This is a genomic window from Bacillus songklensis, from assembly GCF_042649685.1.
In the GTDB taxonomy this organism is placed as follows: Bacteria; Bacillota; Bacilli; order Bacillales; family Bacillaceae_H; genus Bacillus_BA; species Bacillus_BA songklensis.
Genome location: NZ_JBHRZT010000072.1, coordinates 625244 through 680413, shown reverse-complemented (window position 1 = coordinate 680413; position 55170 = coordinate 625244). Strand labels below are relative to the sequence as shown.

General features: G+C 41.0%; 66 protein-coding genes and 1 pseudogene (2 of these 67 only partly in view). 45 read left to right on the top strand and 22 right to left on the bottom strand.

Annotation, left to right across the window (positions count from 1 at the left end; all coding sequences use genetic code 11):
• From ACFOU2_RS22415 to ACFOU2_RS22395, 5 genes are all read left to right on the top strand, one after another.
• Positions 1-81, top strand: partial view of an excalibur calcium-binding domain-containing protein gene (locus ACFOU2_RS22415; protein ID WP_377918498.1) — the 3' portion only. The gene continues 1353 nt to the left of window position 1, outside the view; the window shows 81 of its 1434 coding nt (coding positions 1354-1434); the start codon falls outside the window, past its left edge; it ends in the stop codon at positions 79-81.
• Between the two features lie 490 nt (positions 82-571).
• The gene (locus tag ACFOU2_RS22410; protein WP_377918497.1) at positions 572-733 is read left to right on the top strand and encodes a hypothetical protein; all 162 of its coding nucleotides are present in this window, start codon (positions 572-574) and stop codon (positions 731-733) included.
• A gap of 133 nt (positions 734-866) precedes the next feature.
• Complete coding sequence (locus ACFOU2_RS22405) at positions 867-1910, top strand: radical SAM protein (protein WP_377918496.1); 1044 nt, start codon at positions 867-869, stop codon at positions 1908-1910.
• Positions 1907-2896, top strand: a complete 990-nt coding sequence (locus ACFOU2_RS22400; RefSeq protein WP_377918495.1) for a radical SAM protein — start codon at positions 1907-1909, stop codon at positions 2894-2896. The genes ACFOU2_RS22405 and ACFOU2_RS22400 overlap by 4 nt, the downstream gene beginning before the upstream one ends.
• The gene (locus ACFOU2_RS22395) at positions 2889-3605 is read left to right on the top strand and encodes an iron-containing redox enzyme family protein (RefSeq protein WP_377918494.1); all 717 of its coding nucleotides are present in this window, start codon (positions 2889-2891) and stop codon (positions 3603-3605) included. The genes ACFOU2_RS22400 and ACFOU2_RS22395 overlap by 8 nt, the downstream gene beginning before the upstream one ends.
• Before the next feature lie 175 nt (positions 3606-3780).
• Here the strand turns inward: ACFOU2_RS22395 and ACFOU2_RS22390 are convergent, their stop codons facing one another.
• Positions 3781-5109, bottom strand: a complete 1329-nt coding sequence (locus ACFOU2_RS22390) for a hemopexin repeat-containing protein (RefSeq protein ID WP_377918493.1) — start codon at positions 5107-5109, stop codon at positions 3781-3783.
• 1284 nt (positions 5110-6393) lie between these two features.
• Between ACFOU2_RS22390 and ACFOU2_RS22385 the strand changes: the two genes are divergently transcribed.
• Positions 6394-6981, top strand: a complete 588-nt coding sequence (locus tag ACFOU2_RS22385; RefSeq protein WP_377918492.1) for a YiiX/YebB-like N1pC/P60 family cysteine hydrolase — start codon at positions 6394-6396, stop codon at positions 6979-6981.
• Positions 6982-7062: 81 nt separating this feature from the next.
• Here the strand turns inward: ACFOU2_RS22385 and ACFOU2_RS22380 are convergent, their stop codons facing one another.
• From ACFOU2_RS22380 to ACFOU2_RS22370, 3 genes are all read right to left on the bottom strand, one after another.
• Positions 7063-7329: a hypothetical protein gene (locus ACFOU2_RS22380; protein ID WP_377918491.1), complete on the bottom strand. Its 267-nt coding sequence runs from the start codon at positions 7327-7329 to the stop codon at positions 7063-7065.
• A 264-nt stretch (positions 7330-7593) separates the two neighbouring features.
• The gene (locus tag ACFOU2_RS22375) at positions 7594-8781 is read right to left on the bottom strand and encodes a YhgE/Pip domain-containing protein (RefSeq protein ID WP_377918490.1); all 1188 of its coding nucleotides are present in this window, start codon (positions 8779-8781) and stop codon (positions 7594-7596) included.
• Positions 8782-8884: 103 nt separating this feature from the next.
• Positions 8885-9466 carry a TetR/AcrR family transcriptional regulator gene (locus ACFOU2_RS22370; RefSeq protein ID WP_377918489.1) on the bottom strand — a complete coding sequence of 194 codons (582 nt, stop codon included), beginning with the start codon at positions 9464-9466 and terminating at the stop codon, positions 8885-8887.
• A 102-nt stretch (positions 9467-9568) separates the two neighbouring features.
• On the opposite strand from ACFOU2_RS22370, the gene ACFOU2_RS22365 reads away from it, so the two are divergent.
• From ACFOU2_RS22365 to ACFOU2_RS22285, 17 genes are all read left to right on the top strand, one after another.
• Positions 9569-9730 carry a hypothetical protein gene (locus ACFOU2_RS22365; RefSeq protein ID WP_377918488.1) on the top strand — a complete coding sequence of 54 codons (162 nt, stop codon included), beginning with the start codon at positions 9569-9571 and terminating at the stop codon, positions 9728-9730.
• 312 nt (positions 9731-10042) lie between these two features.
• Complete coding sequence (gene eutL, locus ACFOU2_RS22360; protein ID WP_377918487.1) at positions 10043-10699, top strand: ethanolamine utilization microcompartment protein EutL; 657 nt, start codon at positions 10043-10045, stop codon at positions 10697-10699.
• 20 nt (positions 10700-10719) lie between these two features.
• Positions 10720-11253, top strand: coding sequence for a BMC domain-containing protein (locus ACFOU2_RS22355; RefSeq protein ID WP_377918486.1), 534 nt, complete (start codon positions 10720-10722; stop codon positions 11251-11253).
• Positions 11243-12715, top strand: coding sequence for an acetaldehyde dehydrogenase (acetylating) (locus tag ACFOU2_RS22350; protein ID WP_377918485.1), 1473 nt, complete (start codon positions 11243-11245; stop codon positions 12713-12715). Before ACFOU2_RS22355 ends, ACFOU2_RS22350 begins: the two co-directional genes overlap by 11 nt.
• 25 nt (positions 12716-12740) lie before the next feature.
• Complete coding sequence (locus ACFOU2_RS22345; protein ID WP_377918484.1) at positions 12741-13028, top strand: BMC domain-containing protein; 288 nt, start codon at positions 12741-12743, stop codon at positions 13026-13028.
• A 7-nt stretch (positions 13029-13035) separates the two neighbouring features.
• Entirely contained in the window at positions 13036-13824 is a 789-nt protein-coding gene (locus ACFOU2_RS22340) for a phosphate propanoyltransferase (RefSeq protein ID WP_377918483.1), read from the top strand.
• Complete coding sequence (locus ACFOU2_RS22335; protein ID WP_377918482.1) at positions 13825-14601, top strand: hypothetical protein; 777 nt, start codon at positions 13825-13827, stop codon at positions 14599-14601. It begins immediately after the preceding gene.
• An 18-nt stretch (positions 14602-14619) separates the two neighbouring features.
• A complete protein-coding gene (locus ACFOU2_RS22330; RefSeq protein ID WP_377918481.1) occupies positions 14620-14889 on the top strand; it encodes a EutN/CcmL family microcompartment protein in 270 nt (89 codons plus the stop codon).
• 13 nt (positions 14890-14902) lie between these two features.
• Positions 14903-15244 (top strand): ethanolamine utilization microcompartment protein EutS, encoded by a 342-nt coding sequence (gene eutS, locus ACFOU2_RS22325; RefSeq protein WP_377918480.1) that lies wholly within the window; start codon positions 14903-14905, stop codon positions 15242-15244.
• Positions 15241-15681 carry a EutP/PduV family microcompartment system protein gene (locus ACFOU2_RS22320; RefSeq protein ID WP_377918479.1) on the top strand — a complete coding sequence of 147 codons (441 nt, stop codon included), beginning with the start codon at positions 15241-15243 and terminating at the stop codon, positions 15679-15681. The genes eutS and ACFOU2_RS22320 overlap by 4 nt, the downstream gene beginning before the upstream one ends.
• Positions 15682-15748: 67 nt before the next feature.
• Positions 15749-17179, top strand: coding sequence for a sensor histidine kinase (locus tag ACFOU2_RS22315; protein WP_377918478.1), 1431 nt, complete (start codon positions 15749-15751; stop codon positions 17177-17179).
• Positions 17176-17763 (top strand): ANTAR domain-containing response regulator, encoded by a 588-nt coding sequence (locus ACFOU2_RS22310; protein ID WP_377918477.1) that lies wholly within the window; start codon positions 17176-17178, stop codon positions 17761-17763. Before ACFOU2_RS22315 ends, ACFOU2_RS22310 begins: the two co-directional genes overlap by 4 nt.
• A gap of 195 nt (positions 17764-17958) precedes the next feature.
• A complete protein-coding gene (locus ACFOU2_RS22305; RefSeq protein WP_377918476.1) occupies positions 17959-19410 on the top strand; it encodes an ethanolamine ammonia-lyase reactivating factor EutA in 1452 nt (483 codons plus the stop codon).
• A gap of 19 nt (positions 19411-19429) precedes the next feature.
• Entirely contained in the window at positions 19430-20794 is a 1365-nt protein-coding gene (locus tag ACFOU2_RS22300; protein ID WP_377918475.1) for an ethanolamine ammonia-lyase subunit EutB, read from the top strand.
• Positions 20795-20814: 20 nt separating this feature from the next.
• Complete coding sequence (eutC, locus tag ACFOU2_RS22295) at positions 20815-21705, top strand: ethanolamine ammonia-lyase subunit EutC (RefSeq protein WP_377918474.1); 891 nt, start codon at positions 20815-20817, stop codon at positions 21703-21705.
• A gap of 147 nt (positions 21706-21852) precedes the next feature.
• Positions 21853-23235: an ethanolamine permease gene (gene eat / locus ACFOU2_RS22290; RefSeq protein ID WP_377918473.1), complete on the top strand. Its 1383-nt coding sequence runs from the start codon at positions 21853-21855 to the stop codon at positions 23233-23235.
• A 156-nt stretch (positions 23236-23391) separates the two neighbouring features.
• Complete coding sequence (locus ACFOU2_RS22285; protein WP_377918472.1) at positions 23392-24144, top strand: SDR family NAD(P)-dependent oxidoreductase; 753 nt, start codon at positions 23392-23394, stop codon at positions 24142-24144.
• A gap of 37 nt (positions 24145-24181) precedes the next feature.
• On the opposite strand, the gene ACFOU2_RS22280 is transcribed toward ACFOU2_RS22285, so the two are convergent.
• Entirely contained in the window at positions 24182-24757 is a 576-nt protein-coding gene (locus ACFOU2_RS22280; RefSeq protein WP_377918471.1) for a YdcF family protein, read from the bottom strand.
• A gap of 242 nt (positions 24758-24999) precedes the next feature.
• On the opposite strand from ACFOU2_RS22280, the gene ACFOU2_RS22275 reads away from it, so the two are divergent.
• Both ACFOU2_RS22275 and panF read left to right on the top strand, forming a co-directional pair.
• The gene (locus ACFOU2_RS22275; protein WP_377918470.1) at positions 25000-25296 is read left to right on the top strand and encodes a YhdT family protein; all 297 of its coding nucleotides are present in this window, start codon (positions 25000-25002) and stop codon (positions 25294-25296) included.
• A complete protein-coding gene (gene panF, locus ACFOU2_RS22270) occupies positions 25293-26741 on the top strand; it encodes a sodium/pantothenate symporter (protein ID WP_377918469.1) in 1449 nt (482 codons plus the stop codon). Before ACFOU2_RS22275 ends, panF begins: the two co-directional genes overlap by 4 nt.
• A 170-nt stretch (positions 26742-26911) precedes the next feature.
• Here panF and ACFOU2_RS22265 read toward each other — a convergent pair whose 3' ends face one another.
• The 5 genes from ACFOU2_RS22265 to ACFOU2_RS22245 all read right to left on the bottom strand — a co-directional run bounded on the left by ACFOU2_RS22265 (position 26912) and on the right by ACFOU2_RS22245 (position 29392).
• Positions 26912-27763, bottom strand: a complete 852-nt coding sequence (locus tag ACFOU2_RS22265) for a hypothetical protein (protein WP_377918468.1) — start codon at positions 27761-27763, stop codon at positions 26912-26914.
• An 81-nt stretch (positions 27764-27844) separates the two neighbouring features.
• Positions 27845-28246 (bottom strand): Hsp20/alpha crystallin family protein, encoded by a 402-nt coding sequence (locus tag ACFOU2_RS22260; RefSeq protein ID WP_377918467.1) that lies wholly within the window; start codon positions 28244-28246, stop codon positions 27845-27847.
• Between the two features lie 96 nt (positions 28247-28342).
• Positions 28343-28825 (bottom strand): Hsp20/alpha crystallin family protein, encoded by a 483-nt coding sequence (locus ACFOU2_RS22255; RefSeq protein WP_377918466.1) that lies wholly within the window; start codon positions 28823-28825, stop codon positions 28343-28345.
• Positions 28826-28880: 55 nt separating this feature from the next.
• Positions 28881-29123, bottom strand: coding sequence for a spore germination protein (locus ACFOU2_RS22250; protein ID WP_377918465.1), 243 nt, complete (start codon positions 29121-29123; stop codon positions 28881-28883).
• 23 nt (positions 29124-29146) lie between these two features.
• Positions 29147-29392, bottom strand: a complete 246-nt coding sequence (locus tag ACFOU2_RS22245; RefSeq protein WP_377918464.1) for a spore germination protein — start codon at positions 29390-29392, stop codon at positions 29147-29149.
• Positions 29393-29682: 290 nt separating this feature from the next.
• On the opposite strand from ACFOU2_RS22245, the gene ACFOU2_RS22240 reads away from it, so the two are divergent.
• Positions 29683-29868, top strand: coding sequence for a hypothetical protein (locus ACFOU2_RS22240; RefSeq protein WP_377918463.1), 186 nt, complete (start codon positions 29683-29685; stop codon positions 29866-29868).
• A gap of 22 nt (positions 29869-29890) precedes the next feature.
• Here the strand turns inward: ACFOU2_RS22240 and ACFOU2_RS22235 are convergent, their stop codons facing one another.
• Positions 29891-30013, bottom strand: a complete 123-nt coding sequence (locus tag ACFOU2_RS22235) for a hypothetical protein (protein WP_377918462.1) — start codon at positions 30011-30013, stop codon at positions 29891-29893.
• Positions 30014-30089: 76 nt separating this feature from the next.
• Positions 30090-30503: a hypothetical protein gene (locus tag ACFOU2_RS22230; RefSeq protein ID WP_377918461.1), complete on the bottom strand. Its 414-nt coding sequence runs from the start codon at positions 30501-30503 to the stop codon at positions 30090-30092.
• Positions 30504-30619: 116 nt separating this feature from the next.
• On the opposite strand from ACFOU2_RS22230, the gene ACFOU2_RS22225 reads away from it, so the two are divergent.
• The 3 genes from ACFOU2_RS22225 (at position 30620) to ACFOU2_RS22215 (ending at position 33021) form a co-directional block, all read left to right on the top strand.
• Positions 30620-31765, top strand: a complete 1146-nt coding sequence (locus ACFOU2_RS22225; RefSeq protein ID WP_377918460.1) for an acyl-CoA dehydrogenase family protein — start codon at positions 30620-30622, stop codon at positions 31763-31765.
• Positions 31766-32123: 358 nt separating this feature from the next.
• On the top strand, positions 32124-32729 hold the full coding sequence (locus ACFOU2_RS22220) for a GNAT family N-acetyltransferase (protein ID WP_377918459.1): 606 nt from the start codon (positions 32124-32126) through the stop codon (positions 32727-32729).
• Position 32730: 1 nt separating this feature from the next.
• A complete protein-coding gene (locus ACFOU2_RS22215; protein ID WP_377918458.1) occupies positions 32731-33021 on the top strand; it encodes a hypothetical protein in 291 nt (96 codons plus the stop codon).
• A 107-nt stretch (positions 33022-33128) separates the two neighbouring features.
• On the opposite strand, the gene ACFOU2_RS22210 is transcribed toward ACFOU2_RS22215, so the two are convergent.
• Positions 33129-33749, bottom strand: coding sequence for an NUDIX hydrolase (locus tag ACFOU2_RS22210; protein WP_377918457.1), 621 nt, complete (start codon positions 33747-33749; stop codon positions 33129-33131).
• Positions 33750-33973: 224 nt separating this feature from the next.
• Between ACFOU2_RS22210 and ACFOU2_RS22205 the strand changes: the two genes are divergently transcribed.
• Both ACFOU2_RS22205 and ACFOU2_RS22200 read left to right on the top strand, forming a co-directional pair.
• Entirely contained in the window at positions 33974-34150 is a 177-nt protein-coding gene (locus tag ACFOU2_RS22205) for a hypothetical protein (protein ID WP_377918456.1), read from the top strand.
• 135 nt (positions 34151-34285) lie between these two features.
• On the top strand, positions 34286-34690 hold the full coding sequence (locus ACFOU2_RS22200; RefSeq protein ID WP_377918455.1) for a hypothetical protein: 405 nt from the start codon (positions 34286-34288) through the stop codon (positions 34688-34690).
• A 25-nt stretch (positions 34691-34715) separates the two neighbouring features.
• On the opposite strand, the gene ku is transcribed toward ACFOU2_RS22200, so the two are convergent.
• Positions 34716-35546, bottom strand: a complete 831-nt coding sequence (gene ku / locus ACFOU2_RS22195; RefSeq protein WP_377918454.1) for a non-homologous end joining protein Ku — start codon at positions 35544-35546, stop codon at positions 34716-34718.
• A 422-nt stretch (positions 35547-35968) separates the two neighbouring features.
• The gene (locus ACFOU2_RS22190; protein ID WP_377918453.1) at positions 35969-36412 is read right to left on the bottom strand and encodes an Hsp20/alpha crystallin family protein; all 444 of its coding nucleotides are present in this window, start codon (positions 36410-36412) and stop codon (positions 35969-35971) included.
• A 191-nt stretch (positions 36413-36603) separates the two neighbouring features.
• Here ACFOU2_RS22190 and ACFOU2_RS22185 point away from each other — a divergent pair, with 191 nt between their 5' ends.
• On the top strand, positions 36604-36765 hold the full coding sequence (locus tag ACFOU2_RS22185; RefSeq protein WP_377918452.1) for a hypothetical protein: 162 nt from the start codon (positions 36604-36606) through the stop codon (positions 36763-36765).
• Positions 36766-37129: 364 nt separating this feature from the next.
• Here ACFOU2_RS22185 and ACFOU2_RS22180 read toward each other — a convergent pair whose 3' ends face one another.
• Positions 37130-37276, bottom strand: coding sequence for a small acid-soluble spore protein P (locus ACFOU2_RS22180; protein WP_377918451.1), 147 nt, complete (start codon positions 37274-37276; stop codon positions 37130-37132).
• Between the two features lie 155 nt (positions 37277-37431).
• On the opposite strand from ACFOU2_RS22180, the gene ACFOU2_RS22175 reads away from it, so the two are divergent.
• Complete coding sequence (locus ACFOU2_RS22175) at positions 37432-37695, top strand: hypothetical protein (RefSeq protein ID WP_377918450.1); 264 nt, start codon at positions 37432-37434, stop codon at positions 37693-37695.
• Between the two features lie 58 nt (positions 37696-37753).
• Here ACFOU2_RS22175 and sspO read toward each other — a convergent pair whose 3' ends face one another.
• Complete coding sequence (gene sspO, locus ACFOU2_RS22170; protein ID WP_377918449.1) at positions 37754-37903, bottom strand: small acid-soluble spore protein O; 150 nt, start codon at positions 37901-37903, stop codon at positions 37754-37756.
• A 219-nt stretch (positions 37904-38122) separates the two neighbouring features.
• Here sspO and acnA point away from each other — a divergent pair, with 219 nt between their 5' ends.
• The 5 genes from acnA (at position 38123) to ACFOU2_RS22145 (ending at position 42263) form a co-directional block, all read left to right on the top strand.
• Positions 38123-40846 (top strand): aconitate hydratase AcnA, encoded by a 2724-nt coding sequence (gene acnA / locus ACFOU2_RS22165; protein ID WP_377918448.1) that lies wholly within the window; start codon positions 38123-38125, stop codon positions 40844-40846.
• 39 nt (positions 40847-40885) lie between these two features.
• Positions 40886-41068: a hypothetical protein gene (locus ACFOU2_RS22160; RefSeq protein ID WP_377918447.1), complete on the top strand. Its 183-nt coding sequence runs from the start codon at positions 40886-40888 to the stop codon at positions 41066-41068.
• 74 nt (positions 41069-41142) lie between these two features.
• Positions 41143-41364, top strand: coding sequence for a hypothetical protein (locus ACFOU2_RS22155; RefSeq protein ID WP_377918446.1), 222 nt, complete (start codon positions 41143-41145; stop codon positions 41362-41364).
• A gap of 15 nt (positions 41365-41379) precedes the next feature.
• Positions 41380-41964: a TlpA family protein disulfide reductase gene (locus tag ACFOU2_RS22150; RefSeq protein ID WP_377918445.1), complete on the top strand. Its 585-nt coding sequence runs from the start codon at positions 41380-41382 to the stop codon at positions 41962-41964.
• Positions 41965-42131: 167 nt separating this feature from the next.
• On the top strand, positions 42132-42263 hold the full coding sequence (locus ACFOU2_RS22145) for an FbpB family small basic protein (protein WP_377918444.1): 132 nt from the start codon (positions 42132-42134) through the stop codon (positions 42261-42263).
• Positions 42264-42408: 145 nt separating this feature from the next.
• Here ACFOU2_RS22145 and ACFOU2_RS22140 read toward each other — a convergent pair whose 3' ends face one another.
• A complete protein-coding gene (locus tag ACFOU2_RS22140; RefSeq protein WP_377918443.1) occupies positions 42409-43032 on the bottom strand; it encodes an adaptor protein MecA in 624 nt (207 codons plus the stop codon).
• 110 nt (positions 43033-43142) lie between these two features.
• Positions 43143-43616 carry a DUF3231 family protein gene (locus ACFOU2_RS22135; protein ID WP_377918442.1) on the bottom strand — a complete coding sequence of 158 codons (474 nt, stop codon included), beginning with the start codon at positions 43614-43616 and terminating at the stop codon, positions 43143-43145.
• A gap of 343 nt (positions 43617-43959) precedes the next feature.
• Between ACFOU2_RS22135 and ACFOU2_RS22130 the strand changes: the two genes are divergently transcribed.
• The 3 genes from ACFOU2_RS22130 to ACFOU2_RS22120 all read left to right on the top strand — a co-directional run bounded on the left by ACFOU2_RS22130 (position 43960) and on the right by ACFOU2_RS22120 (position 46273).
• On the top strand, positions 43960-44472 hold the full coding sequence (locus ACFOU2_RS22130) for a phosphatidylglycerophosphatase A family protein (protein WP_377918441.1): 513 nt from the start codon (positions 43960-43962) through the stop codon (positions 44470-44472).
• A gap of 307 nt (positions 44473-44779) precedes the next feature.
• Positions 44780-44938 carry a hypothetical protein gene (locus ACFOU2_RS22125; RefSeq protein ID WP_377918440.1) on the top strand — a complete coding sequence of 53 codons (159 nt, stop codon included), beginning with the start codon at positions 44780-44782 and terminating at the stop codon, positions 44936-44938.
• A gap of 87 nt (positions 44939-45025) precedes the next feature.
• Entirely contained in the window at positions 45026-46273 is a 1248-nt protein-coding gene (locus tag ACFOU2_RS22120; RefSeq protein WP_377918439.1) for an NAD(P)-dependent malic enzyme, read from the top strand.
• Positions 46274-47163: 890 nt separating this feature from the next.
• Here ACFOU2_RS22120 and ACFOU2_RS22115 read toward each other — a convergent pair.
• A pseudogene (locus tag ACFOU2_RS22115) lies at positions 47164-47668 on the bottom strand (aldo/keto reductase).
• A 54-nt stretch (positions 47669-47722) separates the two neighbouring features.
• Positions 47723-48916, bottom strand: coding sequence for an MFS transporter (locus ACFOU2_RS22110; protein ID WP_377918438.1), 1194 nt, complete (start codon positions 48914-48916; stop codon positions 47723-47725).
• 203 nt (positions 48917-49119) lie between these two features.
• Between ACFOU2_RS22110 and ACFOU2_RS22105 the strand changes: the two genes are divergently transcribed.
• Positions 49120-49491: a winged helix-turn-helix transcriptional regulator gene (locus tag ACFOU2_RS22105; protein ID WP_377918437.1), complete on the top strand. Its 372-nt coding sequence runs from the start codon at positions 49120-49122 to the stop codon at positions 49489-49491.
• A 204-nt stretch (positions 49492-49695) separates the two neighbouring features.
• Here ACFOU2_RS22105 and ACFOU2_RS22100 read toward each other — a convergent pair whose 3' ends face one another.
• Positions 49696-51519, bottom strand: a complete 1824-nt coding sequence (locus ACFOU2_RS22100) for a helix-turn-helix domain-containing protein (RefSeq protein WP_377918436.1) — start codon at positions 51517-51519, stop codon at positions 49696-49698.
• 445 nt (positions 51520-51964) lie between these two features.
• On the opposite strand from ACFOU2_RS22100, the gene ACFOU2_RS22095 reads away from it, so the two are divergent.
• The 3 genes in view from ACFOU2_RS22095 to ACFOU2_RS22085 are tightly spaced (at most 41 nt apart) and all read left to right on the top strand, a layout consistent with a single transcriptional unit that may run on beyond the window.
• On the top strand, positions 51965-53104 hold the full coding sequence (locus ACFOU2_RS22095) for an acyl-CoA dehydrogenase (RefSeq protein ID WP_377918435.1): 1140 nt from the start codon (positions 51965-51967) through the stop codon (positions 53102-53104).
• A gap of 41 nt (positions 53105-53145) precedes the next feature.
• A complete protein-coding gene (locus ACFOU2_RS22090) occupies positions 53146-54810 on the top strand; it encodes an AMP-binding protein (RefSeq protein WP_377918434.1) in 1665 nt (554 codons plus the stop codon).
• Between the two features lie 16 nt (positions 54811-54826).
• A protein-coding gene (locus tag ACFOU2_RS22085) for an acetyl-CoA carboxylase biotin carboxylase subunit (protein ID WP_377918433.1) crosses the window boundary here: on the top strand, positions 54827-55170 show its start. 1027 nt of this gene lie beyond the right edge of the window; 344 of the gene's 1371 nt are visible here — the first part of the coding sequence; it begins with the start codon at positions 54827-54829; its stop codon lies beyond the right edge, outside the window.

Genomic DNA, 55170 nt, shown 5'->3' with positions numbered 1-55170 from the left:
GCTGCACCAATTCATAGAGGCGAACCGGGATACGCTAAACACTTAGACCGAGATGGAGATGGGATTGCTTGTAATCAATAAAAGAACAAGGAATCCTAACAGATTCAGTGTTATTGAATCGTGATTTGTTTTAAGGTATCCTTAAAGTCAAGTATACTAATCTGCCAGTTTTATTTTAGTGTTTCAAAAGTGAATTAATACAAAAGCCCACACGTAAAACTGTGGGCTTTTATGTGTGGTTTATTAGCCAAAGTGCGCCTTTCTATGATAATTCGGACAAAACGCCTTTCGAGGATAAGGATGAACAAATTAGAATTTTTAGGATCTTTTCGAATAACTTGCTGGAATACTCCCCAAGCTTGGATTATTGTAATCCTCATGCATTACTCTCCTGAAAATCGTATATCCATTGCTACGAGATCTTCCAAGTCAGAACTATTCACCATCATATCCACGGGTATATAAATGTTAAAGTTTGGAAATAATCTTAGTGTGCTTCGGTGACTTCATTTCTCTTTCCTAATGTGGATTTAAAGTATTTTAAACCATAGATGAAAGGAGGTGATAAAATATGGATTCTCAAAAAATGAAAATAGCAACAGAGGTATTAGCTAATTTGTCTAAAGAAGAAGTTGACGTACTCCGTAGAATTGCTAGTCGAGTTAATAATGGAGAAACAGAAGAGCTTATGAGAGCCGGAGACGCCCCAACTCACGGATACGTTATATTTTAGCCCTATCCATATATGAGGTCACCGGGCACACAACATACATAGGGTTACAAGCAGTCCAAATCATTAAGATACATTGAATTATATCTGTATAGGCAAGGAGATGAATACTGTGCATTTAAAGGATGTTCTTTCTATGCGAGCACGACCAGCAGCAGGTATCTTTATGGCACTAACTCGTCGCTGTCCGCTTGCATGTGAACACTGTTCAACAAACTCTTTGGTAAGTAGTGAAGAATTCCCGGAAGAACTTTTTTATGGTTTTGTAAAAACGTTTACCCCCGAGAACAAGCCAGATGTCATCTTGCTCACCGGTGGCGAGCCGTTGCTACGTCCTAAATTGGTTATTGACATTACTGAATGGGCACACTCTATTGGTACTACTGTATGCTTAATCTCAGGTATGTTTTTTGCAAATCAAAAGGAGATACCGCCCTTAATCACTCAAGCACTTTCTGGTGTTGATCTCTTTACAGCTAGCTTGGATTATTATCATGAGAAGCAAGTACCTCGCAAGGCGGTTTTTCGTGTTCTCCACCAACTATTGGACCAAGGGAAAGATGTAAGTCTCCAAATCGTTGGCTTGAATGAACATGATTCTTACTTAGCCGATGTGACCAAAGATGTTATAGAAAATTTCGGTAACCGAGTACCAATGTTCGTATCTCAGGTGGGGGATGTTGGACGGGCTAAAAACTGGCTAAACAAGCAACACTTGAATGCCAATATAGATATCAATCCTGAACCATGTGCTATGTCCTCCTGGCCAGTTATTAGTTTTGATGGAACTATAGTTGCCTGTTGTAATCAGGATGTTATAAATGGACCGGTCCCTTCACATCTTCGGCTTGGTCATGCAGCTGTTGATGACTGGAAAACGGTTAGAGAAAGACTTGTAAACTCTGAATTCTTACGTGCAATTCGTCTCTTTGGCCCAGAATACCTAGCCGAACAATATGGATCGGAGCGTGGAAAGTGTGATGGTTACTGTTCTACTTGTTATAAGTTATCTGAAGATCCGGTAATATCAAACAGGATTGAGCCGTTGATGAAGCGTTCTACTATGGATTTTGTAGAAGAGAAGGTATTACTTTTCCAGCAGCAACGTCACTATGGTATTCCGAATTATGCACACCTTGTTAGTGTGGGTTATAAATCTAGAAGGGAGGAGATACAGTGAAATACACTGAAGTTGAATCCATAAGGAATACCCCGGGCCGTTCACTACTCCTCTTTATCACAGATCGCTGTCCTGTAGGATGCGAGCATTGTTCTGTTGACTCCCGACCAGGTAGTCCGTCTATCCATGACTTTGAGCTATTTGAATCAATCGTTGAAGGAATCTGTTGTGAAAAAAAGTTAAGCATGGTAGGTATTTCTGGCGGTGAGCCGTTTGTTGAGCGCCAGGGTCTGACTCTAGCTGTAAACCGATTGGCTTCCGCAGGTAAAGAGATTGTTTTATATACTAGCGGAGTGTGGGCCAAGTCAATTATCCCTCGGTGGATTCGAGATGTAATTGCATTGGCAAATTGTGTTTTCTTAAGCACCGATGCATTTCACAATAAAACGGTTAATGACGACCAATTTGTACTTGCTGCAAGAACAATCGTTGAGGAGGGGGCATGGCTTATTGTTCAAGTCTTGAATTTACCTGATATGGTTGCACGAGCAGAAGAACTACTTTGTCGGGCGTTTGGCAAAGATTACTTGGAGTTTGCTGAGATTAACTTGATATCCCCTCTGCCATACGGGAGGGGAAAGGGAATATTTACTCTGGGGACCAATCAGGATGGTCATGAGTTTGGACCTTGCAGGTCTCTGACTGCTCCTGTTGTTCGTTACGATGGAACTATTTCCGCTTGTTGTAACGAGCAGGTAATCATGGGGTTGGGGCCTAATCGTCTAAGAAAACGTTGTTCCTCTGCTATCGATTTAAAAAAAGTGCTCAAAGATATCGGTCAAGACCCAATTTTAAATGTTATGAGTGGACTTGGAGTAGGAACCCTCACTTATCACCCCATGTTTTCTGATTTGGCCCGCCAACAGTTCCCTAGTATTTGCCAATTATGTTGGGCAATTCAACAGGATGCGTTACCTATTGGAGATCGCTCTGATCGATTGCTGACAGCAATATCTATGATTAGGAGGAATACAGCTAATGAGTAACATATATAGTAATAGTTTTCGTTTACGTAAAAAAATTGAAATTGTGATTGACGAATTAATGGTAGCTGGAAGGAAACTCGAGAGTCATCCGCAGTTTGCAGATCTTTATCCGGAGTACCTATTTACCCTTCATTCTATGATTCGTGCCAGTGTTCCCTTGATGGAATTAGCTCTGAAACGTGCAAGAACTATGGCGAGTGTGGATCCGGTAGCTTCTGCACTCGCCAAATATCTGTCAAAGCATATCAAGGAGGAGATGTACCATGATGATTGGTTATTAGATGATATGGAGGTGTTGGGTATAAAACGTCATGAACTGATAAGCCGACCACCTTCCCCAACAGTTGCTTCTTTGGTGGGCTCCCAATATTACTGGATTCAACATCATCATCCTATTGCACTGTTAGGATATATTGCAATATTGGAGGGATACCCTCCAGAGACCAAACAGCTTGAAGAAATCATGGCGAGAACTCAATACCCGCGGGAGGCATTTCGCACATTGTTTAAACATGCCGATCTTGATCCACATCACCGTGATGATTTAAACAATACACTTGACCAACTACCACTTCTGCCCGAGCACCATACAATTCTTGGGATAAGTGCTATCCGTACTGTTGACCTAGCTAGCCAAGCTATTTTGGAGATTATAGAAGCCTACCCAAACAATGGGAACGACAGCTCTTACACAGAAAGGGCCGGTTAAAAGATGAACTGCTCTTTTATATTGGCTAAAGCTGAGGCTTAAAAAAATCCCGATGTTCAATTGTTTTAGCATGGTTGAATATCGGGATTTTTTTATTGCATGTCTTAAGGTAGTGACAGTTTAAAAATGATTTATCCTTGATAAGGCTATTCTTCTTTTGATTTGGCTTTTGAAATTACTGATTCGTAGGACCAACTTGCATATGAACGTGATCCTGATGTCGGGCTCGTAACTGCTGAGCAGGAGGTGGATGGTCAATGTAATCGGGATGTATTACATAACCGCCTGTATCGCCAATTTCCTTTGGAGGCCACTTGTTCCCTGACCCGATACCGTTACATTCACATTCAAAGGTTGCGAAACGGAATACTGTTCGAAAAAGATCATGTGCCAGCGGATCCGTCGTCGGATTTAGGCGCATTGGATTTCCTGATATGACTGGTTTGTTCCCCCAGTCGTGGAAGACCTTGCGGGCAAAGGCCACCCCTAAGCTGGAGCCCTCAAGGCCAGAAAAATCTAGTGCCCGCCCCTGATTGTGGCAGTCGGTTGCTGGCCCAGCGCCATGACCAATGCCCATGTGCCGAATAATAGTGACGTCTGGCTCTGAGGCGTTCACCCATCGAGTCAGGCGATATAGACAGATTAGCATACGCTGATCTATATTGTCGATTACTGAAGCGGAGCTATCTGTATGATAGATAAAATTAACCCCATTAATTGTAGCAGGCTTCACCTGAACGTTCTTAGTGGGGTGGGGTGAATTGATGCCAGTCATCCAATTACCAGTATATGGCGTGGTTGAACTGAGAGAGAAATAGCCGTTTTGTATTAAGTAACCCATTACAAGATTCGCTTGTTCTTGAGTTAAATCACGGCTGGGTGTCCACATCCCTGGCGGCACAGGATCCAAGGTTAAACTATCGATTGGCCCGCTCTGATCAACGTTGTTTATGACTAGATTGAAGCGGCGGTATTCGTTGCCTTTAAAGAAATAGGCCTTTTCCCCACCTTGGTAGAGTACGGCATCAAGTTTATCCGGCCAGATGCCAGGCCAAGCTGAGCTGATAGGTTTTGGGTAATTTGGGTCAACTCGGTCCAGAGAGATGTCATAACGCATATATTCTGAGTCGCGGAAAAAATAGATCTTGCCGTTGCCCCAGTTGACCGCAGCGTCGATGTAATCAGTCCAAAGGCCTGGCCAGTTGCCAGCAATCTTACGCGGCGGGTTTGGGGGCAAATAGTAGGGGTCTACTGTACCATTGAAGATGTCAAAGCGGACATATTCGTCACGGTAAAAGAAGTAAACCTTACCAAAACCCCAATAGACCCCAGCATCAGGTGCGTTTGGGCGTAATCCTGGCCACTGATTAGGAGCGATGTCAAAGCGGGGCTGATCCTCCTTTCCGGTGCGGAAATCATATCTTCGATATTTTGTATCCTCAAAGAAGTACGCTTTGCCAACTGGGTTGGTCGGCCAAGCGATAGTGGATTTGATCGGACACATAGTTATTTCTCCTTTCAAAAAAAGATAGTACAGCTACCACGCTTGTTAAACTTAAACGTGGAACAAACTCAATTAAATCCTTCACGTATTATATTAATCGTAGTATCCTTATTTTTGGTTACGTTCACACATTTATTCATTCTGCTGATGTATTAAATTTCACCTTCAGAGAAACATGTACCCCTATTGTGGAAATTCTGAAAAATGGATTAGGAATTCCCAGGCCCAGGACATGGGACATTCTAGTCTGGTAACGTGCTCGTGAACTATAATCTCAATAAAAAAGAATGGACTCTGAGCATATGGCATTAACCAGATGGAGGTAGCACTTCTTTTGATCTCCAAGTCAGCATAAATGATTCATATAAACCGACCAGTAGAAGTCTTAGAATCTTCTTCAATGGCATTCGCATTACTTACGAACCCGATTATTATCGGATGATGGGCGGTTGTAGCTTAGCTAAGTTTCACCTGAATCAGAGGATTAAAACCATACCTCAGGAATTACCGCATTACGATCCTGCAAACCTTCACGAACTCTCCCACGAGATCTTAGTGGACCTCGTGGGAGAGATTACTAAGAAACATGGTCTCTTACTTGTTTCGAGAGAATGCTCAAGTACAGAAAAGGGGCAACTTGTGAATACACTTCTTGGACTAACTGTTCGCTATCCCGAAACTACGGGGGGAATCATTCCAGGACGTATCGATTCACGGATATAATATTTCTGTTCCCGTGATGCCTGGTAGATGAAGGAGGTAATAATTACAGCCTTTAACAATGTTGTATGGGAAGGTTCCAATCATCTTAAATATAGAAAATACAAATTAAAGTTTATAAGTAAATAGTTGTTAAGCAGACACCTGTGATGAAGCCGGGTGTCTAATTTTTTTTACTACATTCTGACCACGTAACATATAGAAGGGTATTTACTTTTGTTTATAGCTTACCTAAAAATCCCTCTAATTTAGGCTTTCTTAGGTATTATTTTATTTCGTGTTTCTTCACATTATATACTCACATAAAAGAACGTAAAAAATAGGGTCTTAAAGGCGACCGTCGTGTACCTTAGTTCTCAAAACGTTAATTATCAACGTTTCAAGGCTCTCAACCCATTATGTTTCGGGGTCTTTTTTGTTGGATGAAAGGACAATATGATCAAATATCATCAATTTTAGAGATTTTACTGAATAATATTTGACTGATTCCAAATAATAAATTTTATAACATCTTGAAAAATGTTTCACAAAAACAGTTTTATAAGTAAGGTTGTGAATTATGCAGTGGGAACAGATAAATTTAAAAACATTACAGTTGATAAATATGAAAATTTAATAAATGTTTTAAAATCGGGAGATATTTTTTTTTGCTCGGGTAATTATTTGGTGAGTGAATTAATTAAAAAGGTTTCTGGATCAATGTTTAGTCATACGGGGATTATTATAAAATGGGGAGAGCATACACTCGTTATGGAAAGTGTTGAGGACGATGGAGTCAGGATGGTTCCGCTAGAGCATTATATAAATAACTATGAGAACTCTAACAAGAGATATAACGGTTCATTGTATGTTGCTCGTCATAAGTTACTAGAAAATCTTAACAATGAAGATGAAATGATTAGAAATCTTATCAAAATTGGCTTAAGTTTATTAAACAGAAGTTACGATAAAAATGAAATCGCTAGAATTGTTGCTCGTATAGGATTAGGAATAGGAAGACATGAAGATAATGAAGAATACATATGTTCTGAGTTTGTAAATGAATGCTTTAAAAAAATAGGTATAGAGGTTCTTACTGACTCAGAGGGATATATCTTCCCTGAGCATATTGCTATTGATCAACATGTTTATCCTATTGCACAGATAGAATAAAAATAAAATAATTAATTAAGGTACATATTTCACCAAAAAGCCATGACGACTAGCCATGGCTTCATTTAATTCTTGAAGAACTTACTGTAATCTTCTATAGCATAAACAATAGTGTGCTCTCCCGTCATATTTCCAACTTCTTTCCCCTGTCCACGAATTATAATCATCATCGATATCAAGCTGTTCTACATTGATTAAATCAACATGATCTAATTTATACTTAAATCCATCTGGATCATCATTCCATCCATTTACTTTTCTTTCGTCTTCCGCTCCAGCAGCATTTAACGCATGTCCATTATATAGAAGGTTGATGCGCTCGGCTTGGTTGTTTAATTCTAAAATCAACTGTATATTATCCCGTACATTGAACTGTTTCAGGTATTTTTGTTTCCTCCTTTTCTAAGAAAAATTATGTGAGAAACTCTTCTTAGAAGAAATTTTCCCTATAGTATTTTATCTTAGTACTTTTCTTTTACTTTGGTAATTTTCAACTTAATGCACTACTTATTACAGAGTTCTTTCCATTAATTTATTGATTAGAGAGAATACGAATATTTGGTTTGCTTCACTATATAAAAAGGTGAAGAATTTGTATGAAACTTTTAAGGACTACTGCTCGGTTTGCGGTTCTAGCTGGTGATGTTTCTGTAAGGATGGAAAAGCCTGACGCACAGTGGCGGTTGCCAGTACGATCGCTAAAATGATCAGCATGGCAGTAACATTTTGTGTCATTTCGCCTCCGCCGAAGATGATGGAAAAATAACCGTTTGCCGCATAAGTAGCCGGAAGCATATCTCCCAATTGCTGATAAAAGATTGGAAGCAGCTCTCTTGGTACGATGACGCCCGAGCTGACAAGCTGTGATGCCATGATGATGACATTGAACAACATTCCGCCCAATCCAAATAACATGACAAACATTTGCGTTAATGAAATAAAGGTTAAAAATACAAGGAATTGAAAGCCCCATGAAATAAAGAGCGACTCATGCAGCTCAATATGAAAGCTCGTAAGCAAGATCAGGGTTAATACAGATAATACAAGCGAAGTCAGAATGTTGATAAGTTGACGTGAGAAGAAGATGGACCATTTGCTGTGTAGATGCTTGATTTTGGAGGAAGCCATTTCAAGCTGCATGCTCATGATCATCGCACCAACAAAAGACGCTAACACGGCCATTAACGGAATCATGTTTGGCGAAAAGCCGTTTACATCGTTCGTTTTTATGATGTCCGCCTGAACGGATTGATCTGACACGACTTGAAGGACGCTGCCGACCATACCTGTTGTCATTTGCTCCGGAATTTTCGACGTTGTTGATAATTGGGCAGGCAAAATGGTTTGCAGTTTTTCTTTGCTCATAACAAATAGCTGATGATTTACTTCATCAGTCATTTGTTTTGCGGCTGTTTCCATCATTTGTTTTGTAAGCGATGTCGTTGATTGGTTGATGTAGAAAGTCAGATTGGTGGTGTGTTTGTCAATGATGTCTTGAGTAAATGTTGAAGGGATATGAATGACCATATTCGTAACATGTTCGTTCATCTCTTTTTTCGCTGATGGCAGGGATGATGTTTCTGTGACATGAAACGGTAAGTGTTCTTTTAATGAATTAGTAATTGATACTCCAGCTTCTTTATCTTCATTGACAATGGACACTTTAAGATGATCCAGTCGATCGTTCACTCCGTCATAAGCCGTCATCCAAACACTAAAGAAGATGACTTGAAAAGCGATTGCCACAATAATTCCCATATACGTTTCCTTTACTTTAAAAAAATGTTTGAGTGTTCTCATAATGGGTTCCTCCTTTTTTGATTCGCAAGCAAGTACTTACTTGCATTTCGCGGTAAAAAAATAAGGTTGACTATTTTTAAGACCGCTCACCCCACATACAATCTCATGGAGTGAGAGCCCGGCTGAAAAGCCCAACAGAATTTCTGGCGAACCGTTCAGAATCCATATCAGTGACTAAGTTTCCTAAACGGGCTCTTGATAAAAAGGCCCCAAAATTGAGCCAGATGATATTCAAGGCTTGGGCTTCAAAATCTGTTTTAATCAATTTCCCCCGTTTGTACATTTCTTCTAAATAGGTGGTGAGAAGCTGTTTCAGCTCTTTTGGAATGGTAGCGATCATTTCTTCCATTTCTGGAAACGCATGTGCTTCCTGCATTCCGATTAGTATATAATCTTTGTTTTCGTGCATGAATTTCTGGTAATGTATGATGAAGGTGTATAAATCTTTCTCTAGATCCCAGGTGACTTCTTGCTTTAGAGAGTTTGAGAACATGGATACATAGGAGTATCGTCCAATAACTTCTTGCATAATGCCTTTTTTGCTTCCGAAATGACGAAATAACGTGCTTTCATTCACCCCCGCTTTTTTGGCGATTAATTGTGTGGTCGTTCCTTTAAACCCTTTTTCGTAAATGAGTGCAATTGTTGCCTCAATGATTTTTTCCTTTGTTGTTTCCTTTGTCATATAATCGCTCCTTCATCGTAATGCAAGCAAGTGATTGCTTGCATTTGATTCCATTATATTCCATTAAAAAGAAATGTCAACGCGTTTATGGAAAAATTTTATTTGGGTCCATGCTCAAACACAGCAGGAAGACGAAACGAAAAAGCAAAGCAGCTGGACCCTTTATTTTACTTGATTGGCCGTGATGAATTTCAACAGGCGATTTTTCCTATCCTGCAAAGTGGAGAAGAGGAGGCCATCCAAAGGCAGCAGGTTGCCCGCTAACGAAAGAAACGTTCGAGTTGTTCGTACAGCCGCAATGATTTCAAACAAGTGCTTCTAGCTAAAACAAGTATAAACTGAAAATATCTAAATTTTCTAAAATTATCTTGCAATTCTTCCTGCTGTTTCATATAATCAACTTAAAGATGATTAAATCTAGTAAATTTTCAAGTGAATATCACGAAGGCAAAGGCGCCTTAAATGCATGGCATATGCATTTAATGGCGTCTTTTTTGCTTTTTATCACTGTCCGTTGAGTTCACGAGTTGAATGAGGACAAGGAAGCAGAGGCAATCAAACTAAGGAGGTGGCGAATTGAAAGGAGCACCAATTCGTGCGGCTGCTTTGTCAACAAGAGTCATTCCAAACGTTGATCGGGAACTGGCAAAGCAATTAAATTTGACAACAACCTTTAAAAGCATTGCGTTAGTGACGAGCACGATCGATGATGTGGGATATACGGCGTTGGACGAGGCAACGAAGCAAGCAGCTGTCGAAGTGATTTATGCCAAATCGTTTTATGCAGGTTCCGCTCATGCATCTGGCCCTTTTTCTGGTGAATTTATCGGTATTTTAGGCGGGGACAGTCCGTCTGAAGTAAAGAGCGGGTTAGATGTCGTACTGCAAGAGTTTGAACAAGGTCCTTGTTTTTACTCTTTGAATGAAGAAGGAACACATGCCTATTATGCCCACACGATTTCTCGAACCGGTACATATCTTTCCGAGGTAGCTGGAATCAATCCGGGTGAGCCGCTCGCTTACTTGATTGCACCGCCGTTGGAAGCCATATATGGCCTCGATGCAGTCTTAAAGGCCGCAGATGTCCGCCTTTGCCAATTTTATGGGCCTCCTACCGAAACCAACTTCGGGGGTGCTTTATTAACGGGAAGCCAGTCGTCTTGCAAGGCGGCTGCTGAAGCTTTCGCTGAAGCGGTCAAGCAAGTGGCGCAACAACCGCACAAGGCGTTTTAAAAGGAGGTGATTGAGCAATCATGGATCCAACTAAATATGCATTAGGAATGATTGAGACAATCGGTTTAACCTCAATCGTTGCAGCAGCTGATGAAGCGGTAAAAGCTGCGAATGTGAAGGTATTAAGCTGCCAAAAGCCTGATGCCGGTATTGTCACGGTTTATTTAGGGGGAGATGTCGCCTCTGTTCGTGCGGCGGTTGAAGCTGGTGCATTAAAAGCGAAAGAAATAGGAGAGTTTCGATCCTATAGGGTCATACCGAAACCTGATCCATCTGTTTTTTATACACTCGGCATTTTGCCAATGCCTCCTCTAGAGGAAGAACAATCTGAACCATTTTCTTATGATAGCAGTGAAGTGACACATGAAACGAGAAAATCTTATACAAAAGAGGAATTAGAACTGTTGAGCGTAAAGGAGTTAAAACAACTCGCACGCCTTCAAGGTAATTTCCCTCTCTCTGGAACAGACATTTCAATGGCGAAAAAGTCTGAACTTATTGAAAAACTGGTACAGATAATGGAAGAAAGAGGTGAAAACAGCAATGAAGATTGATTTAGATCTCCTTTCAATACAAGAAGTAAGGGATAAACTGGCACTCGCAGAAGAGGCGCAAAAAAAGCTGGAAGAACTTTCGCAGCTTGAAATCGACAATATTGTGGCCCTTATGTCAAAAAAGGCAGCGGAAGCGGCGGATCGTCTGGGTGTCATGGCTGTGAAAGAAACCGGTTTTGGAAAAGCGGAAGATAAAAAACGAAAAAATTTGTTTGCCGCTATCGATGTATATGAATCGATGAAGAACATGAAAACGGTCGGCATCATTCGCCGCGACGATGAAAAAAAAGTGTGGGAAGTGGCCGAACCAGTTGGAGTCATCGCTGGCATTGTGCCATCTACAAATCCTACGGCCACCATCATATTTAAATCATTGATTGCTGTGAAGTCACGGAACTCGATTGTGTTCAGTCCGCATCCCGGCGCCAAAAAAAGCTCATTGGAAGCGGCAAAAGTGATTGCGGAAGCGGCGGTGGAGGCAGGTGCACCTCCTCATATCGTCCAATGCATAGAAAACACATCATTGGAAGCTTCCAACGAATTGATGAAACACAACATTACGAAGGTGATATTGGCTACGGGCGGTCCAGGAATGGTCAAGGCCGCATATAGCTCCGGCAAACCGGCATACGGTGTAGGTGCAGGGAATGTACCTGTGTATGTGCATCAAAGTGCCGATACGGCCAAGGCTGCGCGTCACATCATTGAAAGTAAATCGTTTGATAATGGGACGATTTGTGCATCTGAACAGGCTGTAGTGGTCGATCGTTCCGTCAAAAATGAATTGATAGAACAGCTGAAAAAACATGGGGCTTACTTTTTGGATCGCGATGAAAAAGAGAAACTAGCCTCTATCATTCTTAAAAATAATGGATTAAATGCAGGGATTGTCGGACGCTCACCTCAAAAACTGGGGGAATTGGCGGGTTTTACGGTACCTGCTGATGTGAAGGTGCTAGTCGGAGAAGAGGATCGCATCGAGAAAAATGTCCCATTTGCCATTGAAAAATTATCGCCGATTCTCGCTTTATATACGGTATCGGATTGGCAAGAGGGCTGTCAAACGTGCATGAACATTTTGAATGTAGGCGGTTTAGGACATACATTGGGTATCCATGCCGGCAATGAGCACATCATTGAAGCGTTCGCTTTGAAAAAACCGGCTTCACGCATTGTCGTCAATTCCGGTACGACATTCGGCGGCATTGGTGCTACAACGGGCATTGTCCCGTCCTTGACACTTGGCTGCGGTTCATATGGAAACAATATTACATCCGATAATATCGGGCCTCAGCATTTGATGAATATTAAACGAGTTGCATTCGGGATTAAAGAAATGCCGAAAGACGAATTGGCCGAATCAGTGAAAAGCGAAATTTTAAAAAACGATACCGTTTCCTTCAGTCAAGAAGAGATCGAGCAAATCATTCAGAGAGTACTTAGTGAATTAACATCAATTTAAATAAAATCTCAGGAGGTAATGAACGATGGCAAGAGAAACATCAGCATTAGGAATGATTGAAACAAAAGGTTTAGTAGGAGCAGTAGAGGCGGCAGATGCAATGGTGAAAGCAGCGGATGTGCGCTTAGTCGGAAAAGTTCAAGTCGGCGGCGGGTTGGTAACGGTTATGGTTCGTGGAGACGTTGGTGCGGTGAAAGCGGCGACAGATGCTGGAGCAGCGGCAGCGGAGAACGTAGGCGAGTTGATTTCCGTTCACGTGATTCCTCGTCCTCATTCAGATATTGAAGCCATTCTTCCTAAAGTGGAAGGGTAAGTAACACATGGCACTCATTACAGAGAAGCATCTTAGGGCCATGATCGTTAAGAAAGTTCTTCCCAATCCTTTCTTATTGGCGCCCGATGATAAGCTGACTCCAGCTGCAAAAGATTTTTTAAGAGAGCGTTCCATTGAGGTAACGAGAACCGAATCCAAAGATCAAGTCACAGCAAAACCCGGCATTGGAGAAAACATTCCCGTCGGCGTATCAAACCGTCATATACATCTTTCAGAAAAAGATGTGGAAATGCTATTTGGGTTCAATCACTCCTTAACTCCTTTAAAACCGCTGTCGCAGCCCGGCCAATTTGCAGCTGCGGAAACGGTAACCCTTGTTGGACCGAAAGGAGCATTGCACAATGTAAGAGTGCTTGGTCCAGCCCGTTCCTTAACACAAGTCGAAATTTCCAGGACAGATGGATTTTTATTGGGTGTTCATCCCCCGGTGCGTTTATCCGGTACTATTGAAGGGACGCCTGGAATTGCGATTGTGGGGCCAAAAGGGTGTTTAACGATTGAAGAAGGGGTGATTGTGGCGCGAAATCATGTCCATATGTCCCCGGAAGATGCAAAACGATTTCAGGTCAATCATGGAGACCGATTGATCGTCCAAACGATGACTGACCGAACGAGTATCTTTCCGGAAGTGATTGTTCGAATTGATGAGCGATTCAAACTGGATTTGCATATCGATCACGATGAAGCGAATGCCTCTTGTCTCAAAACAGGTGATTGTGTGGAAGTGATTGGAAAAAACGGAGAATTGTTCTCACCTTTTCTAGGGGGGAAATGAATGGAAAATTTAAAAGAAATGATTGAAAAAATCACGAAAAATATCATTGAAGAGTGGAAGAGCCATAAAGAGCCAAAAAAGAAAGTATTATTCATTTTTTGTGATAGTACTGCACATGAAAGCTTCATGGACCAGCTTATCGCCTTGAAAAATCAACACATCGAACATGATCTGCTTTTTTTGGATGGTGAAACGTCGGCATGGTTGGGAATCAAAAAGATTGATTCGACAGGATCCGGCCGCGTCATCGCGGTAGATGAAACGGCACCGGCGCCGATTGAATTGCCAAAAGAGTATGATGCCATTGTGATTCCGGAAGTCGATGTTGATAATGCAGCAAGAATTGCATTGGGATTAAAAGGTTCCATCAAAGCGGAAATCGTTTTTTCTGCCCTTATGTTAAATAAACCAGTTATTATGGGAAAAGATGTGCCTGGAATAAAAAGGGCGGATCGAAGAACATTGAATACGCTCGAGCTGCCGGAAACATATAAAAAATTGTTTCTGCACTATAAAAATGATTTGGAAAACATGGGCATTTTGTTTACAGAACAGCTGAAGCTTCATGAATCGGTCATCGCCATACTGAAGCCCGATGAGAAAAAGGAACAAACAAATAAGCAGGAATCTTTATTCAATGGGAAGCTCCTTACCGCGGATTGGGTTCACAAGCATGTTGCACCAAATAGCTCTATAACCATTTCAACGGGTACCATCATTACTCCCATGGCGAAGGATGCCATTTATGAAAAAGGGGTTCATCTTTTAAGAAAATAAGGCAAAAGGGTGATACACATGATTTTAGGTGAAGTCCTCGGGAGCATATGGGCAACGCAAAAAGAAGAAGGAATGGAACATTTAAAGCTGTTAATTGTTCAACCGACTGATTGGAATGGAAAAAGGCTTAGCCATCCCATTGTAGCGGCAGACCGAATCGGGGCTGGAAAAGGGGAAAGGGTCTTGATCTCCAGAGGAAGTCCCGCCAAAATGATTTTAAACAAACAGTCACCTGTTGATGCTGTTATTGTAGCGATTGTCGATTCATTCGAAGTGAATGAAGGATAAAGGAGTTCTCTCAATGGAAGAAAACAAACAAAGGGTAGTTCATGAATACGTACCGGGTAAACAATTGAATTTAGCACATATCATCGCCAATCCGGATAAAGAACTGTACACAAAACTCGGAATCTCAGAGGCGGGGGCCATCGGGGTGTTGACATTGACACCGACTGAAACGGCCATTATCGCTGCTGATATCGCGACGAAATCGGCCGATGTCAAAATTGGATATTTGGATCGGTTTACCGGTTCACTCGTTATTGTCGGGAAAGTATCAGATGTGGAGATGGCCATTCAAAGCGTTAATAGCTTTTTTACGGAAAAGCTCAAATTTGCGGTGACGGAGATTACAAGATCATGAAAAAAGGAAAAGTCATGATCATCGGCGCTGTAGGCTCTGGGAAATCGACATTAACGAAAAAACTGTTAAATGATGACAAACCGGCAGTGAAAACACAAGCTTTGAACTATGCGGGCTGGATTATTGACACACCTGGTGAATACAGTGAGAACCCGATGTATTATCGCTCTCTGATGGCTACGTCGTTGGAAGCAAAGGTCCTTCTTGTCATACAAGATGCGACGAGGGAAAACAGCATTTTTCCTCCTAATTTTTCACAAGGGTTTCCTTTGAAGCCAATCGGGGTTATCACGAAAATTGACCATCCCTTAGCAAATGTGGAGAGAGCCAGAATTCTGTTGCAGCAAAGCATTCCGAACGCTCCGGTCATTTTAACGTCTTCTGTTACATCGGACGGAATCAAAGACTTGATAAAGAATATTCAAAAACATTTGTAAATTCCCGGTTTCACCATGTAAAATAAAAGCATGATGAATTTTTAAACGGGGAGTTGTGTAACTTTACATGCAAGAAAAATGGTCTCTAGAAAAAATCGTCCCAGACCCGCCAGATCTTTTGATCATTCAGTCCTTATCAGACCATTTGCAGCTGTTTGCGGATTTATTTCAGTGCGATGTGTTTATCGATTGTTTAGTGCCTGGGGAGAATGCTGCGTTTGTTGTGGCGGAAGCCCATCCGAAAACTGCGAAGTCATTATACAAAAAATCCGTCGCCGGTCAGATAGCACAAGAGAAAAATGAACCGGGAGTACTGATGTGTTTAAAATCCGGAAAGCCGATTCTCGGCTCAAGGGGCATCTCACAAGAAAACATCAACATTCAACAAAATGTGATTCCGATTAAAAATGATAGGCAAAACACGATCGGGGTCCTCATCATGGAGAAAGATATTACCGACAAGATCAACCAGGAAAAAAAGGTGCGGCGATTAAGTGAAACAAATGAACAGTTGACTGAAACATTGTTTGAGCTGGCCATGTCGGAGAATCGAATACCGGCACTGATTCATGAAGGGCTTATTTTATTTAACAACGATGACGCCATTACGTATGCTAACGAACGAGCATATGATATGTTAAGAGAATTGCATTCTGTTAGAACCTTGATAGGAAGCAGCATAGAAATGTTGAGTTTGGGAACCATCAACAAACAGACCATTCAACAAAACGGAGGCTTTCTATTAAAGGAGTTTGAGCACCAGAATAAATATATACAATTGAAAGCGGTTTCAATCAATCGGAACCAGCAAAATTTAGGTGGGATTCTATTATTGCGAGATCTGACTGAAATTAAAGAGAAAGAAAAGCAGTTAATGATCAAGTCAGCAGTCATTAAAGAAATCCATCACCGTGTCAAGAATAACTTACAGACGATTGCAGGTTTGTTAAGACTGCAAATGAGACGATCATCTTCCAAAGAAGTAGAGCAAGTATTTCGGGACAGCATTAATCGAATCACGAGCATTTCCATTGTCCATGAGGTTCTCTCGCAAGATGGATTAAATCAAGTGGACTGCAAAGAAATCTTTGAATACGTTTCTCGTGCGATTGTCTCTTCTATGAAGCGATATGAACAAACCGTCAAAGTGAAAATTGCCGGTGATTCCATTTATTTAAATGCTGATAAGGCAAGTTCGCTTGCCCTTGTGGTCAATGAATTGGTTCAAAACTGCATGGAACATGCTTTCTTTAATATGAGTGAGGGATACATTGTCATTCAACTTGAGCAAAGGGACGAACAAGTGGTGATCCAAGTTACTGACAACGGAGTCGGAATTGGAAATACATCATTTTTGGAATCCAAAAGCTTGGGGTTGGATATTTGCACAACATTGATTGTGGAAGATCTAGATGGCACGATTGAGTTCACGGATACAGGCAATGGAACCCAAGTAACGATAACATTTCCGTATTTGAAGGAGGGGGGGTCCAAATGACAGTGAGAAGAATATTAATCGTTGATGATGATCCTATTATCAGAATGGATTTGAAGGAAATGCTGTTAGAGGAAGGATATGAGATTGTAGGTGAGGGGAAAAACGGGGAAGAAGCACTTGATCTTTGCCAAAAGCACCAGCCTGATCTCATTCTTCTGGATGTCAAAATGCCGAAGCTAAACGGCATTAAGGCAGCTAAGATTATCCAGCAAATGTTCCCTGGGACCGCTGTTTTACTTCTGACAGCTTACAGTCACAAGGATTTGGTGCAAGAGGCAAAGAAAAGCGGTGTGACCGCTTACCTTGTTAAGCCTGTATCTGAAGAAGATCTCATTCCTGCCATAGAAATAGCCTTAAACCAGCGTGATTTGTTCCAATGTTTGAGAAAAGATATCCAATCATTAAAACAAACGCTGGATGAGCGTAAGATGATTGAAAGAGCCAAAGGAAAAATCATGCATCATCTTTCTTTAACGGAAGAAGAGGCATACATATGGATGAGAGAAAAGAGTATGAGTAAAAGAGTTTCAATGGCGAAACTCTCCAAGGACATACTAAATCAATTAGAACAAGTATCGTCGTAGTAAAAAGTGAATAGATAGCAAAGCAAAGGCGCTTTGAATAGAGGGATTCTGCTGGAAGGGATTCTCTGTTTAAAGCGCCTTTATGATGAGAAAAGAACGCATAAAAATTTCAGCTTACGACAGAAGTTCCAATGCCTCTCAAGGCTGAACAGTCGCCTCGCTTTTCTTATAAACACAGGTTGGAGGTGAAAGAGGATGGAGGAAGAATGGATTACAAGTGTAGGAATCGATATCGGAACAAGTACAAGCAAGTTCATCGTCAGCCGACTGAAGCTGTCAAGGGTTTCCAGTCACTTTGCCTTACCCCGCTTTCAAATTACGGAACGGATGATCTATTATACAAGCTCCATCATCCCCACCCCGCTTCAAGAACGTGATGATATCGATATGGCTTCGTTATCAAAATGGCTGGAGTTCGAATATCGGCAGGCGAATATCGATTTGAATGATGTCCAAACAGGGGCCGTCATTATTACGGGTGAAACCGCTTTGAAAAGGAATGCCGAAAAAATACTTCATTATTTAGCGGAGCGGTCGGGGGACTTTGTCGTAGGAATTGCTGGAGCAAGCCTTGAAGGAGTACTGGCAGGGAAAGGGTCAGGAGCGTATGAGCGATCATTGCAAATAGCAGGTGCCGTCGCCAATATCGATATTGGTGGAGGAACGGCCAATGCCGTCATATTCGAAAGAGGAAAGACGGTTGGCACCATAACGTTTCGAATCGGCGGCCGATTAATCGAAATCGATTCATACGGGGAGATTCAATTTATTTCACCTTCTATTGTACCGTGGCTTGAAGAGAAAGGATACAGAGTTCAACAACATCAAACCATTACATTTGATTTCTTAAAAGAGATTCTTTCGCATTTATGCAAAGATATGCTGGATTGTTTGTCAGGAAAAGTTTCCATCCGTGAGACTGTTTCCATTGTGCACAGCACGACTTTAGAAAGCATCCCATATATTCAAGAACTGATGATTTCAGGTGGTGTAGGTGAATTGCTGAATGTGAAAGAACCCTCTGATTTCAAAGCGTCTTCTATTTATCAAGATATCGGCCCTGTGCTCGCCCATGAGTTAAAGAAGGCGATGGATCAATACCCGTTCACACATATTCTGGCTGAGCAGACGTCGCGGGCTACTGTCATCGGAGCGGGAATGCAAAGTACAGAAATCAGCGGTTCTACCATCCACATTCATGACGGTTTTCTTCCGATTCGGAATGTTCCAGTCGTGAATTGGAACCCCGACGAAAAAATCTTGAATGATGAATCATTGTTAATGAGCAGTATAGGTCAGCGATTGGCAACGGGGAAAGAGCTGTTCATCGGACATGATCGGATCCCGTTTGCCGTTTCTATTCGCGGTTTTACGTATTGTTCCTATGAGGCATTAAAACGCATTGCAGCTTCTCTCTACAAAGAATATACTCAATTGTTTCCTAAGGCATCAGCACTTGTGGTTATTTGCGAAGGGGATATGGCAAAAGCACTCGGGCAGCTGCTTACCATGTATTCCAACGGAGCGTTGAACATTGTATGCGTTGATCAAATTCAAGTGGAACACGGCGATTATATTGATATTGGTGAACCAATCCATACATCGACCATGGTACCGGTTGTGGTGAAAACCCTTGCGTTTTCTTAATTTCCAAGGAGGTGATTTCATGAAAACGAAAATCACGATATTCAATAAAACATACCAGTTTGATAGTTTAAAAGAAGTAATGGCAAAAGCGAACGAAGAAAAGTCGGGAGATCAGCTGGCGGGTATTCATGCCAGAGACGCCCAGGAACGAATTGCGGCCAAACATCTTTTGTCCGATCTGACGCTTGCAGATATTCGAAATTATCCATTGCTTCCTCCAGAGGAAGACGAGATTTCGAGGGTCATTGAAGAGTCAGTGAATGAAAGAATTTATCAATCCATTCAAAATTGGACAGTCGCGGAATTAAGAGAATACATTCTGTCTAGCAATGTCACCAACACAGAGATTAGCTACATACGCCGAGGTTTAACGAGTGAAATGATCGCTGCTGTCACAAAAATCATGACCAACCTGGACTTGATTCAAGCGGCTTCCAAAATAGAGGTAATCACCCATTGTCAGCATTCGATCGGCTTTAAAGGGACATTATCCGGCCGTGCACAGCCCAACCATCCAACAGATCATATACAAGGCATTAAGGCCTCATTGTTTGAAGCGTTAAGCTATGGAGTGGGAGATGCTGTTATCGGTATTAACCCGGTTATTGATACAGCAGACAGTGTAAAAGCCATTTTAACGATGACAAAGGAAGTAATTGATAAATGGAGCATACCGACACAAAATTGCGTATTGGCCCATGTGTCGACCCAGATGAGAGCCATTCGTCAAGGAGCTCCGTCTGATATGCTGTTTCAAAGCTTGGCAGGTTCTGAGGCAGGAAATAAAGCATTTGGCATCAGTGTGGATTTATTGAATGAGGCGGACGATTTGATCCGGAAAGAAGGAACGGCTCCTGGCCCAAACTTGTGGTATTTCGAGACGGGACAGGGATCTGAACTTTCATCGGATGCCCATCATGGTATCGACCAATTGACATTGGAAGCAAGATGTTACGGTCTCGCGAAAAGATATAATCCTTTTATTGTCAATACAGTTGTCGGTTTTATTGGGCCAGAGTATTTATACAACAATAAACAAGTCATTCGCGCCGGACTTGAGGATCATTTCATGGGGAAATTGCACGGACTTCCGATGGGGGTGGATATATGCTATACGAATCATATGAAAGCCGATCAAAATGATATGGATAATTTATCGATTCTACTCGGTTCTGCCGGAGTCAATTTTATTATCGGTGTTGCGATGGCAGATGATTGTATGCTGAACTATCAATCTACGAGTTTCCATGATATTGCCACTGTTCGGGATGTACTGCATCTGCGGCCGGCTCCTGATTTCGAAGTGTGGCTGGAGAAAATGGGCATTATGGAAAACGGGAAACTTACACCTGAGGCAGGAGATCCGACCATCTTTTTGACTTAATATTGAAAGGCGGTGTATATATGGCAACGGAGCAGCAAGTACAACAAATTGTAGAGCAGGTCTTGAGGCAATTAAAAGAAACAAAAACGATTGAGCAAGACCATCATCACATTCATGACGGTTCATTGAATGTGTCCGACGCGCAGAAAGGATTTTATAAAGAGTCGAACTATCAGTCATCTTCTTGGCATACGTCGGTTCCTTCTCCAAAACATGACGAAGGGCTGCAGGAAATCATCAAGTCAACCCCTGCGCGTATTGGCGTTTGGCGATCAGGCACAAGGCCTTTGACGAAAACCATTTTAAAGCTTCAGCTTGATCATGCAGCTGCAGTGGATGCCGTAAATGGAGAGGTTCTTCAATCTTGTTTGGAGGAGTTTGGGCTATTTTCAGTTGATACGTGTTATGAAACAAAGGAGATTTATTTAAAACGACCGGATAAAGGCAGAGTGTTGACGGACGATGCGATTAAGCTGATTCAAGAGAAATGCGTGCTTCGGCCTCAGGTCCAAATTGTCGTGTCAGACGGATTGAGTGCGAGCGCGGTGGAGATGAATTTGAAAGATGTATACCCGGCTCTCGTTGATTCTTTAAAAATCAATGGTTTAACACAAGGGACGCCATTTTTTGTCAAAGGCGGAAGAGTAGCATCCATGGATCATATCGGCGAGATTTTACAGCCAGAAGTATTGGTGATGCTGATAGGGGAACGACCCGGTCTTGTCTCTGCCAGTTCGATGAGCGCCTATATGTGCTATCGACCGCGAAAAGGCATTATTGAATCCGATCGAACCGTTATCTCCAACATCCATGCGGGCGGTACCTCTCCTGTCGAAGCAGGGGCACATATTGGAACCGTTTTGAAAAAGATGCTTGAACAAAAAGTAAGCGGAGTGAAACTGGAACTATAGAGGGATTGACGTAAAAAGTTGTGCCAGACAACATTAACAGCTCTTCAATCAAGTGAGTCATCACTCAAACCCTGATGTTGCTTTATTTTTCATGACGATTCATTTGGGAAGATGTTATATATTACCTTTTGGTAAAGGGGGATTTGGATGGAAAACAATCATCTTCAAAAGACGCTCACGCCCATTCATTTATGGGCGATTGCTGTAGGAATGGTCATTTCGGGTCAGTATTTTGGGTGGAACTATGGATTTGAACAGGGAGGAACCATTGGTCTTATCATCGCGTCACTGATCATCACTGTCTTTTATACGACTTTTATTTTCAGTTATGCGGAGTTATCAACTTCCATTCCGCATGCGGGGGGACCGTCAGCTTATGCAAGAAGAGCGATGGGGCCGTTCGGCGGCTTTATGACCGGCCTGGCATGCTTATTGGAATTTGTCTTTGCACCTCCTGCCATCGCAGTTGCAACCGGAGCTTATATCAACTTTTTAATTCCTTCGATTCATCCTGTGTATGCGACAGTCGGTGTCTTTACTCTGTTTATTTTTGTGAACCTGATCGGGGTAAAGGGCGCGGCTCTCATTGAACTGGTCGCTACTATTTTGGCTTTGATTGGCTTAGCGATTTATTATGCAGCCGGGTTGCCCCACATTAGCGGAGAAGCCATTTTAAATGAAAGTGCTTTTTCAAATGGTTGGGCTGGGGTAATGGCCGCGATTCCATTTGCCATCTGGTTTTTCCTTGCGATTGAAGGTGGAGCTATGGCGGCTGAAGAAGTACGCGATCCTAAAAAAGACATTCCAAAAGGATTTATATCGGGTATTTTAACGTTAGCCGTTTGTACCATTTTAACATTGCTTGTAACAGCGGGACTTGGAGGCGGTGAAGGAAAACCGGCCGATTATCCGCTGCCTCAAGCACTTGCGAATGTTTACGGAGAGGGAAGCTTTTTGCCGATTGCCGTCGCGGTAATTGGATTGTTCGGTACCATTGCGAGTCTTCACGGCATTATAATCGGTTACTCTCGACAAACCTTTGCCCTTGCAAGAGCAGGATACTTGCCTCGTTTCCTATCCAATTTGTCAAAAAGAGGAGTTCCGCATTGGGGACTCATCGTACCGGGATTTATCGGTGTTATTTGTGCAGGATCAGCAGATTTTGCAAATGCGCTTATCACATTATCCGTGTTTGGCGCCATTACCATGTATTGTTTAAGCCTGATTTCTTTATTCATTTTAAGGAGAAAGGAGCCTGACCTAGAAAGGCCGTTCAAAGTCACGTATCCGTTAGTCCCGGGTATTTCGTTGGCATTGGGTTTATTTTCCTTTTATTGCGTACTCCGCTACTCCATCTTAACAACGAAAATGCCTGTTTTCGGCGTTGAAGTTTCATTATTTGTCGTCATTTTACTTGTATTCGGTGTTGGTTCTTTGTATTATTTCATCGTGGGGTCCAAAAATTTAAGACCGATATCAGAAGAGTTTGTTTCCATTGAAGAGGTTTCGGAAAATAAGGTATCGATGTAACATCCTGATATGACAAAGAGAATTGTAAGCCTCCGTTTGACGGAGGTTTTTTGTTAGTATATTGATTAGAGGGGAACATGTAAATAAAAATAGTCGTTTAGAAAACTACGAATAAACGATGACAGGAATGATGATTCAAAATAGGGAGGCGGAAACATGGATAAATTCAACGGCCAAGTCGTCATTATCACAGGAGCAGCAAACGGAATCGGACAAGGGCTCGCGTTTGCCTATGCGGAAAAAGGAGCAAGCGTGGTTTTGGCCGATGTAGACGCAGAAGCCGGAAAGAAAGTAGCAGAAGAGATTAAAAAACAAAAAGGGAAAGCAATTTTTGTCCAAACGGATGTCCGCAAACAAGAGGCCATTGTCCACTTAATGAAAACAGCAAAAGATACATATGGGAAAATCGATATCCTGGTCAACAATGCCGGTGTGTCCCGCTGGAAATCTCCTTTTGAATTAACGGTAGAGGAGTGGGATGACGTTTTAAATACGAATCTTCGGAGTGTGTTTCTTTGCTCGCGGGAAGCGGCAAAATATATGCGGGAAAACAGCCGAGGCGGTTCCATCGTGAATATGGCTTCCACCCGTGCATTGATGTCCGAACCGCATTCAGAGGCGTATGCCGCGACAAAAGGAGGGATTGTCGCGCTTACGCATGCGCTGGCGGTTTCTTTTAGTGATGACCGAATCACCGTCAATGCGATTTCACCTGGATGGATTGAAACAGGGGATTACAATGAGCTGAGAGATATTGACCATGAACAGCACCCGGCTAAGCGGGTAGGAAAACCTGAGGATATCGCACGAGCATGTTTTTATCTTTCTTCTAAAGATAATGACTTTGTGAATGGAGTCAATCTTGTCGTAGACGGGGGAATGACGAGAAAAATGATTTATGAGCACTGAGAACGAGGAAAAAGCCTGATACAGGCTTTTTCTTCGTTTAAGGACGATCGATAATGAAGGATTTAAGAATTGCTGCATACTCTCTTGTGTATGTCTGAATTTTGACCGCATTCGGGGTAGCGGCCGCCAGGGTATGTGCATTCGAGTAACCAAGCCGACTGGCGACCATCTTGGCCCGAAAGAGATGAAAATCATTACTAACAATGACAACCCTTGCTTGAGGAGAAATCAGTTTTTTCGTATATAAAAAGTTTTCGAATGTGGAGGTTGATTTGTCCTCTTTTAGAATACGGCTTGATGGGATTCCGTTGTTTAAAAAATAGGTTTCCGCTGTTTTCGCTTCCGCTATGTCTTCACCCGGCCCCTTTCCCCCAGTGACAATGACTTTCGTCTTTGGATTCACGTTTAAATAACGAAGAGCTGCCTCTACGCGGTTGTACAGGCTGAGCGACATGTCCGACCCGTTAACTTTGGCACCAAGTACGATGAGATAATCGGCACCTTTGGGAGGAGACTCGTTTGCTGTTCTGTACATGAAAAAAGATGCAGTTAGTACATATATGACAAGAACGATGAAGGATGCCCATATTACTTTTCGTATAATAAATAACACCTCTATTTTCCAATTATCGTTGTAATTTTATCATGGCATTCTATTTTTGACTATGATATGAAGCGTAAAGAGAACAGAGAAAGGGATAAAATAAGAAGAAAAGGTTTCCAGGTACATAAAAGTTATGTAAAATAAAAGACGTCTTAATTTTTGAAAACTTTAAGTATTTAAACTTTCTCCGAAATGATAGAACGTTTTGAAAAACCGTACTATAATCGTTTATTGCAGAAGGGAGCGAATATATGCAGAACAAAAATAAACATCAAGAGAAAGACTGGCGCTTTTCCATCGCCCATCGTGAAGTGAAAATAGGAATAGGACTAGCTGTATTTCACTTTCTTTGGTGGTTTGGATTTGCCTATGGATTAGGAGGTAAACCAGTCGAGGATTATACATACATATTCGGGTTTCCGGCATGGTTTTTTTACAGCTGCATTGTCGGATTCATTGTTATTGTTTTACTGGTTGTGTTCATCGTGAAACGCCTTTATACGGACCTTCCATTCGATGAGGAAGAAAAGGGGGGAGATGCATCATGAATTGGGGTGTTGTCATTCCACTTCTTCTTTTTCTCATCATTGTCTATATCGTAGGAATTACGGCCAACAAAAAAGTCAAAGCCTCCAATAATTTCGTTCAAGAATATTTTCTTGGAGGGCGCGAATTGGGCGGTTTTATCCTTGCGATGACAATGGTCGCTACATACGGAAGTGCCAGCAGCTTTATCGGAGGTCCCGGCATTGCGTATCAAACGGGGCTCGGGTGGGTGTTGTTATCGGTCATTCAAGTCGTGACAGGATATTTTGTTTTAACGACGCTTGGGAAAAAATTTGCGATTGTGGCGAGAAAAATGAAGGCCGTCACGCTTGTCGATTTTTTGAAAAATCGGTATGAAAGTCCGATTGTGGTTATTTTAGCTTCTGTCAGCATCATGATCTTTTTGTTCGCCTCTCTCGCCGCTCAATGGGTGGGAGGTGCCCGTCTAATTGAATCCCTTGTAGGAATTTCGTATTCTGTGGCTTTAACCATTTTTACAATTTCCGTTTTAATTTACGTGGCCATCGGAGGGTTCCGGGCCGTCGTGGTAACGGACAGTGTCCAAGGAATCGTGATGCTGATCGGTACAATCGTTCTTTTAGTCGGAACCGTTATCGCTGGCGGAGGCGTTGAAAACATCATGCAGGAACTCGTCAAAGAGAACCCTGGATTGGTGAGTCCATTTGGAGCGGATGGATCGCTTACCCCTCTTTATGTATCTTCATTTTGGATTTTGATAGGGGTGGGAGTAGTAGGTCTGCCGCAAATCGCCGTACGGGCGATGTCATATCGCGACTCAAAAGCCATGCATCAAGCGATGATTATCGGTACAATCGTGGTGGGAGCCATTATGATGGGCATGCATTTGATTGGAGTGTTTGCACGTGCCGTCATGCCTGGAATAGAGGTAGGGGACAAAGTCATGCCTCTTTTGACAATGGAGGTATTGCCTGCATGGCTTGCCGGAATTGTATTGGCTGCACCTATGGCAGCGATCATGTCGACTGTGGATTCCATCTTGTTATTAGTGAGCTCTGCACTTGTCAAAGATTTATATTTAAATTATATGAATCCAGATGCAAATGAAAGACAAGTGAAAAGGTGGAGCTTTACGACAACTACGACAATTGGAATTTTAGTGTTTTTGCTATCGATTAAGCCGCCGGATTTATTGATCTGGTTTAACCTGTTTTCTTTCGGAGGGTTGGAAGCGGTCTTTATTTGGCCGATTGTGCTGGGGTTGTATTGGAGCAAGGGAAATAAACACGGAGCAGTTTCTTCGATGATTGTGGGTATGATGAGTTACATTTTCATTCACCTGTTCATGCCAAATCCGTTCGGCATGCATACAGTCGTGCTGCCTGTCCTGCTCTCGCTTGTCACTTATGTATTCATTAGTATACTGACGGCTTCTCGCAGTTCACAGGCAACAACCAGTAGCATATAAATATCAGGCTTTGTTAAAAAACAATCATCACGGATTTTAACACAGCTAAATAAACAAACGCAGAAACGAATGGTCGTTTCTGCGTTTGTTTAATATCTGGATCGAAATGTCTGGCAAAATAAGCTAGACAGTATATGAGTATTTTGTTGTAAAGTTCCGTAATTTATAATTTATGAGTCGTTTTTTCGGGTGCCGATGTTAATGGAAGGACCGCTCTCTTCGTCATTGGAATTGGAGGGTGAAGGTTTATTTTTAGGAAACTTCTTTTTCATCTGTTCTTGTATAAAGTCATTTAACTGCTCATCTTTTACATCATATGTCGTGCCGATGTTCAACTGGCCGCTCAGCTCTCTTACGCCGAATTGGTCAAAATTATTGCTGATTTCCACTTTATCTACATAAATCTTATCAACAAATAATTTATCGATGTTCATCGGAGGGTGGGAAGATTCCATCTGGCTCATCTTTGCTTCTAACAGAGAAAGGTGATGCTCTAACTGTTCTAATTTATCCAACTTTTGAAATTGTTTTTCCATCTGTTCCCATTTAGCTAGCTGAGATATTTGTTGTTCGATTTCCTTCCACTTAGTGAGTTGGGAAATTTCTTTTTCAATTTGGTTCCACTTAGTGAGTTGGGAAATTTCTTTTTCAATTTGGTTCCACTTAGCGAGTTGGGAAATTTCTTTTTCAATTTGGTCCCACTTGGCGAGTTTAGAGATCTCTTTTTTGATTTGGTCCCACTTGGCGAGTTTAGAAATCTCTTCTTCGATTTGGTCCCATTTTGCGAGTCGGGAAATTTCTTTTTCAATTTGGTCCCACTTAGCGAGTTGGGAAATGTCCTTTTCGTTTTGCTTCCGCTTGGTGAGTTTGGATATTTCTTTTTCTGCTTGCTCCCGGCTTGCTAGTTTTGAGATTTGTTTTTCCAGTTGTTCTATTTTTTTTAATTGTTGGTCAAGTTCATTTTTTTGTTGTTTTGAAGAATCCGCCACCTCAATCTTTCGCTTTAGTCGTTTAAACCACATATAGATCCCCGCTTTGGTCTCCCGTTACTTCATGTGTATGTGCGAAAACTTCGAAAATTCACATGGACTAAAAAACTGCCTTCACGATTCCTCAGAAAAATCGAAGGTGATGAATAAAAGACCGGTGCGGAATGTGGCTTTACATTTAGCTTGATCAATATTGCGGGGAAGGAGGATTTCGCGGTGAAACGGTCCTTCACGACGCTCTTTTTGGATAATGGTTGTTTGGGAAATCGGACAAATCGTTCTTCCTTTGACAACGAGCCGGTTCTCTGAAGCAAGCAGCTCTATTTGTTCGCGATTCGCTCCGGCAATTTCCATAATCACGATCAATTGATTTTCTCTTTCATGCACATCAACGGGCGGAAAAGGATGATTATAATAAATGATCTGCGGACTGTTTGATTCGTTCGTCGTAAAGGATTCAGCCAATGGTTCGTCAAAAATGCGATCCCAAAAGGCACTTCGCTCTTTTTGAGACAAATTTTTCAGCCATTTTTCAAATTTTTCATATTCGATAACGCATCACCTCAACTTTATTTCGTTACTTATTTGTATGTATGAAAAAAGACGCTCATGTTAATCATGATCATGAACGTCAACTTCCGACACAGGCATATGAGGGTATTTGGGCATTTTGATTTCTAAAATGCCGTTTCGATAAACAGCGGTCGTTCCTTTGCGGCGTACAGAGCAAGGAAGCTTGATTTCTTCTTTGCAAGGTTCTTCATCAACCCATTCTATGATGCAGTGATAAGGCGAGTGTAACACTTTTAATTGATGAAGCATCGATTTATCAGGAATTTTGACCTGCACAATGCATTCGTCCAACGTTTCAAATACGTGAGCATCCAATTTTGGAGGCGATGAGGAGGAGGGAGATGAGAAATTGTTGTCTTGGCGGGACTTAAAAAACTCATGATTTTTAAAAAAATCGGGCATGGACCCTGTAGAAGCGGATGACATCATATTTTTGACGTATTCATCAATTCCGTTTGTGTTCATTTGTTTAAGGAATTGCTCTATATATTTTTGATGAGGAAAATTTCCGAATGGGAACATGTTGTTTCATCCTTTCACCCGAGTGTTGAAATCATATGGCAAGGGGTGAGTATAACTAGATTTGATTGCCGACCGGGAAGGAAGGGTTGGCAATTTGATCTTGATCGCTAATGTCCGGATCAAGTACACCTGTATTCATGCATGAACCGGTTGGAGAAAAGTCGCCAAGAGAAAAATTGGCTCCAAAAATCTTTGAGTTGGCTGTATGGGAGTTTTGGACCGTTGAGCCAACATCAATATTTCCGTTTTGCGTCACACCGTTTGTCATGATGTTGAAAATATTAATTTGAAGTGGCATATCGAAGCTCCTTACATATGAAATTATTGAAGGTAGTTACCGTCAACCGTAGACACATCCGCGATATCACCCTGGTCGTTGATGTCCGGGTCAATGTAAATATTCTTCATTCTTGCTTGTGTAGGGGAAGTGTCTCCATAAGAAGCGTTCGCTCCAGTGGATTTGGAGTTAGCTGAATGGCTATTATGCAGCGCTTCACCAATATTGACAGAGCCGTTGTGTGAGATGCTGTTAATTTTAATACTGAAAATGTTAATAACATCCGGCATAAGAAACCACCCTTTTTCAAAAGAAAGTACCAAAGTTTTGGCTTACGATAGTGTCCAGCTGCGGCTCCTAGCCTTTCGGTCATTTCACTTCTTCCGCCGGAACGAAAAAGCCGTTCCTTTGTCAGAAGTTCCAATGCCTCTCAAGGCTGAACAGTCGCCTCGCTTTTCTTAATGATAATGCAGTATATGAGGATACCTGCCTAAAGGTTCTTCTTTTCTATGAGGGAACGCAGGAAAAAGAAGGGTTTTGTCGAAATGGGCAACAAGAAAAGTATTTGGAGATGAGGCCATTGACTGGAACGGACATCGTATTAGACATTATGCGAATAATCCTCGCCATGTTTTGGATCGGTGTTTTTATTCAAAGCAAAAAAAACAACCGTGTCAACCTCGTTCATATCATGCTGCTTATTTTTGCTCTTATCCTCTTACTCGTATCCTTTTATGAACTGTTTGCTCATTGGAATAAAGGATAATCCGATATAAAAACCCTTCCGCTTATTCATAGCCGGAAGGGGATTTATCAACATCCGCAATTACTTTTCCATCTTCTTGTAAAATAAATGCGATGGATTGGCGGAAACTCGCAAAAGTTGTCCAATTATAATCATAGTTAGCCATAGGAGTCGACAGCTCTTAGATTGTTGATAGTACGGAGCCGAGTGGAAGATATCCATGTTCATGCCAAGCACAGCTTTTACATCCTCAATGATGTATGTTTTAACAACCATTCGCCCTCAATTTTTCCAATAGGGGTAGCTGTTAGGTGTCCGCTATGTTCACGCTGAATGATATATCCCTCGGCATCCTTTAAGAAGACTATCGTTTCTTCGGGACATGATGTCTTTTGTTGGCATTGCCAATTTATTAATTGAAGCAAAGACTCGGTTTCTGTTTCTGGAAGAGGGCTTTCCTGTGTGTGTTGCAGCTGTTTGGGCGAAAATGCCTTATAACCGTTTAAATCAAGATTTAGCTGTGCTTTTGATTCTCGTTTCAGTTCTTTGGCATAATTGTCTGAGGCAGATTCAGCTAAAGCATATCCAGCTAAAGCATATCCGGACAAAAACATGAAAGCTATAAACATAACTGCGGCAGATGTATATATTTTCATCTCGATCACCTCAGTTGCAGTATTCCCATTTTAACAAAACATTACCAGCATTTTTTTTGAATTTTGTCGAACTTTTCGTTACACTTTTAAAAAAGAACATTAAAGGTGTGCTGGTGATGACGATTTCATTTGTAAAAACTAAGAAACAGCAAGAACGTTATGAGTTGATTGCCGATTTAGCCGATCAATTTGCGCAGAGCGCGCAAGAAATAGATGAAAAAGGGGCATTTCCTCATCTGAATATTGAGCGATTGAAACAATCGGGTTATACAAAATGGACACTTCCTAAAATCTTCGGGGGTGAGTCACTCCCGTTATATGAGATGCTGCTTTATCAAGAGCGTCTTGCAAAGGGGGACGGCTCCACAGCGCTTTGCATCGGCTGGCACCTTGGCATTGTGATGGATTTATGGGAGAAAAAGAGCTGGGACGAACAGACATTGAATTGGATGATGGCCGAGATCGCCGGCGGTGCCCTTATCAACGGTGCGGCGACCGAACCGCAGACCGGGAGTCCAACGCGGGGCGGGAAGCCTCACACCACCGCTCAAAAAACGGAAGCCGGTTGGGTGCTGAGCGGCCGTAAAACGTTTACGACGATGTCTCCGGCCCTGGATTATTTTTTGGTTAAGGCGACGATAGAAGGGGCCGATCAAGTAGGGAACTTTATCGTTCCAAGCAATCGAGACGGTGTCATCATCGAAGAGACATGGGATATGATTGCAATGCGCGGAACAGGCAGCCATGATCTCCTGTTAAAAAACGTGGAACTGCCAAAAGAGGCACTGTCGGAAGTGTTCATTCCAGAGAAGAAACCGCAGCCGAACGGCTGGCTTCTTCATATTCCGGCCTGCTATATGGGAATTGCCCTTGCAGCCAGAGATTACGCCATTGAATTCGCTGCTTCGTATTCCCCTAATAGTATCTCGGGGCCAATTAAAGAACTTCCGAATGTTCAGCGGCTGGCAGGGGAAATGGAGTTGGAATTGATGAGTGCCCGTCACTTTATGTACGCTGTAGCTGAAAAATGGGACCAAAGTGAAAAAAGGGAGGAATTACAAGGAGAACTGTCAGGCGTCAAACATGTTGTCACAAATACAGCCATCTCGGTTGTTGATAAGGCGATGCGGATCGTCGGAGCCAAAAGCTTACAACGTTCGAACCCGCTTCAGCGATATTATCGTGATGTCCGTGCCGGCCTCCATAATCCGCCTATGGATGACATGACCATTATAAACCTTGCCAAACAAGCTTTTCGGTAAAAGAGAACATTCATGCAGGAGTCTATAAAAAGGCTCCTTTTCTTTTTTGCCGGGAAAGAGAAGGTCTTGTGTCATTTTAGGGAGAATATATACAAAAAGGAACTTACCATTTCCCGGTCGTTTCGCTCGTACAAAAAGCTTTTGTGCAGGCTTTCAACGATAGACTGTAACATCATGAAGTATGTTAATAAAATGGATGTGTTAAAGGAGTGGGAATATGTTTGATATTTATTCGTCGTGGGCGTATCTGTGATGGGGAAGGAAATGAACCTGTTGTTTCCGATATTGCTATTAGTGAAGGGATAAATTGCTATCTTTTAAGATTCCAATTATTGCGGAAAAGGAGTTAGGATCGAACATGAATCGAATCTTTGAGCGGTTTCCGGCACTGGAAACGGAACGATTGCGGCTCCAGCAAATAACCAATGAACATGTTTTTGATTTGTTTACTTATTTTTCACGTGATGATTTAACGAAATATTATGATATTGATACATTTTATACGATGGAACAATCCTTTTCCCTTGTTCATTTTTTTAAGCGGCGTTTTCGCAGTCGCGAGGGCATCCGGTGGGGACTCATTAATAAGGAGACCAATCGGTTGATCGGGACATGCGGTTTCCATCGGATCGAAAAAATAAATCGCAAAGCTGAGTTAGGGTACGACTTGTCCCCGGATTATTGGCAGCAGGGGTTTATGACGGAAGCGGCGCGAAGAATTGTCGAGTTTGGGTTTAATGACATGGGTTTACATCGGATAGAAGCTTATTATTTTGAGGATAATCTTGCATCTCGACAACTGCTTTTGAAGCTCGGTTTTCAAAGAGAAGGAAATTTAAAAGGCCGGTTCTTCAAACATGGTGAGTTCGTTGATGCAGTAGTGGCCGCATTATTAAAACCTGAATATGACAAGATGCAGGAGAATACTTTCGAGCCAACGATTCAAAAGAGGAGAGGCGTATGATATGGGCGTGTTCGATACGTTGTTAAATGCTTTTGTTTTGCTCGGCTTATTTGCTGTTCCACTTGGCGTTTCTTATTTAGTTAAGCAAATGGTCATGGTGCGAGTGTGCTTTGTATTTTTCATGCTGGAAGTCTTGTTAACTTGCATGTTTACTGTATTGGGTATGATTGAAGAGTATGCGTATTACATGAGCTTTTTTATTTTTTCGATTGACATCGTGATTTTTTGTTTGGCTGTCGCTGCTCAAGTTTATGCGAATAAAGTGTACAAAAAAGCTAACCGTTCCGGTTAGCTTTTTTAAAAGGGGAAATAACTCGCCTTTCTCTGATTGATTATAAGCTGCCCGGTCATTACTTAATATAAACTTAAAAGGGAAATCTTTTTACTGCTTAACCAAGCCTAATCAAACAGGACGTCTTTAAGCTCTCCTCGCTCATAGGCGAAAAGGACCTGAAGTTGAGAATGTGTAATGCGCCCGACAGACAAGGGGGGAAGCGAGTTTTCTGAAAAAAAGCCTGCATCGAGCGTTTCCATCCCGCCTTTTACACGTCCGCCTATTATCTCGCATTCAATGAAGATCTTATAAACTTCATACGCAGAGGGAGGATGCGGGTGACTGCTCCGGTTCCACACCGAAATTAGTTCGCGTGCTTTTGTCTCCAGTCCTGATTCTTCCCTTATTTCTTTGACAGCATTTTCGGAAGGTGTTAAGCCAATATCAGCCCAGCCTCCAGGCAATGACCATAATCCATCCTGTTTTTCTTTCACAAGAAGTATGTTTCCATTTTGGAACACGACCCCGCGCACATCTACTTTTGGGGTCTGATACCCGGTTTCATTTAAAAATAGCTGTTCGATTGTTTGAAAATCTTTTGTCTTCGTGTATTCCTTCATGATTTCAGCACTGATTTTCCGGAGTTCTGCAAATCTCTCAATGTCATACATATCTTTTGAGTATTCTAGACCGGCTTGAGATAGAGACTGGATTCTCTTTGCCCAGTCTAGCCATTTATGTTCCATATTGTGACCTTCTTTCTCACAAAATCCCGTTTTGATCATACCCTCTAATAGAAATTTCACATTTATTTTAACATAGATAATAAATAGAAATGAGGGGCATAGACACATAAATTACTAATAAATTGATCATGGCCGCTGTCATGTTATGTTTTGTAGAGTCTGTTTTTAAGAAAGGTGATACCCTCCGCATGGAAAAGAATTAGCCTCTTGACGGAAAAGCTTAAATGTTAATAAAATTGTTTGGAACCATTCATGTATTAGGAAATTTACCTGGATTAACATTGACAGAGCGGGCGAAAGAGCGCTTCACGGCAGAATTTTTGGATAGTTACGCTCAAACGTATCCTGCCAAGCGTATCGGGACCCCTGAAGATAAGAGAAGATTATATCCCTCCTTTTAGAGATTTCAACCCGTTAAAGAAAAGTGACAAAAATTTAATGAATTTTTAACGAAAAAGAAAAAAATGTCGATTTAAATAAAATCTAAACATGCTATAATGAAGCCAATATCAATCATGTGGAGGGGTCAATCGTCCTTGAAGAAAATATTAGTGATTACACTGGCAGCGCTATTATCGGTCTTTTTTATTGATCGCTCATACAGCAAACATAATCAAGCTGTTATTCAAAAAACGCTAATCAATGAAATTAAAGAGCATCGGCAAGAGCCGATCGTTACCATTGATTTTCGCAAGCTGTATGATTTTAAGTGGGATGAAGTGTACGTATTCACACCAGGCACATCGTTAAAAAATATTGAACAAACACTTGGCTTTACTTGGCTTGATGCGAAATCAACGGGTATAAAAAATCGAGATGATATGGATTTGATTGTGTTTGTTGAAAATAATCAAGTAGCCCAATATATCATGCTGCCACGTAAATATGGCACACTTCAGCCTATGGCACAAAAAGGAAACTTTATGGTGAAAACATCTTAAAAGCTCGCAGTGATGCGAGCTTTTGTCATGCCTCTTTTCGTTTTACTGTTTTCTTTTGCTTTAACTGCTGAGGGGAAACAATCGGATGATCCAAACTTGCTTTTAATGCTGCCATTAAGCTGGCTACATCTTTTGGAGCAGGTTGATGGCCGATGGCGATAGCCTCTTTTTGTTCTAATTTTTGTTCGATGAATTGAGCGAGAGCCTCTTGATACTCGTTCACATATTTTTCCGGTTGAAAAGGAGCGGTCAGCTCTTCAATTAGTGCACCAGTTAGTTCCAGATCACGAGCAGAAACTTCATGATCAAACGAGATGTTCGGTATATCGCGAATTTGCCGGATTTCGTTATGGTAGTGGATGGTCTCCATGACCAGTATGTTTTCATAGGCACGAATAAGGGCAAGCTTTTGATTGGAATGAAGAAAAAGGCTGGCAAAACCGGCGCGGTTTGAGTGTTTTAGGGCCTCATGTAGAAGAAAATAAGCTTTTTTACCTCCTTCTGATGGCGAAAGGAAATAACTTCGATCAAAATAGAGCGGATCTACCTCATCTAAATCAATAAAATGTAAGAGTTGGATGTCTTTCTCTTCCTCAAACGGCTCCTTTAGTTTCTCTAATTCGCTCTCTGTAATGGGAATAAATCTCCCTGAAGATGTTTCATATCCTTTCATCGTTTCATCATGGCTAACTTCTTGTCCACAAGCGGGACACACTTTTTCATATTGAATGGGTGTATAACATGTTTTATGAATCGTACGCAGCTTAATGGTAAAATCATCGACCGCTGCGTGTAGTCTAATCGGAATCTCAATCAATCCAAATGCCAGCTTACCTTTCCAAACTGTATGAAGCACATTGTCACCTGCTTTTTGTTTTTATTCTCTCTTTGAATAAAGGGTTCATTCTTCCGTTGAAATTGAAATTTCTAGCAATAGACGAAAAATCACGGAATTAATTGAAATGGCACTTTATAATTTCAAATAAAACCATGTTCTAAAAGAACATCGAATTATCCTTATAAGTTAAATAAGGAGGTTTTATTTAGGCTTCGCGTCGGAGAGTTTTCACATTTCAAGATATGATTCGGAACATTGAGAGTATATAAAAGAGAATGGGGGTGACCCAAAAGGGGAAAAATCGCCCCTTTTGAATCACCCCCATCCTCCTAAACATGGAGAGCAAAAGTTTTTTTGACGTTTCATTTTCGTTTGAAAACAGGACGGTTCTCTTTTGCGCCGCTTCTGGGACAGCCTTTCCTTCTTGCGTTTTCAATGGGTTATTCAATGAATGACTGTACAGGAATGGTTGTTATTTTTTCCGATATAAATCCGTCCTTTTTAATTGTGACTTCCAGTACGTTATTTTGATAGCGTGCCGTAATAGGTTTATGTTCGAGTGAAAAAGGAAAATCAATCATTCGTTCTATCATTTCCTGGCTTTGCTCTGTTACGTATGTTTGATCGTGATCATTCTGCACTTCATGTAAAACCGTTTTCGAGGCTCGCACGCGAAGGTATGGACCTGTGACCTCAAGCTGAATATTCTTTGGATGATAGCCGGGTAATTCAGCTTTTACAATATAAGCTTCTTCGGTCTCAAATAAGTTAAACTGAACCATGTTCAAATCAAAAAAATCCGCAAAAGGATTAGAAAAAAACGTGTCCACAAACTCCTGCAGCTCATGGAAAAAGCCTTTTTGAGGAAGATGTTTACGATTCATGAAAAATGCCCCCATATGAAAGAAAATATTCGTTTTATCTTATGCAGGGCCTGTGGTTGAAGTGACGGGGATTTATTCTGCTGCAATATGACAAGAAAAAACATGTAGGAATACAATAAACATTCTTTCTCAAATTTCCTGATGAAATCCTCTGTCCCTCACATACTACATGTAGGAGGTGGATAATCAAGATGGAGCGAAAGTTTGGAACACAAACGGAAGAAGGCTATACAACAGAAATTTTATTGGGGACAGCCCTCGTTCCTGTAAACCGTGAGGCAGCCCCTCCAGTCGGTGTGGCTATAGAAGAACTTGAAGAAATGAAGCGTGAAAAAGAAGCAAAAGGGAAGTAACAACAGAGAGCGGCCGTCATGTAAACCTTATTAGGAACAAAGAATTCCAGTGACGGCCTCTTCCGTATGAACATCAATCATTTCTTTAATGATTCAGTCCATTGAATAAAGTCATAAAAGAATAACAAAAGGAAAATGGATTTCCTTCATGTTGCCCTTTTGTATCTTTGAACTGCTCCAGAATCAACATTGAGCTTTAGAAAAGAGGCTGTCCCATAAGTCTCTAATCAATGGCAAAAGTTGATCTTTACTGAAAGGACCCGTCACGGAATCCTCTGATTTTGCTGGATTTTCATGACAGGTCCTTTCAGGAGGATGACTCAAAAGGTATGTCTTTTTATACCTTTTGAGTCATCCTCTTTGTTTACATATCATGACCGCTGTTATGTTTTTGACGGGTATGATTGCGGTTTTTAACTTTATGAGATCCACTTAACGGCGCGGGCTGACTCGGGTTGTCGCCTTTTGGGGCATTTTTGCGCATGTCTTTGCTGTCGTTTTTGTTTGTCATCATGAATTCCTCCTTATAGTTGTGCACATTGAGCAGAGCCAACTGCCTGTTCTTAGCGTAAAACATTCAGCGGTTTTTATTCATGAATGTCTCGCATGAAAAAGAGGGTTACAAGGAAAACTATCCACAGAACATTAGAAAGGGGCTGTCATATCATGCCATATCATAAAAATAAGCAGCAAGCTTATCAAGCAGCGGAACAAGGTCATAAACAAGCTATGGACGCCTATGCATATTCTCAAATGATAAAAGAAGAGCCTGGTTACGGCAGACAATTAAAGCATGTGGAAGAAGAAGTGAACGAGGCGTACGCTCAAATTGAAAATGCGTTAGAAACGGCTTCTGACACGCAGCGCCGTCAGCTCGAGCAATTTCAGCAGGATCTCCAATCCATCGTGAACGAAGTGAATAACGATTAATTAAAAAGGGAGTGACTCAAACATGTTTTGTATGCTTTGAGTCACTCTCTTAAGTTATTTATTGATTTTTTTTACGCTTTTTGTTGTTTTGTTTTTGTTGTTCTGTCAGGGGCTCGTTCGAAAGTTCTTCATTATAGCCGGCTCCTTTTCCTTGTCCGCTTGCAGCGTTCATCCCAGGAATAACGTGATTTGATTTGCGTTTTACCATGATGGCTCACCTCCATTTTTAATGTGTGCAACAATTCGATATTTATGAATTATTAGAAAAAGTAAGAGATTAATAGAAATGGCATAAGAAATTCTTATCATATCTAATAACATTCTTTTTATTTACTTATGTATAACATTATATTAAGATAGATGACGTAGGGAATTTACTGGATGGGTTATAAAGGATTTATACATACGTTTTTAAGGGGGTAATACGATGACAAAGCAAGATTTATTCAAAGCTCGTTCATCTTTCCAAGTGGATGGGAAAACATACAATTATTACCGCTTACAAGCATTGGAAGATGCTGGTATCGGCAATGTGTCAAAACTTCCATATTCAATTAAAGTATTATTAGAGTCTGTCCTTCGCCAAGTAGACGGACGTGTCATCAAAAAAGAACACGCAGAAAACTTAGCAAAATGGGGCACAGCAGATGTTCAGGATGTTGATGTACCATTCAAGCCATCCCGTGTTATTCTTCAAGACTTTACAGGGGTTCCTGCTGTTGTAGATTTAGCATCCCTTCGCAAAGCAATGGCCGACATGGGCGGCAACCCGGATAAAATTAACCCAGAAATCCCTGTAGATTTAGTTATTGACCACTCTGTGCAAGTTGATAAAGCGGGCACACCAGATTCATTACGCGTAAACATGGACTTGGAATTTGAGCGCAATACAGAGCGTTATAAATTCTTAAGCTGGGCACAAAAGTCCTTTAATAACTACCGTGCGGTTCCGCCGGCAACAGGTATCGTCCACCAAGTAAACTTGGAGTACTTGGCAAATGTTGTCCATGCTGTGGAAACAGAGGACGGACAATTCGAAGCATTCCCTGATACACTAGTCGGTACTGACTCACATACAACCATGATCAACGGTATTGGTGTTCTTGGGTGGGGTGTCGGCGGTATTGAAGCAGAAGCTGGTATGTTAGGTCAGCCTTCATACTTCCCGGTTCCTGAAGTGATCGGTGTAAAATTAACTGGTCAATTGCCAAACGGCACAACAGCGACTGACTTAGCGTTAAAGGTAACACAAGTACTTCGTCAAAAAGGCGTTGTCGGAAAATTCGTTGAATTCTTCGGCCCTGGCTTGGCTCACTTATCACTTTCAGACCGTGCGACGATTGCGAACATGGCACCTGAGTATGGGGCAACTTGCGGATTCTTCCCGGTTGATGGAGAATCATTAGCATATTTACGCCTAACTGGCCGTGACGAGCAACAAGTGCGACTTGTAGAAGAATATAGCAGAGCGAACGGTTTATTCTATACGCCTGATGCAGCAGACCCAATTTTCACGGATGTAGTGGAAATCAATCTTGCTGAAATCGAAGCCAATCTTTCTGGTCCTAAACGTCCGCAAGACTTGATTCCGCTTTCTCAAATGAAATCAGAATTCCAAAAAGCGCTTGCTGCTCCGGTAGGCAACCAAGGATTCGGCTTAACAGCAGATGATGTAGCGAAAGAAGTTACAGTTCATTTTGAAAACGGTGATGCAACAACGATGAAAACCGGCTCTGTGGCCATCGCTGCCATTACAAGCTGTACAAACACTTCCAACCCTTATGTATTAGTTGGTGCAGGTTTAGTAGCGAAAAAAGCAGTAGAAAGAGGTCTGGAAGTTCCTAAGTATGTAAAAACATCTTTAGCACCAGGATCTAAAGTTGTTACAGGATATTTAAAGGATTCCGGCTTACAACCTTATCTTGACCAATTAGGATTTAACATTGTCGGATATGGCTGTGCAACATGTATCGGTAACTCCGGTCCATTAGCTCCGGAAATCGAAAAAGCGGTGGCAGAAAGTGACTTGCTTGTTACATCTGTTCTTTCTGGTAACCGTAACTTCGAAGGTCGTATCCATCCGCTTGTTAAAGGTAACTACTTAGCTTCACCTCCATTAGTAGTGGCCTATGCGTTAGCAGGTACAGTGGACATTGATCTTCAAAGCGATCCAATCGGCGTTGACAAAGACGGAAACGAAGTATTCTTTGCTGATATTTGGCCGTCAATGGATGAAATCAAGGAAGTTGTTCAAAAAACGGTTACACCTGACTTATTCCGTAAAGAATATGATCGTGTATTCGATGATAACGAGCGTTGGAATCAAATTGAAACAAGTGAAGACGCGCTTTATACATGGGATAATGCATCTACTTATATTCAAAACCCTCCGTTCTTCGAGGGCTTATCAGCTGAACCAGGTGAAGTAACATCGTTAGAAGGTTTACGCGTTGTCGCAAAGTTCGGCGATTCTGTCACAACAGATCACATTTCACCGGCAGGCTCAATCGAGAAGACATCTCCTGCAGGCCTTTACTTATTAGAAAATGGCGTTGAACCAAAAGACTTCAACTCCTACGGTTCTCGTCGTGGTAACCATGAAGTTATGATGCGCGGTACATTCGCAAACATCCGTATCCGTAACCAAGTGGCTCCGGGTACAGAAGGCGGCTGGACAACATACTGGCCAACAGGCGAAGTGATGAGCATTTATGATGCGTGTATGAAGTATAAACAAGATAACACAGGCCTTGTTGTATTAGCGGGCAAAGATTACGGAATGGGAAGCTCACGTGACTGGGCTGCAAAAGGCACAAACCTTTTAGGCATCAAAACAGTTATCGCTGAAAGCTTTGAGCGTATCCACCGTTCAAACCTTGTATTAATGGGTGTGTTACCACTTCAATTCAAACAGGGTGAAAATGCCGACACACTAGGATTAACGGGTAAAGAAACAATCGAAGTACAAATCGATGAAAACGTGAAGCCTCGTGATTATGTTAAAGTAATCGCTACAAACGAAGCTGGTGAAAAGAAAGAGTTTGAAGTACTTGTTCGCTTCGACAGCGAAGTAGAAATCGACTACTATCGTCACGGCGGTATTTTACAAATGGTACTTCGTGAAAAATTAGAATCAAAAACATTGGCATAATGAGAAAAGGCCTTCCTCTAATGAGAGGAGGGCCTTTTTATGTCAATATTCAAGATGAAATCCATTTCTATTACCGGTCAAACAACGACCCTATTTCATGAAGAAAAGGAAGAGAAAGAGCAAGAAGGGAATCTGACGGTGACAACAAGGACCAAATCAAGAAATAACAAAGTAAACTTCATGCCAATATTGTTAGCAAGCGGCTGCAACAGATTTCCATGAAAAAATTTGTTGGTTGATGAGCCCCCTTGCTGTATGCTTTAATAAAATTAGTTTGGAAATTTAGTATAATTTTAATGAATCCAGGGATTTTAATACATAATGTATATGGATTGATTTATTTTACGGGTGGTACGTTCGGCCAAGCATTGGCTCTTGCAGCGGTTTTCTTTTACATTTTTCGTACATACCGCAAAAAGTCGTTGCCGCTTTTACCTTTATTAGATCTTTTGTCGTTTACGGCCATAACGGGATTCATCGCTTATGCTATTCATGGCTATTTCTTATTTCGTACATAAAAGGAGAGGATCATTGTGGTGAAAAAGCTGCTGGCAGCGGTGCTGCTTCTCGTTTTAATCGGCTATGCACTCTGGCAGGCATTATTGCCGGAAGATGCTGTCATGGACAAACAGCCGGAACAGTATGCAGATTATGTGAACGCTTCTGCTGATAGGGAAGAAATGCCCGTTTCAGGCATTGAAAAAGGACAGGAAGCACCCGCATTCAGACTGCCTTCTATAGACGGAAAAGACACCTCGCTAGCCGATTTTAAAGGAAAAAAAGTTATTTTGAATTTCTGGGCAACATGGTGTCCACCATGTAAAGCAGAGATGCCGGAAATGCAAAAGTTCCATGAACAATACGGAGAAGATGTGAAGATTTTAGCTGTCAATTTAACGAGTACAGAAGCCAATCCTAAGCAGGTCCAAGCATTTCTTAAAGAGCGCGGTTTGACCTTTCCCGTTTTATTAGATAAGGAAGATGAGGTGGGAACGAAACAGTACAAAGTATTAACGATCCCTACTTCTTATTTTATCAATGAGCAGGGCCAGATTGTGGAGAGAGTGGACGGACCGATGAACTTTGCCCAAATGGAGCGTTTTGCAAAAAGCAAGTAAATAAGGAAAAGGAGCTGTTGAACAATTTGTTTCAGCAGTTTTTTATTTAATTTTTAAAAAGTCTGAAAAAAAGATTATTTTTTCGGACTTTTGGGAAAGATGATTTCTATAAGGATAAAATGTAAGAAATTTTAGTTGATTATAAAAATAAAAAGGAGATCGAGAGCATGAGAAAAATGAGAAAAAGAACATTTGCGGAGTTAGTAATGGAAAACAAAAACCAATTATTAAAAGATCAGGAAGCGCTAGATCGAATTGAGGAGCGACTTGAAGCCCGCATGCTGGAAAAAGCGGAATAACTTGCAGTAAACAGATGGCTAAAACCTTGTGATACAAAGGTTTCTAGGCCATCTGTTTTTATGAATTTACTCTTTTGACCACATCAGGTTTTCTTTCGATGGTTGGTTCATATAATTGGTTTAATGTATTGATCGCAGCGGATTTTTATACAAAATAAACAGCAATTTCTTCGAGTGCATTTCCGAAAGCAATTTTTTTGCCATAAGTTTCAATTACCGCCAAGGTTTTAGTTGTTTTTTCACCGTATTCTTTGACAAGACTTAAAAAATCGAGGACACTTTCTCCATCATTTGACGCATAATACCCTATATTTAAAAAATAACGCCCTTCATAGTAATAAAGTTCATTGGGAATGGTTAGGGTATGGAGGAGATGTATTCGTTTTGATAACTGGATTACATCTTCAAAATCCTTAAATTGAATTAAAACGCCGTTTTCTGACCGTTGCGATCCCTTTCCCATCGGTTTAAAATCTTCGGCTGATTCCGTTGAGAACGGAAGAAGCGGGACGATATCATCGAATAACTGTGTAGGCATTTGTTTTGAAATCACAATGTTTATTCCAAAAGGACAGGTAACTATTTGTACCATTAAAAGCCCGGTACGCGTTATTACTTGTTCACTTTCAAGTTTTTCAAACACCCATGTCATCAATTTTTCGTATTCACTTTCCATACATAAGTTCTGGAGTATGATCCCTTGTTCTAACAGCTCATGCGTTTCGATTTCTACCATGACTGTTGAATCGCTCATTTTTTCTATCTTCATCTTGATTCCCCCAGTAACATTAGTTTGAGAAAAACAGAAAGGATTATGTTTGGATTTGTTTTCTAGTACTTCTTGTATTTTGTGTTTATAAGGTAGCAGCAGACACCTTCTCAAATGCAACTTGACACATAAGGGGGACGAGAAATCACTCCTGTCTCTAATAATAAATGGGTCGACTGATCATACGCCTCTTGTGCTTCTGCGGTCAAACGTTTGAAAAAATGTCTTATATCTTTACGGTAGGACATGTTGGAATAGAGCGAAAAAAGGCCGGTCTCTATTTGGGCCATTAATCGTAAATACATGACATCAAACATATAATCGTATAACTTAGGAGCTCCTTTATTTACATCGTTTTCAGTAAAACCAATAGGAATAGCTGCCCCTTCATGTTGAAAAATATTCTTAATTAATTCTACGCTCTCGACTGCACGATTGTAATGAAGCTGAAATATTTGTTGATCATTTTCATCATTTTCAAGAAAGTACTCTAAAAATCTCATGATCATGGTTTTTTCCTGATAGGTCGTCCATAAAGTTGCTAATTCCGTTGATGTGATGGGTATATGTTTTGAAGTGCTCATTCTAAAACCTCCTGGCAGATTACCGATTATCAGCTAAATTCTGTTTATATTGTTTAATATCGTCGCTTTAGATATACTGCTTTTAAACAGCATTTGTAAAAACCGGTTTTTGGGTTTCCGGATAAATTATATCAAATGATTCCTCCTTTAATTACATCAGATGTTACACATGTTCCATGCTCGATGATGTTCATCATCAGGGAACACCCACAGTAGCACCTAACGGATGCCAAATCGAAACGACCTTCCTGTCCCAGCCGTAGCACTAAGAGAATGCTATTAAGAATGGGCGCATACTTTTATTTGTTCGTGAAAGGCTAAAGTTGAAAAGGAGCGTGAAAGTATGGGCCAAGATACGAAACATAGTGAAGAAGTGATCGGGAATGCTGCAATTGCTTGGTTAGAAGAACGCGGGGTAACAACTAAAGATATTGGGGAGCTTGTTTATTTTTTACAAAAAGACTTTTATCCAGAGCTCACAGAAGCGTATTGTGAAGAGCAAGTAAAACTCGTGTTAGAAAAACGAGAAGTACAAAATACAATCTTAACGGGTATTCAATTAGATTGTTTAGTGGAAGCTGGAGGTGCAAGAGAGCCGCTGCAAGATATTATAAAAGTAGACGATAGTTTGTATGGTGTGGATGAAGTGTTGGCTTTATCTATTTTAAATGTATATGGAAGCATCGGTTTTACAAACTATGGCTATATTGATCGAATTAAACCGGGTATTTTAAAGCAATTGAACGATAAAAGCAGCGGAAAAGTACATACCTTTTTAGATGATATTGTTGGAGCACTCGCAGCAGCAACTGCATCGCGAATTGCACATAATCGAAAACGGATAAAAGAAAGCTAACTTGTTTCGCACACTGATAATTGGTCGATGCTGGAAAAGGCAGAATAACTTACAGTAAAAAGATGGCTAAAACCTTGTGATATAAAGGTTTCTAAGCCATCTATTTTTATGAATTTACTCATTTGGCCACATCGAATTGGTTTGTATAGGTTAACTCTATTAAACATCGTTGCATTTTGTAACATTTTGACTTCTTTTGTAGAAAGTGTTTCCATTTTGCCTCATATTGCTCATAATATCTTTTGTTGCCTCTTAGATATGCTATGAAAAAGGGGAAAAATAATCTTTTAATTGGAGGAAGCTTTTCATGTGGGTAATCACCGTCTACTCAAAGGAAAACAAGGCCATGTTTGAATTTAACACAGAAAAAGAAGCAAGAGAAGCTTTCAGGACCATTCAAGGCTGCAAGATTCTTTCCGAGGTTGTTTACTTTCATGATTATTGTTTTGCTTTAGCTGCTGCTTAAGGCCTTTCCCGGGAGATCTGAGAGTTTCTTAACTCTTTGTTTATTACAATAAATGTATATTAAATTCAAAAAAAGGAGAGACATGATATGTCAACTTTACGTGAAGAAGCATTAAAGATGCACAAGGAAAATCGAGGAAAGCTTGGTGTTCATTCAAAAGTTCCTGTACGCAATGCGAAAGATTTAAGTCTTGCTTATTCTCCAGGTGTAGCGGAGCCATGCTTGGACATTCATGAAGATGAAAGCAAAGCGTATGAGTACACCATGAAGGGAAATCTGGTGGCCGTTGTTTCGGACGGAACAGCCGTACTCGGCCTTGGAAATATCGGTCCGAAAGCGGCCATGCCGGTCATGGAAGGGAAAGCCTTGTTATTCAAATCGTTTGCGGATGTGGATGCATTCCCGATTTGCTTGGATACAACGGATCCGGACAAGATTGTGGAAGTGGTTAAATTATTGGAGCCGACGTTTGGCGGAGTGAACTTAGAAGACATCGCAGCACCGCAATGCTTTGAAATTGAGGATCGGCTGCGCAAGGCTTGTAATATTCCGATTTTCCATGATGATCAGCATGGTACAGCCATTGTCACCGCTGCTGGATTACTTAATGCTCTGAAACTGGTTGACAAAAAAATTGAAGAGATTCGTGTTGTGGCAAACGGTGCCGGTGCTGCCGGCGTGGCGATTGTCAAGTTGCTGCTGCATATGGGCGTAAAAGACGTCATTTTATGTGATACAAAAGGCATCATTTATGAAGGACGCCCGTTTGGAATGAATCCATTTAAAGAGGAAATGGCTCGTATCACCAATCAAGAACAAAAACAAGGGACATTAGCAGATGCTCTTGTGGGAGCGGATGTGTTTGTCGGGGTATCAGCCGCAGGTGCGGTCACGAAAGACATGATTCGTTCCATGAATCATGATCCGATCATTTTTGCCATGGCCAATCCGGTGCCAGAAATTATGCCGGAAGATGCAAAGGAGGCTGGAGCACTCGTAGTCGGGACAGGCCGTTCTGATTTTCCAAATCAGGTTAATAACGTACTCGCATTCCCTGGTATTTTCCGCGGTGCTTTGGACGTTCATGCAAAAGAAATCAACGAAGAAATGAAACTGGCAGCCGTTCATGCGATTGCCGGATTAATTGCTGATGAAGACCTTCACGCCGATTATGTGATTCCAGATCCATTTGACCTTAGGGTGGCAGCTCATGTAGCGGCAGCCGTTGCTCACGCTGCCATGGAAACAGGTGTTTCGCAAAAGCTTGTTAATGCGGAACAGGTGAAAGAGCGCCTATTAGCGTTGGCGGAGGAAAGACAACCTTCTTTAGTATAAATTCAGTCCTAACTTACGATAAACCGAGGTTCCATATGATTCGTAAAAGTACATCTCGATGAACAAATGGAAAGCCTGTATCCAATTAGGCCCGGCCTTCTTTGCTTCTCAAAAATTGCCGGGAACACCGTTTATGGTAACTAACAAAGTCGTCTGTCTTATGAACAGGCGGCTTTTTCATGTTCATGTAAACTTTTTGGATATTAGTTTACATTCAATATTTTCATTGATAACTGAAAAGGTGAATGATACTTGCTATCGAATAAATAATAACTAAAAGGATGTGGGTAGGGATGAAGATGAGCATTTACTTTTACTTAATAGGGTTTTTGGTTATTTATTTGTTAGCGGATGATATCCTTAGAGGAAAATTTAAAACTAAAATAAAAAAACGAAAAAAACAAAAAGCTTTTTTAGATCGTATAAAGGAAGTAAAAAACACTCGTAATTCTTGAGATTATGCTGTTAGTATTTTTTATGATGATGCTCTTTCCTTTTCCCTATTTTTTGAGTTTACGATTTTCCTTCGTCATTTATATAAATCCACATTGAAAATCCGACATGGCAAAAAGCAGCCATGTCAGATTTTCAACGCATAAGCATTTGCCAAACAACCTTACGGTCTCTTGGCAAATGCTTATACGAAAACCTTTTCAGCCTATTCAAGATGTAAAGACAGAAAAACGGTAAGTAGCTTAAAAAGCAAAAGCTGATGTCGAAAAATAAAAATGGATTTATATAGTTTTTATAAGGATTGGAAGAGTAGTCTGAACATAACTTCCCGGAATCCGGCTTCTGTAAACCTCTCTAGAAGTGAAACAAGAGGGGTTTTTCTAACGGGGGATGACTCAAAAGGTATGCTTCTTACACCTTTTGAGTCATTCTCTTTATTAAAAATCTATATTATCTGGATCTGGACCGACTCGCTGATTCTGATTCAGGCCATCAATCCGTTCCATATCTTCTTTCGTTAACTCAAAATCAAAGACCGCCCCGTTTTCAACAATTCGATGTTCTTTTGTAGATTTTGGAATGGTTACGACGCCGTTTTGCAAGTCCCAACGTAAAATGACTTGAGCAACAGATTTGTCATACTTATTCGCGATTCTCTTGTAGGACCTGATTATCTAGTAAATTCCAAACTTTCGATGTCACAAATAAATCTTCTTTAGAAATGCCAGCTTCTTTCATCCCTTCACGGATACCTTGTCCGACTCCCTCTTCATTTCCATAAATAGCTGCTGTATCAACACTACGATAACCATGTTTAATGGCTGTTTTTACAGCATTAACTAACTCAGGACCTTCTTCTACTTTAAACACCCCGATACCAAACCAGGGCATTTTTACACCGTTATGCAAAGCTGTTGTATCTTGTGAATTTTTTGCTATCATAAATTGACCTCCTAATTGTTATGAATTGAAATTGGATTCGAACTGTATTGCTTTCTACACTACACTTTTTTGATCTTTTCGCTCCAGGGCTCGACTCCAACCTGTTAGGATCACGGCTCCTAGAACCATCAATGCCCCTATCCAAGCGGTGTGAATGAGTCCAATAGAATCTGTAATTACACCACCCAAATAAGATCCAATGGCAATTCCGGCGTTAAACGCAGCAATATTGATAGCAGATGCCACGTCTACTGCACTCGGTACAAAACGTTCAGCTAGCATCACTACATATACTTGCAGTCCCGGTACGTTCATAAAAGCTAATAACCCCATCAAGATAATTGTAATTAAACCAGCTGCCTTAAATGGAGCCGTGAACATTAAAATAAAGAGCACAACTGCTTGCACAATAAACATATAGAATAATGCACCAATTGGATTGCGGTTAGCCGCCTTTCCGCCAATCACGTTACCGATCGCAATTGCAACCCCGTAGACAAGCAAAATAAGAGCAACAGTTCCTTCCTTAAATCCTGTTATATCTTGCAGTAATGGAGATAAATAAGTAAAGACGACGAATGTACCTCCATATCCTAAGGCTGTAATAATAAATAAAAGGAGTAAGCGGCCGTTTGTAATCAGTTTAAACTGATCACGGAACGTTGTACGGGTACCTTTTCGCAAATCGGATGGAACAAGCATGCTGTTAGCAATTAAGGCAATGATCCCCACTACAACAATGGCCATAAAAGAAGTTCTCCAGCCAAATAGTTGTCCAATAAACGTACCAAAAGGAACACCAGTAACAGTTGCTACTGTGAGCCCTGTAAACATAATGGCAATAGCACTCGCTCGACGGTTTTCTGGTACCAAATCAGCAGCAATAGTAGAACCAATCGACATAAATACACCATGCGAAAGCGCAGAAATGACACGAGCAACTAGTAAAATACCAATACTTGCAGCGCTGGCAGCAATACTATTACCAACAATAAAAATAATCATAATCCAAAGCAATAAAGATTTACGTGACATATTAGATGTTAAAGACGTTAGGATGGGTGCCCCAAATGTCACCCCTAAAGCATATAAAGAAACGGTTAACCCGGCTGTTGTGACAGTAATTTTTAAATCTTGGGCTATAAGCGGCAATAGTCCCACACTGATGAATTCTGTTGTTCCAATTGCAAATGCACTCACTGCTAGTGCCAACAGTGCCAATGTACTTCGTTTTTTATCTAAAGTCATTTTTTCTCCTCCTAATCATTGTCTTGTTGTATTATTCAATCTTTTCAAGCAAACTATATAATTAAAAGAGTATGGTGAAAATCAGCCGGCAAATGTTATTATGAGATATATGGGTCACAAAGAAAAGTACGCACTTTTAAGTGCTATAGGTACTAAAAAGTTCGATAGGTACTTTTTTGTACCTATCGATGAGGAGGAAGAATATGCAGAAAAAGAAGTACAATATTTCCGTTGAAGCAACACTGGAAGTAATAGGGGGAAAATGGAAATGCGTTATTCTTTGCCATCTAACACACGGCAAAAAACGTACAAGTGAACTGAAACGCCTTATGCCGGGCATTACACAAAAAATGTTAACCCAACAATTACGCGAGTTAGAAGAAGATGGAGTGATTAATCGTATTGTTCATAATCAAGTTCCTCCAAAAGTGGAATATGAGCTCAGTGAATATGGATGGAGTTTACAAAATATTTTAGACTCTTTATGTGCATGGGGAGAAAAACATATTACCAAAGTATATGGTGATAAATTTGCTGTCTTAGAGGAGAGCGTTTTAAATGATAAACTGAAGTAACATACTTTTGGCACACCCTCCTGCGATGGACCGTCATAAAAATCCAGGAAAATCTAGCATGGCGGTGACGGCCCATCACAGAAAAATATATTTTTGAGTCAGCCCCTTTTGTTTGAACACGGAATTGACCGCATGACCACAATTTTGACCACACTCTTAATTCTTTTGGAACTATCTGGCCTCATATAGATACAGATCCAGCTTTTAATTTTGGGGTAATGAAGCTTTATTTTTTATATACTGATATATACTTATCGCTAAATGAATATTGAATAATTGTTTACTATCCGTCAGGTTGATTAAGAGAATTTCTTCAATTCGCTTTAAACGGTAGTTCAAGGTGTTAGTATGGATATGTAAGGCATCCGCAGCCTTCTTCACATTTTGATTCCGTTCTAAATAAACAAAAAGAGTCATTAAAAGTTCTCCTTTTCGCGAATGCTCATATTCAATGAGGGGGCCCAACACTTCATGGATATAATCTATCAATTCTTCTTCGGGATTTTGCAGTATGAATCTCTGGACACCAAGATCTGTATAACTGAGTACTTTATTTTCAAAATTATAGCTTTGGATAAATTTTAAGCACTTTGTAGCTTCTTGCAATGACTTATGAACATAAAGCAATCCTGGTTTAACCCTCCCAATGCCAACGGTAACTTCTGTTTCGTAATTTTTTGAGTGAATCTCCTCCTGGAACCATCCCGCCAGCTCTTTTATTTGAGAGATAATGTTAGATGAAGATGCCTTTGAATGAAAGGAGAGAAGGACCACGATTTGATTCTCATTTCTTACTGCCATGCCTTGTGGATGTTTTTCAAGGAACACTTGGTTAGCAATTTGTATGACATTCCTCATCATGCTATCTCCAAGGTTTTTCTGCTTATTCGGGATATCGCCAAAATTAATAATAATGGCAACATAGTTCCGAGTGGGGTCAAAATTCAAATTCTTTGCCTTTTGAATAAGCGTTTCATCCATTTGTCCTGAAAAAAGCTTAGTGACCAATTCTCCCTTCAGTCTTTGTTGGGTATCAAATACGGCCTGTTCTTTGACTAGTTCAAGAGAAATGACGGTACAAGCATGTTCGAGGGCAGCGATATCCACTTCACTCATTTTTTGGGTGGAAAGGATTATTAATATGCCAAGAAATTTAGGTTTTGATCCAAGGGATAATGCCACCAATTGATAGAGCTCTCCATCTATCTCAATTTCTGTAACAGAGCGAGAATTTTCAAGTGACCCGATGATATGTTTGGCCTGTTGTTTAATAAAATTGAGAATTTCATCAGAAAGGGAAGAATCATAGGCTGAAGCAATAAGTTCCCCTAAATCATCGAATAGAAGAGTGTGCTGACCGATCGTTTGATGTATATATTTAATGATTGAATGAAGACCTTCCCCCTGCAGAACAAGATTGGCTAAGCTCCTGTGTATCTCAATAGAATGGGAAAGCTTGCGCACGGTTTTCTCCTTTTCCCGGTAAAGGCTGGATTTCTCTAAAGCTACGGCAGCCTGATGGCAAATCGCTTTCAAAAGATTAATATCTTCTTGCTTGAAGTGTAAAGATTGTTGAAAAGAGTCCAAAGTAATAACCCCGATGCAGTCACCTTTCAGCAGAATGGGAGAGCAAATCACGGATGTAAATTTAAAATTGTTTGGAATAGACCTTTTTAATAAATCATAATTGTGTGCGGATAAAGTTGTCAGAGCTTTTTTTATTTCTTCCTCATTAGGAAAAATGCGGCATTCTCTTGCAGCAAAGGTCATACCGGTCATGGATTCACCGGCTTTTAGTCGAATTTGTCTAAAAATCTGCGGATAAAATAAACCTTGAGCTGATTTAGCGATAATACAGTTCTGGTTGGTATCATATAGCCATAAAGATCCGCCGCCCGCGGCATCTACGACAGAAATAGTTTCAATCATAATCGAATCAATAATGGTATCGATATCTAATGATGTATTTAATACGTTGGAAACATGGATTAAAGACTGAAGTTGGCGGTGAGTTAAAGTTTCTTTCATTTTTAATCATCCTTATCTACCGATAAAATATGTTTAATATAGAATTCTGTTATCGGTATCTATATCATTCGATAACACGAAAACGTTTTCTATAATAACTATGTTAATAGAATTCAAGAAATATGCAACTAGAAACATGTAGGATTATGCTAAAAGCAAAATATAATAATTTATTTAACGGTCATTTTTTGTGTAAAAACCACAAATTTTTTCTGTTGATTTTCATGAGGATGAACATGGTATTCTATCCTCTAATTGTTATAATCGAATTGTAAGAAAATTTTAAAGATAAAGAAATAAGTTCTTCATCAGATTCTCATCGGAAAATTTGGGATGTACATTTTTGTTTAACCAAGTAGTCCAATCGAATTAATCTCATTTTTCTGATGTAGAATAATCGCTCAATCGATTTCCGAAAAATGATAAAAGAAAGGATTGAAGATGGATGCATTTTGATTTAACGAAAGAACAAGCCATGATACGTAAATTGATTCGCGATTTTGCGGAAGCCGAAGTCGCTCCAGGCGCAGATCAAAGGGATCGTACGGGCGAATTTCCAAAGGAGATATTCGATAAATTGGCGGAGATAGGGGTAATGGGTCTTCCTTTTCCTGAACAATATGGTGGTGGTGAGGCAGATACAATCAGCTTTGCTATTGTTGTAGAAGAGTTAAGTCGAGTGTGCGGATCTACAGGTATCACCTATTCGGCGCATATTTCTTTAGGGGGAGCACCTATCCATTTATTTGGTACGCATGAACAAAAGCAGAAATATTTAACTCCACTTTGTACAGGGGAGTACTTGGGCGCTTTTGGCCTGACTGAACCGAATGCTGGTTCTGACGCAGGAGGAACACAAACGACAGCGATTCTTGATGGGGATCAGTGGGTGATTTCTGGTTCTAAATGTTTCATTACCAATGCAAGCTATGCTAAAAATGTCGCAATCACTGCCGTAACGGATCGTTCAAAAGGAACGAATGGAATTAGTGCGTTTATTGTACCTACTGATGCGCCGGGATTTACTGTGATTAATAATTATGAAAAGATGGGTCTTCACGCTTCAAATACAACGGAGTTAGTTTTGGAAAATGTAAGCGTTCCCAGAGAAAATCTCCTTGGTGCAGAAGGAAATGGGTTTAAGCAATTTTTGGCTACTCTTGACGGAGGAAGAATTGGGATCGGGGCGATGGCTGTTGGGATTGCTCAAGGAGCTTATGAAAAATCGCTTCAGTATGCAAAAGAAAGAAAACAATTTGGTAAGAGCTTATCTGCATTTCAAGCCATTCAATTTAAGCTGGCCGACATGGCTATGTATATTGAATTAGCTCGCAACATGGTTTACAAAGCAGCATGGTTGAAAGATCAAGGAAGAGCATTTAAAAAAGAAGCTGCGATGGCTAAATTATATGCTTCGGAAATGTGTATGAGAGTTTGTGATCAAGCCGTACAGATCCATGGTGGCTATGGTTATATGAAGGAGTATCAAGTGGAGCGATTCTTCCGTGACGCTAAGCTTTTGGAGATTGGGGAAGGAACTTCTGAGGTACAACGAATGGTTATTGCACGTGAAGTCGGCTGTTAAGAAAAACAGAATATTATATTTTAAAGAGGTGGATCTCCTGTATGGGTGAGGTAATGCATATCACGCTGGGAAAGTTGCTGGAACAAGTAGCGAATGAGCGGCCTGAACACGAAGCTGTTGTCTATCCAGATAGAAACCTTCGTTATACCTATAAGCAGTTCGATCATCTTTGTGGACAAGTGGCTAAGGGCTTTATGAAGTTAGGTATTAAAAAGGGTGATCATATGGCCATCTGGGCTTCTAATCACCCAGAATGGGTTACAAGTCAATTCGCTACGGGAAAAATGGGGGCTGTTCTCGTTACGGTAAATACAAATTACCGTGCCGCCGAACTTGAGTATCTATTAAAGCAATCCGATTCTACTACGTTAGTTTTGATGGAATCATATCGAGGGACTTCTTATATTGACATAATCTATGAGATTATTCCCGAGTTAAAAACATCCGAACCCGGCTGTCTTCAATCAGAGAAACTGCCTTTCTTAAAGAATGTAATCGTGTTGGGAGAAAACCGCTATCCGGGGATGTTCCTATGGTCCGATATTTTAGAAATGGGAGAAGAGGTAAGCAGCCATGTACTAGACGAAAGAATGTCTTCCCTTGACCCGGATGATGTGATTAACATGCAATATACATCAGGCACAACGGGATTTCCTAAAGGTGTCATGCTCACACATACAAACTTAGTCAATAATGCAGCGAATATAGCATCTTGTATGAATTTGACTTATGAGGATCGCATGTGCATACCGGTGCCTTTCTTCCACTGCTTTGGTTGTGTACTTGGAACGATGGCTTGTGTAAGCGTAGGTGCAACCATGGTTCCGATTCAGGAATTTGATGTTTTGTCTGTTCTGAAGGCTGTACAGAATGAGAAATGTACCGCTTTGCACGGAGTGCCCACCATGTTTATTGCCGAATTAAATCATCCGGACTTCGATAAATTTGATTTATCTTCTTTACGAACAGGGATCATGGCCGGTTCTTCTTGCCCGACGGAAGTTATGATAGCGGTTACAGAAAGGATGGGGGCCAGAGAAATTACCATTGTTTACGGCCAGACCGAATCCTCTCCTGGTATCACCCAGACTCGAACGAATGATCCGATTGAATTAAGAGTAAGCACCGTCGGTCGTGCCTTACCGAATGTTGAGGTGAAAATCGTAGATCCTTCGACAAACGAAGAGGTTCCATTTGGGGTTCAAGGCGAGCTTTGTACTCGTGGTTATCATGTAATGAAAGGCTATTACAAAAACCCGGAAGCAACGAAGGATGCAATCGACCAGGATGGATGGCTGCATACGGGAGACCTGGCTGTCATGGACGAGAACGGATACTGTAAAATTACAGGTCGCTTAAAAGATATGATCATACGCGGGGGGGAAAATATTTACCCGCGCGAGATTGAAGAATTCTTGTACACGCATCCCAAAGTGTTGGATGTCCAGATTATTGGGGTTCCGGACGAGAAATACGGAGAAGAGGTAATGGCGTGGATTCGTTTGAAAGAAGGGGCGACCGCGACAGCTGAGGAAATTCGGGAATATTGTGAGGGGAAAATATCCCGCTTCAAGATTCCGCGTTATATCGAGTTTTGTTCCGAATTTCCAATGACTGCATCCGGTAAAATTCAAAAATTTAGGCTTCGTGAGGATGCGAATCGGATTCTGAACGTGCAAAGGGAAGTTTTAATTAAAAACGTATAGCAAAGGGAGGAAAAGTATGTTCAAAAAAGTTCTGGTCGCTAATCGAGGAGAAATCGCAGTTCGGGTTATGCGAACGTGCAAGTCGTTGGGTATTTTTACGGTTGGAGTCTACTCGGAAGCCGATACGGAGGCGCCGCATGTCAAAATGGCGGATGAGGCTTATTTAATTGGAGGTCCGCGAGTAGCGGAGAGCTATTTAAACATTGATAAAATTTTAGAAATCGCCCGACTATCCGAAGCGGAGGCCATTCACCCCGGATATGGACTTCTCTCAGAAAATGCTGAATTTGCTCGTCGTTGTGAGGAGGCGGGGCTTGTATTCATCGGTCCTTCTCCTGACGTGATTTCCCGCATGGGCAG

What these genes read in the sequence shown, in the direction of transcription:
- ACFOU2_RS22410 (WP_377918497.1), top strand. Translation starts at nt 572, where the DNA reads ATGGATTCTCAAAAAATGAAAATAGCAACAGAGGTATTAGCTAATTTG.
- ACFOU2_RS22405 (WP_377918496.1), top strand. Translation starts at nt 867, where the DNA reads ATGCGAGCACGACCAGCAGCAGGTATCTTTATGGCACTAACTCGTCGC.
- ACFOU2_RS22395 (WP_377918494.1), top strand. Translation starts at nt 2,889, where the DNA reads ATGAGTAACATATATAGTAATAGTTTTCGTTTACGTAAAAAAATTGAA.
- ACFOU2_RS22390 (WP_377918493.1), bottom strand. Translation starts at nt 5,109, where the DNA reads ATGTGTCCGATCAAATCCACTATCGCTTGGCCGACCAACCCAGTTGGC.
- ACFOU2_RS22375 (WP_377918490.1), bottom strand. Translation starts at nt 8,781, where the DNA reads ATGAGAACACTCAAACATTTTTTTAAAGTAAAGGAAACGTATATGGGA.
- ACFOU2_RS22370 (WP_377918489.1), bottom strand. Translation starts at nt 9,466, where the DNA reads ATGACAAAGGAAACAACAAAGGAAAAAATCATTGAGGCAACAATTGCA.
- ACFOU2_RS22355 (WP_377918486.1), top strand. Translation starts at nt 10,720, where the DNA reads ATGGATCCAACTAAATATGCATTAGGAATGATTGAGACAATCGGTTTA.
- ACFOU2_RS22350 (WP_377918485.1), top strand. Translation starts at nt 11,243, where the DNA reads ATGAAGATTGATTTAGATCTCCTTTCAATACAAGAAGTAAGGGATAAA.
- ACFOU2_RS22345 (WP_377918484.1), top strand. Translation starts at nt 12,741, where the DNA reads ATGGCAAGAGAAACATCAGCATTAGGAATGATTGAAACAAAAGGTTTA.
- ACFOU2_RS22340 (WP_377918483.1), top strand. Translation starts at nt 13,036, where the DNA reads ATGGCACTCATTACAGAGAAGCATCTTAGGGCCATGATCGTTAAGAAA.
- ACFOU2_RS22335 (WP_377918482.1), top strand. Translation starts at nt 13,825, where the DNA reads ATGGAAAATTTAAAAGAAATGATTGAAAAAATCACGAAAAATATCATT.
- ACFOU2_RS22330 (WP_377918481.1), top strand. Translation starts at nt 14,620, where the DNA reads ATGATTTTAGGTGAAGTCCTCGGGAGCATATGGGCAACGCAAAAAGAA.
- eutS (WP_377918480.1), top strand. Translation starts at nt 14,903, where the DNA reads ATGGAAGAAAACAAACAAAGGGTAGTTCATGAATACGTACCGGGTAAA.
- ACFOU2_RS22320 (WP_377918479.1), top strand. Translation starts at nt 15,241, where the DNA reads ATGAAAAAAGGAAAAGTCATGATCATCGGCGCTGTAGGCTCTGGGAAA.
- ACFOU2_RS22315 (WP_377918478.1), top strand. Translation starts at nt 15,749, where the DNA reads ATGCAAGAAAAATGGTCTCTAGAAAAAATCGTCCCAGACCCGCCAGAT.
- ACFOU2_RS22310 (WP_377918477.1), top strand. Translation starts at nt 17,176, where the DNA reads ATGACAGTGAGAAGAATATTAATCGTTGATGATGATCCTATTATCAGA.
- ACFOU2_RS22305 (WP_377918476.1), top strand. Translation starts at nt 17,959, where the DNA reads ATGGAGGAAGAATGGATTACAAGTGTAGGAATCGATATCGGAACAAGT.
- ACFOU2_RS22300 (WP_377918475.1), top strand. Translation starts at nt 19,430, where the DNA reads ATGAAAACGAAAATCACGATATTCAATAAAACATACCAGTTTGATAGT.
- eutC (WP_377918474.1), top strand. Translation starts at nt 20,815, where the DNA reads ATGGCAACGGAGCAGCAAGTACAACAAATTGTAGAGCAGGTCTTGAGG.
- eat (WP_377918473.1), top strand. Translation starts at nt 21,853, where the DNA reads ATGGAAAACAATCATCTTCAAAAGACGCTCACGCCCATTCATTTATGG.
- ACFOU2_RS22285 (WP_377918472.1), top strand. Translation starts at nt 23,392, where the DNA reads ATGGATAAATTCAACGGCCAAGTCGTCATTATCACAGGAGCAGCAAAC.
- ACFOU2_RS22275 (WP_377918470.1), top strand. Translation starts at nt 25,000, where the DNA reads ATGCAGAACAAAAATAAACATCAAGAGAAAGACTGGCGCTTTTCCATC.
- panF (WP_377918469.1), top strand. Translation starts at nt 25,293, where the DNA reads ATGAATTGGGGTGTTGTCATTCCACTTCTTCTTTTTCTCATCATTGTC.
- ACFOU2_RS22265 (WP_377918468.1), bottom strand. Translation starts at nt 27,763, where the DNA reads ATGTGGTTTAAACGACTAAAGCGAAAGATTGAGGTGGCGGATTCTTCA.
- ACFOU2_RS22255 (WP_377918466.1), bottom strand. Translation starts at nt 28,825, where the DNA reads ATGTTCCCATTCGGAAATTTTCCTCATCAAAAATATATAGAGCAATTC.
- ACFOU2_RS22250 (WP_377918465.1), bottom strand. Translation starts at nt 29,123, where the DNA reads ATGCCACTTCAAATTAATATTTTCAACATCATGACAAACGGTGTGACG.
- ACFOU2_RS22245 (WP_377918464.1), bottom strand. Translation starts at nt 29,392, where the DNA reads ATGCCGGATGTTATTAACATTTTCAGTATTAAAATTAACAGCATCTCA.
- ACFOU2_RS22235 (WP_377918462.1), bottom strand. Translation starts at nt 30,013, where the DNA reads ATGGCTAACTATGATTATAATTGGACAACTTTTGCGAGTTTCCGCCAA.
- ACFOU2_RS22230 (WP_377918461.1), bottom strand. Translation starts at nt 30,503, where the DNA reads ATGAAAATATATACATCTGCCGCAGTTATGTTTATAGCTTTCATGTTT.
- ACFOU2_RS22225 (WP_377918460.1), top strand. Translation starts at nt 30,620, where the DNA reads ATGACGATTTCATTTGTAAAAACTAAGAAACAGCAAGAACGTTATGAG.
- ACFOU2_RS22220 (WP_377918459.1), top strand. Translation starts at nt 32,124, where the DNA reads ATGAATCGAATCTTTGAGCGGTTTCCGGCACTGGAAACGGAACGATTG.
- ACFOU2_RS22215 (WP_377918458.1), top strand. Translation starts at nt 32,731, where the DNA reads ATGGGCGTGTTCGATACGTTGTTAAATGCTTTTGTTTTGCTCGGCTTA.
- ACFOU2_RS22210 (WP_377918457.1), bottom strand. Translation starts at nt 33,749, where the DNA reads ATGGAACATAAATGGCTAGACTGGGCAAAGAGAATCCAGTCTCTATCT.
- ACFOU2_RS22205 (WP_377918456.1), top strand. Translation starts at nt 33,974, where the DNA reads ATGTTAATAAAATTGTTTGGAACCATTCATGTATTAGGAAATTTACCT.
- ACFOU2_RS22190 (WP_377918453.1), bottom strand. Translation starts at nt 36,412, where the DNA reads ATGAATCGTAAACATCTTCCTCAAAAAGGCTTTTTCCATGAGCTGCAG.
- ACFOU2_RS22185 (WP_377918452.1), top strand. Translation starts at nt 36,604, where the DNA reads ATGGAGCGAAAGTTTGGAACACAAACGGAAGAAGGCTATACAACAGAA.
- ACFOU2_RS22180 (WP_377918451.1), bottom strand. Translation starts at nt 37,276, where the DNA reads ATGACAAACAAAAACGACAGCAAAGACATGCGCAAAAATGCCCCAAAA.
- ACFOU2_RS22175 (WP_377918450.1), top strand. Translation starts at nt 37,432, where the DNA reads ATGCCATATCATAAAAATAAGCAGCAAGCTTATCAAGCAGCGGAACAA.
- sspO (WP_377918449.1), bottom strand. Translation starts at nt 37,903, where the DNA reads ATGGTAAAACGCAAATCAAATCACGTTATTCCTGGGATGAACGCTGCA.
- acnA (WP_377918448.1), top strand. Translation starts at nt 38,123, where the DNA reads ATGACAAAGCAAGATTTATTCAAAGCTCGTTCATCTTTCCAAGTGGAT.
- ACFOU2_RS22160 (WP_377918447.1), top strand. Translation starts at nt 40,886, where the DNA reads ATGTCAATATTCAAGATGAAATCCATTTCTATTACCGGTCAAACAACG.
- ACFOU2_RS22155 (WP_377918446.1), top strand. Translation starts at nt 41,143, where the DNA reads ATGAATCCAGGGATTTTAATACATAATGTATATGGATTGATTTATTTT.
- ACFOU2_RS22145 (WP_377918444.1), top strand. Translation starts at nt 42,132, where the DNA reads ATGAGAAAAATGAGAAAAAGAACATTTGCGGAGTTAGTAATGGAAAAC.
- ACFOU2_RS22140 (WP_377918443.1), bottom strand. Translation starts at nt 43,032, where the DNA reads ATGAAGATAGAAAAAATGAGCGATTCAACAGTCATGGTAGAAATCGAA.
- ACFOU2_RS22135 (WP_377918442.1), bottom strand. Translation starts at nt 43,616, where the DNA reads ATGAGCACTTCAAAACATATACCCATCACATCAACGGAATTAGCAACT.
- ACFOU2_RS22130 (WP_377918441.1), top strand. Translation starts at nt 43,960, where the DNA reads ATGGGCCAAGATACGAAACATAGTGAAGAAGTGATCGGGAATGCTGCA.
- ACFOU2_RS22125 (WP_377918440.1), top strand. Translation starts at nt 44,780, where the DNA reads ATGTGGGTAATCACCGTCTACTCAAAGGAAAACAAGGCCATGTTTGAA.
- ACFOU2_RS22120 (WP_377918439.1), top strand. Translation starts at nt 45,026, where the DNA reads ATGTCAACTTTACGTGAAGAAGCATTAAAGATGCACAAGGAAAATCGA.
- ACFOU2_RS22110 (WP_377918438.1), bottom strand. Translation starts at nt 48,916, where the DNA reads ATGACTTTAGATAAAAAACGAAGTACATTGGCACTGTTGGCACTAGCA.
- ACFOU2_RS22105 (WP_377918437.1), top strand. Translation starts at nt 49,120, where the DNA reads ATGCAGAAAAAGAAGTACAATATTTCCGTTGAAGCAACACTGGAAGTA.
- ACFOU2_RS22100 (WP_377918436.1), bottom strand. Translation starts at nt 51,519, where the DNA reads ATGAAAGAAACTTTAACTCACCGCCAACTTCAGTCTTTAATCCATGTT.
- ACFOU2_RS22095 (WP_377918435.1), top strand. Translation starts at nt 51,965, where the DNA reads ATGCATTTTGATTTAACGAAAGAACAAGCCATGATACGTAAATTGATT.
- ACFOU2_RS22090 (WP_377918434.1), top strand. Translation starts at nt 53,146, where the DNA reads ATGGGTGAGGTAATGCATATCACGCTGGGAAAGTTGCTGGAACAAGTA.